53 protein-coding genes and 1 pseudogene are annotated in these 56,879 nt (G+C 71.0%); 29 read left to right on the plus strand and 25 right to left on the minus strand.

What is annotated here, in order from left to right; all coding sequences use genetic code 11:
* Positions 1 to 615 precede the first annotated feature (615 nt).
* Together ABD120_RS33400 and ABD120_RS33405 are read left to right on the plus strand one after the other, a co-directional pair.
* Positions 616 to 939, plus strand: coding sequence for a hypothetical protein (locus ABD120_RS33400; protein ID WP_343954266.1), 324 nt, complete (start codon positions 616 to 618; stop codon positions 937 to 939).
* A 27-nt stretch (positions 940 to 966) separates the two neighbouring features.
* A complete protein-coding gene (locus ABD120_RS33405) occupies positions 967 to 2,352 on the plus strand; it encodes a class II fumarate hydratase (RefSeq protein WP_343954267.1) in 1,386 nt (461 codons plus the stop codon).
* 99 nt (positions 2,353 to 2,451) lie between these two features.
* Here the strand turns inward: ABD120_RS33405 and trpD are convergent, their stop codons facing one another.
* From trpD to ABD120_RS33420, 3 genes are all read right to left on the minus strand, one after another.
* Complete coding sequence (gene trpD, locus ABD120_RS33410) at positions 2,452 to 3,498, minus strand: anthranilate phosphoribosyltransferase (RefSeq protein WP_343954268.1); 1,047 nt, start codon at positions 3,496 to 3,498, stop codon at positions 2,452 to 2,454.
* A gap of 192 nt (positions 3,499 to 3,690) precedes the next feature.
* On the minus strand, positions 3,691 to 5,685 hold the full coding sequence (locus ABD120_RS33415; RefSeq protein WP_343954269.1) for a glycosyltransferase family 2 protein: 1,995 nt from the start codon (positions 5,683 to 5,685) through the stop codon (positions 3,691 to 3,693).
* A gap of 60 nt (positions 5,686 to 5,745) precedes the next feature.
* The gene (locus ABD120_RS33420) at positions 5,746 to 6,444 is read right to left on the minus strand and encodes an aggregation-promoting factor C-terminal-like domain-containing protein (protein WP_343954270.1); all 699 of its coding nucleotides are present in this window, start codon (positions 6,442 to 6,444) and stop codon (positions 5,746 to 5,748) included.
* A gap of 244 nt (positions 6,445 to 6,688) precedes the next feature.
* Between ABD120_RS33420 and ABD120_RS33425 the strand changes: the two genes are divergently transcribed.
* Genes ABD120_RS33425 through ABD120_RS33435 form a run of 3 tightly spaced genes read left to right on the plus strand, consistent with a single transcriptional unit; the run spans position 6,689 to position 9,284 of the window.
* A complete protein-coding gene (locus tag ABD120_RS33425) occupies positions 6,689 to 7,363 on the plus strand; it encodes a response regulator (RefSeq protein WP_343954271.1) in 675 nt (224 codons plus the stop codon).
* Positions 7,363 to 8,772, plus strand: coding sequence for an ATP-binding protein (locus ABD120_RS33430; RefSeq protein ID WP_343954272.1), 1,410 nt, complete (start codon positions 7,363 to 7,365; stop codon positions 8,770 to 8,772). The genes ABD120_RS33425 and ABD120_RS33430 overlap by 1 nt, the downstream gene beginning before the upstream one ends.
* A complete protein-coding gene (locus tag ABD120_RS33435; RefSeq protein WP_343954273.1) occupies positions 8,769 to 9,284 on the plus strand; it encodes a hypothetical protein in 516 nt (171 codons plus the stop codon). The genes ABD120_RS33430 and ABD120_RS33435 overlap by 4 nt, the downstream gene beginning before the upstream one ends.
* Here ABD120_RS33435 and phoH2 read toward each other — a convergent pair.
* The 12 genes from phoH2 to ABD120_RS33495 form a co-directional block, all read right to left on the minus strand.
* On the minus strand, positions 9,274 to 10,584 hold the full coding sequence (phoH2, locus tag ABD120_RS33440; protein WP_343954274.1) for an RNA 5'-3' helicase PhoH2: 1,311 nt from the start codon (positions 10,582 to 10,584) through the stop codon (positions 9,274 to 9,276). The two genes, ABD120_RS33435 and phoH2, sit on opposite strands and share 11 nt — an antisense overlap.
* Before the next feature lie 192 nt (positions 10,585 to 10,776).
* On the minus strand, positions 10,777 to 11,544 hold the full coding sequence (locus tag ABD120_RS33445; protein ID WP_343954275.1) for an isoprenyl transferase: 768 nt from the start codon (positions 11,542 to 11,544) through the stop codon (positions 10,777 to 10,779).
* Between the two features lie 39 nt (positions 11,545 to 11,583).
* Positions 11,584 to 12,141 (minus strand): hypothetical protein, encoded by a 558-nt coding sequence (locus tag ABD120_RS33450; RefSeq protein ID WP_343954276.1) that lies wholly within the window; start codon positions 12,139 to 12,141, stop codon positions 11,584 to 11,586.
* Between the two features lie 28 nt (positions 12,142 to 12,169).
* A complete protein-coding gene (locus ABD120_RS33455; RefSeq protein WP_343954277.1) occupies positions 12,170 to 12,988 on the minus strand; it encodes an amidohydrolase family protein in 819 nt (272 codons plus the stop codon).
* Positions 12,989 to 12,997: 9 nt separating this feature from the next.
* A complete protein-coding gene (locus ABD120_RS33460) occupies positions 12,998 to 13,414 on the minus strand; it encodes an SCO6045 C-terminal-like domain-containing protein (RefSeq protein WP_343954278.1) in 417 nt (138 codons plus the stop codon).
* A gap of 2 nt (positions 13,415 to 13,416) precedes the next feature.
* Complete coding sequence (locus ABD120_RS33465) at positions 13,417 to 14,244, minus strand: MbnB/TglH/ChrH family RiPP precursor modification enzyme (RefSeq protein ID WP_343954279.1); 828 nt, start codon at positions 14,242 to 14,244, stop codon at positions 13,417 to 13,419.
* A gap of 86 nt (positions 14,245 to 14,330) precedes the next feature.
* Entirely contained in the window at positions 14,331 to 15,329 is a 999-nt protein-coding gene (locus tag ABD120_RS33470) for a TIGR04222 domain-containing membrane protein (protein ID WP_343954280.1), read from the minus strand.
* A 24-nt stretch (positions 15,330 to 15,353) separates the two neighbouring features.
* Positions 15,354 to 17,144, minus strand: a complete 1,791-nt coding sequence (locus tag ABD120_RS33475; protein WP_343954281.1) for a phosphoenolpyruvate carboxykinase (GTP) — start codon at positions 17,142 to 17,144, stop codon at positions 15,354 to 15,356.
* A gap of 236 nt (positions 17,145 to 17,380) precedes the next feature.
* Positions 17,381 to 17,887 (minus strand): hypothetical protein, encoded by a 507-nt coding sequence (locus ABD120_RS33480; RefSeq protein ID WP_343954283.1) that lies wholly within the window; start codon positions 17,885 to 17,887, stop codon positions 17,381 to 17,383.
* 62 nt (positions 17,888 to 17,949) lie between these two features.
* Positions 17,950 to 19,071, minus strand: coding sequence for a C40 family peptidase (locus ABD120_RS33485; protein ID WP_343954284.1), 1,122 nt, complete (start codon positions 19,069 to 19,071; stop codon positions 17,950 to 17,952).
* A 161-nt stretch (positions 19,072 to 19,232) separates the two neighbouring features.
* Entirely contained in the window at positions 19,233 to 19,733 is a 501-nt protein-coding gene (gene greA / locus ABD120_RS33490; protein ID WP_343954285.1) for a transcription elongation factor GreA, read from the minus strand.
* A gap of 98 nt (positions 19,734 to 19,831) precedes the next feature.
* Complete coding sequence (locus ABD120_RS33495; RefSeq protein WP_343954287.1) at positions 19,832 to 20,251, minus strand: DUF4307 domain-containing protein; 420 nt, start codon at positions 20,249 to 20,251, stop codon at positions 19,832 to 19,834.
* 146 nt (positions 20,252 to 20,397) lie between these two features.
* On the opposite strand from ABD120_RS33495, the gene mca reads away from it, so the two are divergent.
* The 3 genes from mca to ABD120_RS33510 are packed head-to-tail and all read left to right on the plus strand — an operon-like array spanning position 20,398 to position 21,728.
* Entirely contained in the window at positions 20,398 to 21,285 is an 888-nt protein-coding gene (gene mca, locus ABD120_RS33500; protein WP_343954288.1) for a mycothiol conjugate amidase Mca, read from the plus strand.
* A 9-nt stretch (positions 21,286 to 21,294) separates the two neighbouring features.
* On the plus strand, positions 21,295 to 21,447 hold the full coding sequence (locus ABD120_RS33505) for a hypothetical protein (protein WP_343954289.1): 153 nt from the start codon (positions 21,295 to 21,297) through the stop codon (positions 21,445 to 21,447).
* Positions 21,447 to 21,728, plus strand: a complete 282-nt coding sequence (locus ABD120_RS33510; RefSeq protein WP_343954290.1) for a GNAT family N-acetyltransferase — start codon at positions 21,447 to 21,449, stop codon at positions 21,726 to 21,728. The genes ABD120_RS33505 and ABD120_RS33510 overlap by 1 nt, the downstream gene beginning before the upstream one ends.
* Here ABD120_RS33510 and ABD120_RS33515 read toward each other — a convergent pair.
* Positions 21,714 to 22,844 (minus strand): hypothetical protein, encoded by a 1,131-nt coding sequence (locus ABD120_RS33515; RefSeq protein WP_343954291.1) that lies wholly within the window; start codon positions 22,842 to 22,844, stop codon positions 21,714 to 21,716. The genes ABD120_RS33510 and ABD120_RS33515 overlap by 15 nt on opposite strands.
* Positions 22,845 to 23,021: 177 nt before the next feature.
* Here ABD120_RS33515 and ABD120_RS33520 point away from each other — a divergent pair, with 177 nt between their 5' ends.
* The 3 genes from ABD120_RS33520 to ABD120_RS33530 are packed head-to-tail and all read left to right on the plus strand — an operon-like array spanning position 23,022 to position 25,585.
* Positions 23,022 to 23,315: a hypothetical protein gene (locus tag ABD120_RS33520; protein ID WP_343954292.1), complete on the plus strand. Its 294-nt coding sequence runs from the start codon at positions 23,022 to 23,024 to the stop codon at positions 23,313 to 23,315.
* Positions 23,312 to 23,578, plus strand: a complete 267-nt coding sequence (locus ABD120_RS33525; RefSeq protein WP_343954293.1) for a hypothetical protein — start codon at positions 23,312 to 23,314, stop codon at positions 23,576 to 23,578. The genes ABD120_RS33520 and ABD120_RS33525 overlap by 4 nt, the downstream gene beginning before the upstream one ends.
* Before the next feature lie 21 nt (positions 23,579 to 23,599).
* Positions 23,600 to 25,585 (plus strand): thioredoxin domain-containing protein, encoded by a 1,986-nt coding sequence (locus ABD120_RS33530; protein WP_343954295.1) that lies wholly within the window; start codon positions 23,600 to 23,602, stop codon positions 25,583 to 25,585.
* 7 nt (positions 25,586 to 25,592) lie between these two features.
* Here ABD120_RS33530 and ABD120_RS33535 read toward each other — a convergent pair whose 3' ends face one another.
* The gene (locus ABD120_RS33535) at positions 25,593 to 27,659 is read right to left on the minus strand and encodes a transglycosylase domain-containing protein (protein ID WP_343954296.1); all 2,067 of its coding nucleotides are present in this window, start codon (positions 27,657 to 27,659) and stop codon (positions 25,593 to 25,595) included.
* Between the two features lie 163 nt (positions 27,660 to 27,822).
* Complete coding sequence (locus ABD120_RS33540; protein WP_343954297.1) at positions 27,823 to 28,302, minus strand: Lrp/AsnC family transcriptional regulator; 480 nt, start codon at positions 28,300 to 28,302, stop codon at positions 27,823 to 27,825.
* Between the two features lie 66 nt (positions 28,303 to 28,368).
* Here ABD120_RS33540 and hppD point away from each other — a divergent pair, with 66 nt between their 5' ends.
* The 8 genes from hppD to ABD120_RS33580 all read left to right on the plus strand — a co-directional run bounded on the left by hppD (position 28,369) and on the right by ABD120_RS33580 (position 37,187).
* The gene (gene hppD, locus ABD120_RS33545) at positions 28,369 to 29,469 is read left to right on the plus strand and encodes a 4-hydroxyphenylpyruvate dioxygenase (RefSeq protein WP_343954298.1); all 1,101 of its coding nucleotides are present in this window, start codon (positions 28,369 to 28,371) and stop codon (positions 29,467 to 29,469) included.
* 34 nt (positions 29,470 to 29,503) lie between these two features.
* Positions 29,504 to 29,944, plus strand: coding sequence for an RDD family protein (locus ABD120_RS33550; RefSeq protein WP_343954299.1), 441 nt, complete (start codon positions 29,504 to 29,506; stop codon positions 29,942 to 29,944).
* Positions 29,945 to 30,001: 57 nt separating this feature from the next.
* The gene (locus tag ABD120_RS33555; protein WP_343954300.1) at positions 30,002 to 31,447 is read left to right on the plus strand and encodes a M1 family metallopeptidase; all 1,446 of its coding nucleotides are present in this window, start codon (positions 30,002 to 30,004) and stop codon (positions 31,445 to 31,447) included.
* Positions 31,448 to 31,599: 152 nt separating this feature from the next.
* Positions 31,600 to 32,502 carry a hypothetical protein gene (locus ABD120_RS33560; RefSeq protein WP_343954301.1) on the plus strand — a complete coding sequence of 301 codons (903 nt, stop codon included), beginning with the start codon at positions 31,600 to 31,602 and terminating at the stop codon, positions 32,500 to 32,502.
* Between the two features lie 33 nt (positions 32,503 to 32,535).
* Entirely contained in the window at positions 32,536 to 33,387 is an 852-nt protein-coding gene (locus ABD120_RS33565; RefSeq protein WP_343954302.1) for a hypothetical protein, read from the plus strand.
* Positions 33,388 to 33,600: 213 nt separating this feature from the next.
* On the plus strand, positions 33,601 to 35,352 hold the full coding sequence (locus tag ABD120_RS33570) for a permuted SH3 domain-containing protein (RefSeq protein ID WP_343954303.1): 1,752 nt from the start codon (positions 33,601 to 33,603) through the stop codon (positions 35,350 to 35,352).
* On the plus strand, positions 35,345 to 36,022 hold the full coding sequence (locus tag ABD120_RS33575) for an ABC transporter ATP-binding protein (protein WP_343954304.1): 678 nt from the start codon (positions 35,345 to 35,347) through the stop codon (positions 36,020 to 36,022). The genes ABD120_RS33570 and ABD120_RS33575 overlap by 8 nt, the downstream gene beginning before the upstream one ends.
* Positions 36,009 to 37,187, plus strand: a complete 1,179-nt coding sequence (locus ABD120_RS33580) for an ABC transporter permease (protein ID WP_343954305.1) — start codon at positions 36,009 to 36,011, stop codon at positions 37,185 to 37,187. The genes ABD120_RS33575 and ABD120_RS33580 overlap by 14 nt, the downstream gene beginning before the upstream one ends.
* Before the next feature lie 107 nt (positions 37,188 to 37,294).
* Here the strand turns inward: ABD120_RS33580 and ABD120_RS33585 are convergent, their stop codons facing one another.
* Positions 37,295 to 38,242, minus strand: a complete 948-nt coding sequence (locus tag ABD120_RS33585; RefSeq protein ID WP_343954306.1) for an ROK family protein — start codon at positions 38,240 to 38,242, stop codon at positions 37,295 to 37,297.
* Positions 38,239 to 39,408, minus strand: coding sequence for an FIST signal transduction protein (locus tag ABD120_RS33590; RefSeq protein WP_343954307.1), 1,170 nt, complete (start codon positions 39,406 to 39,408; stop codon positions 38,239 to 38,241). Before ABD120_RS33590 ends, ABD120_RS33585 begins: the two co-directional genes overlap by 4 nt.
* A 156-nt stretch (positions 39,409 to 39,564) precedes the next feature.
* On the opposite strand from ABD120_RS33590, the gene ABD120_RS33595 reads away from it, so the two are divergent.
* The 3 genes from ABD120_RS33595 to ABD120_RS33605 are packed head-to-tail and all read left to right on the plus strand — an operon-like array spanning position 39,565 to position 43,764.
* Positions 39,565 to 40,956, plus strand: coding sequence for a sigma 54-interacting transcriptional regulator (locus ABD120_RS33595; RefSeq protein WP_343954309.1), 1,392 nt, complete (start codon positions 39,565 to 39,567; stop codon positions 40,954 to 40,956).
* A gap of 37 nt (positions 40,957 to 40,993) precedes the next feature.
* The gene (locus tag ABD120_RS33600) at positions 40,994 to 41,734 is read left to right on the plus strand and encodes a hypothetical protein (protein ID WP_343954311.1); all 741 of its coding nucleotides are present in this window, start codon (positions 40,994 to 40,996) and stop codon (positions 41,732 to 41,734) included.
* 20 nt (positions 41,735 to 41,754) lie between these two features.
* A complete protein-coding gene (locus ABD120_RS33605) occupies positions 41,755 to 43,764 on the plus strand; it encodes a vWA domain-containing protein (protein ID WP_343954312.1) in 2,010 nt (669 codons plus the stop codon).
* Here the strand turns inward: ABD120_RS33605 and ABD120_RS33610 are convergent.
* Complete coding sequence (locus ABD120_RS33610; protein ID WP_343954328.1) at positions 43,761 to 44,174, minus strand: DUF6292 family protein; 414 nt, start codon at positions 44,172 to 44,174, stop codon at positions 43,761 to 43,763. The genes ABD120_RS33605 and ABD120_RS33610 overlap by 4 nt on opposite strands.
* Before the next feature lie 134 nt (positions 44,175 to 44,308).
* Here ABD120_RS33610 and ABD120_RS33615 point away from each other — a divergent pair, with 134 nt between their 5' ends.
* Together ABD120_RS33615 and ABD120_RS33620 are read left to right on the plus strand one after the other, a co-directional pair.
* Positions 44,309 to 44,434: a hypothetical protein gene (locus tag ABD120_RS33615; protein WP_343954313.1), complete on the plus strand. Its 126-nt coding sequence runs from the start codon at positions 44,309 to 44,311 to the stop codon at positions 44,432 to 44,434.
* A gap of 10 nt (positions 44,435 to 44,444) precedes the next feature.
* Positions 44,445 to 44,876, plus strand: coding sequence for a hypothetical protein (locus ABD120_RS33620; protein ID WP_343954314.1), 432 nt, complete (start codon positions 44,445 to 44,447; stop codon positions 44,874 to 44,876).
* A 7-nt stretch (positions 44,877 to 44,883) separates the two neighbouring features.
* Here ABD120_RS33620 and ABD120_RS33625 read toward each other — a convergent pair whose 3' ends face one another.
* Both ABD120_RS33625 and ABD120_RS33630 read right to left on the minus strand, forming a co-directional pair.
* A complete protein-coding gene (locus ABD120_RS33625; protein ID WP_343954315.1) occupies positions 44,884 to 46,023 on the minus strand; it encodes a cystathionine gamma-synthase in 1,140 nt (379 codons plus the stop codon).
* Between the two features lie 65 nt (positions 46,024 to 46,088).
* Positions 46,089 to 46,238, minus strand: a complete 150-nt coding sequence (locus tag ABD120_RS33630; protein ID WP_343954316.1) for a hypothetical protein — start codon at positions 46,236 to 46,238, stop codon at positions 46,089 to 46,091.
* A 566-nt stretch (positions 46,239 to 46,804) separates the two neighbouring features.
* Between ABD120_RS33630 and ABD120_RS33635 the strand changes: the two are divergent.
* Positions 46,805 to 47,143: pseudogene (locus ABD120_RS33635) on the plus strand (histidine kinase); the annotation flags it as partial.
* 285 nt (positions 47,144 to 47,428) lie between these two features.
* Here the strand turns inward: ABD120_RS33635 and ABD120_RS33640 are convergent.
* Positions 47,429 to 50,497, minus strand: a complete 3,069-nt coding sequence (locus ABD120_RS33640) for an ATP-binding protein (protein WP_343954317.1) — start codon at positions 50,495 to 50,497, stop codon at positions 47,429 to 47,431.
* Between the two features lie 65 nt (positions 50,498 to 50,562).
* Here ABD120_RS33640 and ABD120_RS33645 point away from each other — a divergent pair, with 65 nt between their 5' ends.
* Positions 50,563 to 51,255, plus strand: coding sequence for an imine reductase family protein (locus ABD120_RS33645; protein WP_343954318.1), 693 nt, complete (start codon positions 50,563 to 50,565; stop codon positions 51,253 to 51,255).
* 31 nt (positions 51,256 to 51,286) lie between these two features.
* Here ABD120_RS33645 and ABD120_RS33650 read toward each other — a convergent pair whose 3' ends face one another.
* A complete protein-coding gene (locus tag ABD120_RS33650; RefSeq protein ID WP_343954319.1) occupies positions 51,287 to 52,657 on the minus strand; it encodes a cystathionine beta-synthase in 1,371 nt (456 codons plus the stop codon).
* 127 nt (positions 52,658 to 52,784) lie between these two features.
* Between ABD120_RS33650 and ABD120_RS33655 the strand changes: the two genes are divergently transcribed.
* From ABD120_RS33655 to ABD120_RS33665, 3 genes are all read left to right on the plus strand, one after another.
* Positions 52,785 to 53,771, plus strand: a complete 987-nt coding sequence (locus ABD120_RS33655; protein WP_343954321.1) for an SGNH/GDSL hydrolase family protein — start codon at positions 52,785 to 52,787, stop codon at positions 53,769 to 53,771.
* 58 nt (positions 53,772 to 53,829) lie between these two features.
* Entirely contained in the window at positions 53,830 to 55,164 is a 1,335-nt protein-coding gene (locus tag ABD120_RS33660; protein WP_343954322.1) for an outer membrane protein assembly factor BamB family protein, read from the plus strand.
* 656 nt (positions 55,165 to 55,820) lie between these two features.
* Positions 55,821 to 56,246, plus strand: a complete 426-nt coding sequence (locus ABD120_RS33665) for a DUF4260 family protein (RefSeq protein ID WP_343954323.1) — start codon at positions 55,821 to 55,823, stop codon at positions 56,244 to 56,246.
* Positions 56,247 to 56,879 lie beyond the last annotated feature (633 nt).

Genomic DNA, 56,879 nt, shown 5'->3' on the forward strand with positions numbered 1-56,879 from the left:
GGCCCCGGTACGGCCACGCCCCCGCCCGCTCCGCCAACCCGCCCCCACCCCAACATGGGCCGTCCGGCACCCGGCCGCAACGGCGCACCGGGCGGCACCGACGGCTTCGGGCAAAGAGGCCCCGGAGGCACCGGAACGGCGCCTGCCGCGCAGGGCGGATACGGCGGCACAGGAGCCCCGAACGCACCCACCGCACCAGGCGGACCGCACGGCTTCGACAGCCCCGGCAGACCTGGCGGGGCTCACGGACCAGGCAACAGCGGAGCAAACGGGCCGAGCGGAGGCAACCGGCAGGGCAGGCCGGGCGGTCACAGCGGGCCGGGCGACTTCGGCGGGCCGCACCCCGCAGGCGGGCCGCAGACCACCGGCGGGCCGCGTGGAGCGGCAGGGGCGTCGGCCGCGAGCGGACCGCAGGCCCCGACCGGGCCGCGTTCGGCACCCGGCCCGCACCCGGCGGCGGGCCGGCAGGCCCCGGGGGCGCCGCACGCCACGCCAGGACCGCACGCCGCCCGTGGGTCCTGGGGTCCAGGTGGTGCCGGATTGCCGGGTGCGGGGCCGACGGGCAACGGTATGGCGGGGACAGGCGAAGAAGCCGCCACAGTTCCAGGCGGGTTGATGCCGCCCGGCGCGCAGGCCGGCCTCCAGCAACCGCAGAGCAGCCGTGCGCAGGGCGACGGCCAGTGGGGGCCGCACCAGCAGAACGGCGGTGCGCACGGCGACGGCCGGCAGGGGCCGTACCCGCCGGCTTACCCCGCGACGGCACCCACGCAGCAGCACCGCGTGTACGAGGAGAAGGGCCTGGGCACCGACCTGTTCGCCATCGCGGGCGCCGACGAGCCCTCCAAGGCCCCGGACCACAACAAGAAGCTCATCCTCATGGCCGTCGCCGCCGCAGCCGCTGTGGTGGTCGCCATCCTCATCGTGGCGGCGCTCGGCTGAGCGGGGGCATGAGACAGACTGGGGTACATGAGCGAGTTCCGTATCGAACATGACTCCATGGGGGAGGTTCGCGTACCCGTCGGCGCCCGCTGGAAGGCCCAGACTCAGCGCGCGGTGGAGAACTTCCCCATTTCCGGCCGGACCCTCGAACCGGCCCATATCTCCGCACTCGGCCTGATCAAGGCGGTCGCCGCCGAGGTCAACGCCGAGCTCGGCGTCCTCGACAAGGACGTGGCCGAAGCCATCGCCCAGGCGGCGGCGGACGTGGCGGACAACGAGCACGACGACCATTTCCCGATCGACGTCTTCCAGACGGGCTCGGGCACCTCCTCCAACATGAACGCCAACGAGGTGATCGCCACGCTGGCGGAGGAGCGCCTGGGCCGTCCGGTGCACCCGAACGACCACGTGAACGCCTCGCAGTCCTCCAACGACGTGTTCCCGACCTCGATCCACGTGGCGGCGGCCACCGAGGTGATCTACCACCTGGTCCCGGCGCTGCAGCACCTGGCGACGGCGCTGCGGGTGAAGGCGACGGAGTTCGAGGGCACCGTCAAGGCGGGCCGTACGCACCTGATGGACGCGACCCCGGTGACGCTGGGGCAGGAGTTCGGCGGATACGCCTCGCAGGTGGAGCACGGCGTCAACCGGGTGAAGTCGGCGCTGGTGCACGTGGTGGAGCTGCCGCTGGGCGGCACGGCGGTGGGGACCGGCATCAACACCCCGCCTGGCTTCGCGGAGAAGGCGATCGCGAAGCTGAGCGAGGCGACCGGCATCAGGTTCGTCGAGGCGCCGGACCACTTCGAGGCGCAAAGCGCCCAGGACTCGATCGTCGAGCTGTCCGGCCAGCTCAAAGTGGTCGCGGTCACACTGAACAAGATCGCCAATGATCTGCGCTGGATGGGTTCCGGACCGCGCGCCGGACTGGGCGAGATCAACCTGCCCGACCTGCAACCGGGCTCGTCGATCATGCCGGGCAAGGTGAACCCGGTGCTCCCGGAGGCCACGATGATGGTGGCGTCCCAGGTGATCGGCAACGACGCGGCGATCACGTTCGCGGGCGCGTCGGGGACGTTCGAGCTGAACGTCCAGCTCCCGGTGATCGCCAGGAACATCCTGGAGTCGATCCGGCTGCTGGCCGCCATCTCCCGGCTGCTGGCCGACCGTACGGTGGCGGGCATCACGGCGAACGAGGACCGGCTGCGCGAGTACGCGGAGTCGTCGCCGTCGATCGTGACGCCGCTGAACAGGTACGTCGGCTACGAGGAGGCGGCCAAGATCGCCAAGCAGGCGCTGGCCGAGCGCAAGACCATCCGCCAGGTGGTGGTGGAGCGCGGCCACGTCGCCTCGGGCGCGGTGACGGAGGAGCAGCTCGACGCGCTCCTCGACGTCCTGTCCATGACCCGCCCGTAAGAAGTCTTCACGGCAGAGCCCCACCACCGCCTCCCGCCGACGTCCGCCCGGGGCCTCTCCGAGCGGCACTCACGTCGGCGGGATCCCGCCGTGACGCCGTCAGGAGGACCGGTGCCGCCGCGTGGCCTCGGCCCAGTCGTCGAGGAGCGCGGCGGCCGCGCCGGAGTCGACGGCCTCGGCCGCCCGCTTGACGCCCTGCCCGAGCGCTGCGGTCAGGCCGGAAGCGTCTGGGACGCCGTCGGCCGCGACGAGCGCGGCGGCGGCGTTGAGCAGCACGATGTCGCGCACCGGCCCAAGCTGACCGGACAGCGTCCGGCGGGCGACGTCGGCGTTGTGTTCGACGTCGCCGCCGCGCAGGTCGGCGGCGGTGGCGGGGGCTATGCCGAGGTCGGCGGGGTCGAACCGGGTGCGGGTGGCGGTGCCCTTGCGCACGACGTACACGGTGGACGGCCCCGAGGTGGTGAGCTCGTCGAGCCCGTCGTCCCCCCGGAAGACCAGGGAGGAGCCGCCGCGTTCGGCGAGCACGCCCGCGACGACCTCGGCCATGCGCGGGTGGTACACGCCGACGGCCTGCGCCGGCGGCAGGGCGGGGTTGGTGAGCGGGCCGAGGAAGTTGAAGACGGTCGGCACCCCGAGTTGCCGCCGCGCCTGCGCGGTGTGGCGGAAGGAGGGGTGGTAGCGCGGCGCGAACAGGAAGGTGATCCCGACCTCCTCGGCGACGGCGGCCGCCGCGGCGGGGTCGAGGTCGATGGCGACGCCGAGCGCTTCGAGGACGTCGGCGGCGCCGCTGACGGAGGACGCGGCGCGGGCGCCGTGCTTGACGACCTTGGCTCCGGCCGCCGCGGCCACGACGGCGGCCATGGTGGAGACGTTGACGGTGTTGGCGCGGTCGCCGCCGGTGCCGACGAGGTCGACGGGGTCGCCGGGGATGCGGATGGCGTGGGAGGCGGCGAGCATGCCGTCGGCGAGGCCGGCGACCTCCTCGACGGTCTCGCCCTTGGCGCGCAGGGCGACGGCGAAGCCCGCGATCTGGGCGTCGGTGGCGGCGCCCGACATGATCTGCCCCATCGCCCACGCGCTGTCGCGGCTGGACAGTGACGCGCCGTCGAGCAGCGCCGACAGGAGTGAGGGCCAGGTGGTGGTCACGTTACGCCTCCGGGGTGTTGGGCTCGGCAAGGCGGAGGGAAACGTGCGAAAGGCCGCCTCGTCGAGACGGCCTGTAGCAGGTGAGCGCGAGCAGTCCGTCTAGGAGACGGACCACCATGAGTACAAGAACGCGTTCACGGACGACACACTAACACCGTCCGGGTCAACCGGTGGCAAGGTCGGGTGCCGGTGTCAGTCGCGCAGGTACCGGTGCTTGCCGGCCCTGGCCAGGCGCACCAGGTGGCGGGCTCCGGGCAGGCGGCGGCCGAGACGGTGCAGCACGGTGTCGCGGCCCATCACCGAACGGCGTTCCGGGTCCAGTTCGGTGGCCGGGCAGACGGCGACGGTGCCGCCGCGCATCTCCAGCCCGAACCGCAGCCCTGCCTCGTCGTCCTCGCCGCGCAGTGACGCGGTCCAGGCGCCGGGCCCGAGCCGGTCCCGCCCGGGAAGCACCCGTTTGACCGGCACCTTGGCGACGAGCTGGCCCGCGAGCCTGCCCGGCACGCCGGGCTCGACGAGGGCCGGGGCGGTGATCTCCCGGATCCGTCCGGCTGCGCTGCGCAGGACGAACTCCAGGGGCGGGCCGCCGCTCGGCGGCACGTACGGCACCGGCACCACGACGTACAGGTCGCCGCCCTGACGCCGGAGCTCGACGGCGGGCGAGACCAGCGCGATCGACTCGGCGAACGAGCGTGGCTCGATGACCAGGCCGAGTTCGCCGGCGTCGCTCCAGCAGGGCACGACCAGGCGGCGGCGCGGGAGCTGGGCGAGCACGCCCAGGCAGTTCAGCGGGCCGTCCGGGCGGCCGATGCGGGCTCTGGCCTGGTGGGTGCCGCCGTACATGCGCACGTGGACCTCCCACATGCCGGAGGGCAGTTCGCCGCCGAGGGCGGCGACGGTGACGTCCACGGCGGCCTCGCAGACGATGCGCAGGCGCATGTTCTCGCCCTCGGGGATGCGCTCGACGCGGTAGTCGACGGGCAGGGAGTAGACGACGCCGGTGCCGGCGTGCCGTACGTAGACCTCGACGCGGGCGCGTGCGACGGCGGAGGTCACGTCCATGAGATGGTCGGGCAGCAGGTTGGCGTCCACGGCGCGCGGCGGGCACCACAGCAGGCGCTCGCCGTCGGCGTGGTATCTCGCGGGCTGGCCGCCGCCCACGAGCACCTCGACCGCCAGGCCGAGGGCGAGGATCGGGCCGTCCCAGCGGACCTCCAGCAGGTCGGCGCGCAGTCCTGAGCGGCGGGTGGCGTTGGCGTAGCTGATGAGCTGGTCGAGCCGCCCGGCCCGGACGAGCGCGGCCACGGCCCGGAAATGCACGGGCAGGTGCCGGTCGAGGCGTTCGGGGAAGCGGTCGAGCACGAGGTCGCGGCAGAGGCCGAAGGCCCGGCCCCTGTCGACGGAGGAGCCGCCGAAGCGCGGACTGAAGTACGGCTTGAGCAGCACGGTCCGCAGCCAGTAGGCGTACATGCGGTCGCGCTGGCGGCCCTGTTCGGTGTGGGCGTCGACGACGTCGAGGAGGGTGCGCAGTTCGGTGGCCACCGCCGAGGCGTCCTCCTCGGCCTCTCCCCTCTCTCCGAGGTGGCAGCAGAGGTGGTCGGCCATGACGGCGACGACCTTGGCCAGCAGGTAGGCGCGGAGTACGAAGGTCTGCTCCGCCACCCGCCCTCCCGGTACGGCGAAGCCGAGCTGGTGCTCCTCCAGGAAGGCCCGGCGAAACAGCTTGTGCGGTGTGAGCAGGCTGAGCAGCCGGTCGCGCAGGATGTCGGCGCGGGAGGTGCTCGCCTCGAAGGCCGCCATGGGCGGGCCGCTGTCGCGCGTGAGCCGGCCGACGAGGATGTCGGCGTCGGTCTCGACCGCGCGTTCGTGCATGAGTTCCAGCGCGTCCCGCTCCAGGCGGTCGTGCTGGTCGAGCAGGTAGACGAAGTCGCCCTTGGCGGCGGCGACGCCGATGTTGCGCCCGCACATGGGCGAGCCGGTGTACGGCAGGTGGAGCACCCGCACGTTCCTGCGGACCGAGGCGACGGAGTCGAGCCGCTCGGCGGTGCCGTCCGTGGACCCGTCGTCCACGAAGATCACTTCGTACTCGTCCGCCGGCAACGTCTGCTCCAGCGTGGAGCGGATGCACGGGTCGGCGGTGCCACCCGGGTTCTGGACACTGACGATCACGCTGACCTTCACAGCCATGCCGACAGGGTGCGCCCTGCCCGGCGCGCAGGCGCGGCGGCTTGCCGATCGGATAGCGGGTCAGTACCAGCCCTTGGCCTGAGAATGGCCCCAAGCGGCGCAGGGCGAGCCGTAGCGGCCCTTGATATAGCCGAGACCCCACTTGATCTGGGTGGCCGCATTGGTCTGCCAGTCGGAGCCCGCACTGGCCATCTTGGTGCCGGGCAGCGACTGGGGGATGCCGTAGGCGCCGGAGTAGCGGTTCATGGCCCGCTCGTTCCAGCCGCTCTCCTTCATCCAGAGCTTCTCCAGGCAGCCCCACTGGTCGCCGCCGAAGCCGAAGGACGACAGCATGTTCTTGGCGACGGCCTTGTTGCTGCCCGGCGAGGGGTTGCTGCCGGGCGGGAAGTTGGCGGGCGGGAAGCCGTCGCCGCCGGGGCCGGTCTCCTTGATGATGATCTCGTCGAGGGGGTCGACGCCCTTGCGCGCGGCCTTCAGCCGGTCCTTCTTGTACGCCGTGACCGCGGACTCCTTGTAGGCGTCGGCGGCGGGGTCGGGAGCGTACAGGTCGCCGCTGCTGATGCGGGCGATCTCGTCGAGCGACAGGGGGTTCGCCTTGGCCTTGGAGTTCTGGATCGAGGTGTAGGCCACGAAGGCGCCGCCCCCGACGACCACGACGGTGGTCAGGCCGAGGATGAGGACGCGTTTGACGGTGAACACCGGCTTGCGGCGCGGGACCTCGTCATACGGACGCTCATTCGACTTCGGACGTGGGCTCACGAGCAATGAGAATGCCGTGTCCTGGGGGGTGGTCCGCAACCGAAACGTGGCATCCCGTTGGGTACCGGTTGACTAACCAGCAGGCTGGTAGCCCCTTTACTATGAACTGTGACTTTGGTCACATCACCCAACCCCGCCCCTCACGCCCCTCGGGCCTGTTCCAGGGCTGTCGCCCCCCGTCTATCGCATGTCACATTTCTGTGACGGTATGCGGATATTCGACGCGCGGCAGAATAATTGGCGGGTGGCAGGCATCCTTCTCGTCGAAGACGACCCCTCGGTACGCACGGCGCTCGAACTCGCGCTGACCCGTCAGGGGCACTCCGTCACCTCCTACGCCACGGGCGAGGAGGCCCTGGACCACATCCGCTCCCGCCGTCCCGAGATCGCCATCCTGGACGTGATGCTGCCCGGCATCGACGGGGTCGAGGTGTGCCGCCGCATCCGGCGGCTGGACCAGTTGCCCGTGATCATGCTCACCGCCAGGGGCGACGACCTCGACGTGGTCGTCGGCCTGGAGGCGGGCGCCGACGACTACGTGGTCAAGCCCGTCGAGCCCCGCGTGCTCGACGCCCGTATCCGGGCCATCCTGCGCCGCGCCGAGTCGGCCTCCTCCGACCGCATCTCCTTCGGCGACCTCACCATCGACAGGGGCGCGCTCAAGGTCACGATGGGCAGCAGGGAGATCCACCTGACCCCGACGGAGCTGCGCCTGCTGCTTGAGCTCGTCCGCCACCCCGGCCAGGTCCTCAACCGCCGCTACCTGCTGCGCGTGGTGTGGGACCACACCCACGTGGCGGACTCCCGGCTCGTGGACGCGTGCGTGCAGCGGGTCCGCGCCAAGATCGAGCCCAAGCCCGCCGAGCCGGCGTTCATCCACACCGTGCGCGGCTTCGGCTACCGCTTCAGCCCGCCGTGATGCGAGCGCCCACGGGGCTGCGCGCCCGCCTGATCCTCACCTTCACCCTGGTCGCCGTGGCCGCCTCCGTGCTGGTCGCCACCATCGGCTACGAGCTGGCCAAGGCCGCGCTCGTCAACCGGGCCGAGGAGACCGCAGTGGACCTCGTCACCCGCGAGCTGCGGCAGGTGACCTTCGCCGTCGGCACCCTGCGACAGGGCGAGCGGGCGCCGGAGGCCAAGGACCTGCAGAACCTGGCCGCCGCCCTCAACGCGAAGGGCAGGACCGTGGCCATCGAGTACGGGCAGGTCACCTACTCGGACGGCCCGCTGTCGCTGTCCGACGTGCCGCACGAGCTCCAGGGGCGGGCCAGGGGCGGCGTCGTCAAGCAGCGCAAGGTGGTCGGGGGACGGCTGATGCTGATCGTCGGCGCCGAGGTCTACCGCAAGGGCGGCTCCGGGCCGGAGGCCGGTGGGCTGCGCGCCTTCGTCTTCTTCCCGCTGGCGGGCGAGGAACGGCAACTGGCCGACCTGCGGGGCAGGCTGGTGCAGGGCGGCGCGGCCATCGTGGTGATCGCGCTCGGGGTGGCGCTGGTGTCGGCCCGCAGCGTCCTGCTGCCGGTTCGGCGGCTCAGCGCGGCCGCACAGGCCCTCGGCGAGGGCAGGCTGGACACCCGGCTGCCGGTGCACGGGCAGGACGAGCTGGCCGGGCTGTCGGCGCGCTTCAACGACGCGGCGGCGGCGCTGGAGCTGAGCGTGGCGGAGCTGCGGGCGCTGGAGGCGATGTCGCGCCGGTTCGTCGCCGACGTCTCGCACGAGCTGCGCACGCCGCTGACCGCGATGACCGCCGTCGCCGACATGCTCTCCGACGAGGCCGAACGGCTGCCGCGCGAGCCCGCGGAGGCGGTCAGGCTGGTGCTGTCGGAGATCGACCGGCTGCGGCATCTGGTCGAGCACCTGATCGAGGTGAGCCGGTTCGACGCCGGGACGGCCACACTGAACGTGGAGGCGGTCAACGTGGGCGAGGCCGTACACGACAGTCTGGAAACGCGCGGCTGGAGCGAGCAGGTGGAGGTGCGGGTGAGCGGGGAGCTGGTGGCCGAGCTGGACCCGCGCCGGTTCGACGTGATCGTCTCCAACCTCGTCGGCAACGCGCTCAAGCACGGCGGCCCGCCCGTGCGGGTGACGGCCAGGGGCACGGCCAACGGCCTGGAGGTCAAGGTGCGCGACCACGGCGAGGGCATCCCGGCGGAGGCGCTGCCACACGTGTTCGACCGGTTCTTCAAGGCGGGCGCCGGGCGCTCGCGCAGCCACGGCAGCGGCCTCGGCCTGGCCATCACCCGCGCCAACGTACTGCTGCACGGCGGCACGATCTCGGTGCGCCCGCAGAGCCCCGGCACGCTGTTCACGGTCTGGCTGCCGCTCCGGTGAGCCTGGCGCGGGCGACGGCCGGGCTCCTGCTGCTGGCGGCGGCGGGCTGCGGCATCACGCCGACCGGGGTGGTCGACGTGGCGGGGCCGCCGGTGGTGCGGATCCCGCCACCGTCGAAGACGATCTACCTGCTCAGGGAGACCAGGCTGGTCAAGCAGGCCGTCAACGTCGAGAACGACACCGTCGACAGCCTGCTCACCGCGTTGTTCCAGGCCAACAACAGAGAGCTGTTCGGCCTGCAGACCGCACTGCGCGGCTTCGCCTACGAGGGTGTGCAGGACTCGCTCGACTCCGTGCCGCGAGACGAGGTCCGCCTGCCCAGAACCTCCAAACTCACCGTGTACGTCATGGGAGAGGGGCGGCTGTCCCGGCTGGGCAAGGCGCAGATCGTCTGCACCGCCCAGCAGGACGCCGCCTTCAAGCAGGTGAAGATCATCCGGCAGTTCTCCCACCGGGCCCCCCGCGAGGAGGGCGCCTACACCTGCGAGAACCTCAACCCGGTCAGAGAGTGATGTCCTCCAGCATCTCCGTCACGAGCGCGGCGATGGGCGAGCGCTCCGACCTGGTGAGCGTCACGTGCGCGAACAGCGGGTGGCCCTTGAGCTTCTCGACCACCGCCACCACGCCGTCGTGCCGGCCCACCCGCAGGTTGTCGCGCTGGGCGATGTCATGGGTGAGGACCACGCGGGAGTTGGCGCCGATGCGGCTGAGGACGGTCAGCAGCACCCCGCGCTCCAGCGACTGGGCCTCGTCCACGATCACGAAGGCGTCGTGCAGCGAGCGGCCCCTGATGTGGGTGAGCGGCAGCACCTCCAGCATGCCCCGGTCGAGGACCTCCTCGATCACCTCGGGGCTCGTCACCGCGCCCAGGGTGTCGTAGACGGCCTGCGCCCACGGGCCCATCTTGTCGCCCTCGGTGCCGGGCAGGTAGCCGAGCTCCTGACCGCCGACGGCGTAGATGGGGCGGAAAACCACCACCTTGCGGTGCTGACGGCGCTCCAGGACGGCCTCCAGGCCCGCGCAGAGGGCCAGGGCGGACTTCCCGGTGCCCGCTCGGCCGCCCAGCGACACGATGCCGATCTCGGGGTCCATGAGCAGGTCGAGCGCGATCCGCTGCTCGGCCGAGCGGCCGTGCAGGCCGAAGACCTCGCGGTCGCCGCGCACCAACTTCACCGACTTGTCCGGCAGCACCCTGCCGAGCGCCGAGCCCTTCGCCGACAGCAGCCGCAGGCCCGTGTGCGTGGGCAGTTCCCTGGCCTCCTCCAGGTCGGCGATGCTGTGCTCGAACAGCGCCTCGACGTCCTCCGTCGTCGTCTGGAGCTCGGCCATGCCGGTCCAGCCGGACTCGACGACGAGTTCGGCCCGGTACTCCTCGGCCGCGAGCCCCACCGACGCCGCCTTCACCCGCAGCGGCAGGTCCTTGGACACCAGGACGACGTCGCAGCCCTCGGCGGCCAGCGAGCGGGCCACGGTGAGGATGCGGGTGTCGTTGTCTCCCATCCGGAAGCCCACCGGCAGGATGGACGGATCACTGTGGTTGAGCTCCACCCTGATGGTGCCGTCACCGGCGGGGATGGGCTCGTCGAGCCTGCCGTGCTGCACCCGGAGGTCATCCAGGTAGCGCAGTGCCTTGCGGGCGAAGTAGCCGAGCTCGGGATGGTGACGCTTCCCCTCCAACTCCGTGATCACCACGATCGGGAGGACGACCTCGTGTTCGGCGAACCTGGTCATCGCCGCCGGGTCGGCTAGAAGGACCGAAGTGTCAAGGACGTAGGTGCGCTTGCCGGTCGAAGGGTTTGAGGACACTGCCACACGTTCTCCCCCGGGCGCTGAGGAACGGCGCCCTGCAGACGAGGCGGGATTCGGACCGGGCCCGCGCCTGAGGAGCGCCGGCAGCCGGCCCCCCTCAGCAGTTTTCTGCGTGGCAAAGGCGGGCCCTTTCCGAAGTGTCCGGCCTGCGGCCGGACACTTCCGACGTTACGTCTTAGATACCCGTTTGGGCGTTCAAGAACCGTAACGACGGTGTCTCGCGGCGTAGTCGCGCAGCGCCCGCAAGAAGTCGATCCTGCGGAAGTCGGGCCAGTAGGCCTCGCAGAAGTAGAACTCAGAATGAGCGCTCTGCCAGAGCATGAATCCCGACAGTCGCTGCTCCCCCGAAGTCCGGATGACAAGGTCCGGATCCGGCTGGCCGCGAGTGTAGAGATGCTCGGCGATGTGCTCGACATCGAGAACCTCCACGAGGTCCTCGATGCTCGCCCCCTTGCTGGCGTGCTCCTGGAGGAGTGAGCGCACCGCATCGGCAATCTCACGTCTTCCTCCATACCCAACCGCAACGTTCACAATCAGCCCGGGACGGTGCGATGTACTTTCCTTTGCCTCTTTGAGGACATTTGCCGTACGGGACGGCAGCAGGTCGAGCGCGCCGACCGGGCTGACGCGCCGGCCCTCGGCGACCAGCTTCCTGACGACGTCCTCGATGATGCGCAGAAGGGTCTCGAGTTCGTCCTTGGGCCTGTTGAGGTTGTCACTGGAGAGCATCCAGACGGTGACGAGCTCGACCCCGGCCTCGGAACACCAGGTGAGCAGCTCGGAAATCTTGTCGGCGCCCCTGCGGTGGCCCCGGCTGACGTCGGCCAGCCCCATCGAGCGCGCCCAGCGGCGGTTACCGTCGATGATCACGCCCACATGGCGTGGCCCAACGATCTTCTGGCGCTTGAGCTTGGCTTCCAGCCGGTGCTCGTACACCCGGTAGACCAGGTCGCGCAGGCCCACGGAGCCCTCCCAGCGATGCGATGCCTAGACAGGCAATTATCACCGCCTTTCGGAGCTGCCCGCCCCCTCGACGGGATTCCCGGCCAGATCCCGCCCGCCCATGCAGCCCTCGGCCTCGTCCACCAGGCCGCCGACGAAGCTCTCCAGTTCGGCGGAGGTCAGCACCGCCCGCATCCCCACGCCTCCCGAGCCCCACGCCTCCAGGTAGGCCCTGCGGGTCAGCCGCCACTCGCCCCCGCGCTCCGGACCCGGCATCCAGATCGGGATCGTGCGCAGCTGGCAGCGCAGCTCACCGCCGCCGACGGCGCCGCGCCGGGTGCGGTACCTGAAGGAGAACAACTCGCTGTCCGGCTCGTCCTCGGGGAAGCGGTCGTCGGGGTCCGGCCACAGCGCCGCGTGGCCGCGCCCCTCGCGGGCCTGCGCCACCCCGCGCGCCAGGCGCGCGAGGAACCAACCGCACCGCTCCCCCACCATCCCGTACGGTGTCCCGTCGCGATGCAGTTCGAGCGTGATCTCGTACGGCGTGCCGACGCTGTCCACGCACGCCACCGGCGTGACGGTCAGATAGGAGCCGTCAACGCATCGCAGTCCCCCCATAGACAGACGATTACCACCCGAAACCTCGCTAAAACCCATAGAACCGGGCAGCGGTCCCGCCGAAGACGTCGTCCCTTCCCTGCTCGCCGACCAGCAGGGACGCGGTCTCGAACACCGTCCGGTAGTCGGCGGCGAGCAGCGCCACCGGCCAGTCGCTGCCGAACATCAGCCGCCCGGTGCCGAACACCCGCAGCGCGTGCTCGACGTACGGGCGCAGGTCCGCCGGGGTCCAGGTGGCGTGGTCGGCCTCGGTGACCAGGCCGGAGACCTTGGCGTACACGTTGGGGAAGGCCGCGGCGGCGGCGAGCAGGTCCGCCCAGGGCTGCCATCCGCGGTCCTTGACGCGCGGCTTGGACAGGTGGTCGACGACCAGTTTCAGGCCGGGGTGGCGGCCCGCGATCGTGGCCACGTGCTCCAGGTGGCGGGGCAGCAGTGAGACCACGTCGAAGGCGAGACCGGCCTCGGCCAGCAGGCCCAGGGAGGTGAGCACGGTGTCCTGGAGCAGCCAGTCGGGGTCCGGCTCGTCGTGGATGAGGTGGCGGACGCCGACAAACTTCGGATGTCTGTCGGCAAGGGCCTCGGCCGTACGGTCGGGGTCGGTGAGCGGCAGCCAGGCCACGACGCCCGCGATGAACTCGTGCGCGTCGGCCAGCGCCAGCATCGACTCCGTCTCCGCCATCGAGTCGGCTGCCTGGACCAGCACGGTCCGGTCGACGCCGACGGCGGCCAGCTCCGGCGCCAGGTCGGCGGGGGCGTAGGTGCGGTGGAGGACGCCGAGCTCCGGCGTGAGCCACGGGTAGTCGCCGGTCTCCAGGTTCCAGAAATGCTGGTGCGCGTCGACAATCACGCAGTAAACCTAGGATGTATCGCGGCGCCTGAGCAAGCGGTCCCGCCAGCCGCGGAACCTTGGCAAGAGCTCGCGCCAGCGGGACCCGGGCGAGAGGTCACGCCAGCGGCGGTGGGGCCCCGGGTCCGGCATCAGCCCTCTCACGCGCAGCCAGGCGGCGAAGTCGTCGGCATCGGACCGGTAGCCGGGCGGCGGCCGTTCGCGGGAGCGGGCGTAGGCGGCGAACTCGGCCGCCAGCGCGCCACCGGCCGCCGTGGCGGCGTCGGGCCGTAGCCGCGCGACCACCTCTCGGCGCTTGGACACCAGGCTCGCCGACTGGATCCTGAGCCGCTCGGGGTCGAACCCCTCAGGCGGCTCCCCGCCGGCGACGAGCGCGGACAGGAGTTCCTCCTGGGCCGCACCGAGACGGCGGCGCGCGTCATCCATGCCTATTTGCGCCCGTCCACGCCGGTCCGAGACTTGTCCACGATTGCCCGCACACGCCCCAGTTCCTCCGCCAGGGCCCGGTCGCTCGGGTAGGCGTCGTCCCACTCCAGCAGGACGCCGGGTGGGCGCACCCGCGCGCACAGCTCCCCCAGCAGGTCGAGCACCGCGTCGGGGACCCCCGCCGTGTGGGTGTCGTGCCACACGCCGTCGTGCTCGTGCCCGCCCGCCACGTGGACGTAGGCGAGGTGCTCCAGCGGCAACCGGTCGAGCGCCGCCACCGCGCGAAGGCCCAGGTTGACCTGGTTGGTGTACAGGTTGGCGACGTCGATCAGCAGCAGCACCCCCGTGCGCTCCACCAGTTCGCCCAGGAACTCGGCGTCGGTCAGCTCGTCGTCCGGCCAGCCGAACAGCGCGGCCACGTTCTCCAGCGCCAGCGGGACCGGCAACGCGTCCTGGGCCCGTCTGACGTTGTCCGCGACGACCTTGAGCGCCTCCCGCGTCCTCGGCACCGGCAGCAGGTGTCCCGCCTCCATGCCGCCCGCGCGGACGAAGGCCAGGTGCTCGCTGACCAGCGGGGCCGCGAGCGCCCCGGCACACGCGGCCAGGTGGGCCAGGCGGGCGGGGTCCGGCGGATGCGCGCCGCCGACGCCGAGGCCGACGCCGTGCGGTATGACGGGCAGGCCGCGCCCGCGCAGCATCCGCAGCGACTCCGGCAGGTGGTCCGGTCGCAGGTTCTCCGCGATGACCTCGACGAACTCGACGCCGGGCAACCGTTCGACGGTCAGGTCGATCTCCGCCCGCCAGCCGATCCCGACACCGAGCTCAGCCACCGCCACCGCCACCGCCGATGCCACCGCTACCGCCACCGCCACCGCCGGGGCCGATGTCGATGCCACCGCCGAGGCCGGGGCCGAGGTCAACCACCACCGCCACCACCGCCACAGCCCCCGCCGCCACCGCAGCTCGACCCGCCGCCGCAGCTCGATCCACCGCCGTCGCCACCGACACCGCCACTACTGGACCCGCTGGCGGACCCGCCGCCCGAGCCACCGGGCGCGTCGTCGTCGGAGGCGCCGAAGGTCCCGCCGCCCGTGTCGGCGAACGAGCCGCAGGCGCCCGCGACGTCGCCGCCGGAGTCGCCGATGTACAACCCGCTGCGCAGGTCAGGGTCGGGGCACTCGCTCAGGCCGTACAGGGCGACGGGGATGCCGACGGCGAGCGAGATCGACGACTGCTGCGACACCCCTCTCGGGTGGGCCTGGCGGGCGGTCCGCAGCCCGCGCATGCCCTCCGCGCTGACCAGCAGGCGCAGGGCGCGCTTCTCTCTCCGGTAGCCGATCAGCCCGCTGAGCACGGCGACCGCGCCGAACGCCACCGCGCCCAGATCGGTGATCCATCCGAGGCTCCCGGTCAGGAGCAGGACCACGAACAGCAGCTCCAGGCCCACGCAGACCAGCACGGCGTACTTGAGGACGGTCAGCCGTCGGTGCGCGACCGCCAGGGCGCCGTCGGGGATCAGCAGCCCCCTGTCACGCAGCCCGGACTCCAACTGGAGCATCGCCGGGTGCCTCACCAGCGCCTTGCGCAGCGTCGGGACGTGGGAGCCCCCGCGCGCGAGGATCTCCATGACGGCCCGTTCGAGAGGCTCCGGCGAGGGCCGGGCGCCGTGCACGAGTGTCACACGCGAGTCGCGGGAGACACGCACGGCGCCGGCCGTCGCGAGGACCGCCAGCGCCGTGTTGGCCGCCCGCCTGGGCCCACCCGAAAGGTAGGCCAGCTCAGAGTGGGTCAGCGGGTAGCCGCCGCCGGGCGGCCCCACCTCGGCCGCCCGGCGCCGCTCTCTGGTCACCGTCACGTGAAGGACGTTGACCACGACGACGGCGAGGACCGCCAGAATCACGGTTAAGACGTTCATCCCCCGCCACGCTACGCAGGCCCTTCAGAGGCGGTCAAGGAGCGCGTGGTACTCCTCCCACAGCTCCTTGGGCAGGTGGTCGCCGAACTTCGCGAAGTGCGGCGGGATCTGCGCCGCCTCCTCGCGCCAGACGTCCCTGTCGACGGTCAGCAGGGTCTGGAGATCCTCCTCCGAGATCTCCAGGCCCTCGGTGTCGAGCTCCTTCGGCAGCAGCCCGATCGGCGACGGCACGGCCTGCGCCTCGCCGTTGAGCCGGTCGACGATCCACTTCAGCACGCGGCTGTTCTCGCCGAAGCCCGGCCAGATGAAGCGGCCCTCGGCGTTCTTGCGGAACCAGTTGACGTAGTAGATGCGCGGCAGCCGCGCCCCCTCGCGCTCACCGACGCGCAGCCAGTGGTCGAAGTAGTCGCCCATGTTGTAGCCGCAGAACGGCAGCATCGCGAACGGGTCGTGGCGCAGCTCGCCGACCCTGCCCTCGGCGGCGGCGGTCTTCTCCGAAGCGACGTTGGCACCGAGGAAGACGCCGTGCTGCCAGCTCAGCGACTCGGTGACCAGCGGCACCGCGGTGGCGCGGCGACCGCCGAACAGGATCGCCGAGATCGGCACGCCGTTCGGGTCCTGCCACTCGGGCGCGATGGTCGGCGCCTGCGAGGCCGGGGTGGTGAAGCGGGCGTTCGGGTGGGCGGCGGGCTCGGGGCTGTCCGGCGTCCAGTCGCGGCCCTTCCAGTCGGTCAGGTGCGCGGGCGGTACGTCGGTGAGTCCCTCCCACCAGACGTCGCCGTCGTCGGTGAGGGCGACGTTGGTGAAGATGCTGTTACCCCAGAGCGTCTTGATCGCGTTGGCGTTGGTGACCTCGCCGGTGCCGGGGGCGACGCCGAAGAAGCCCGCCTCCGGGTTGATCGCGTACAGGCGGCCGTCGGCGCCGAAGCGCATCCAGGCGATGTCGTCGCCGACCGTCTCGACCTTCCAGCCGGGGATCGTCGGCTGGAGCATGGCGAGGTTGGTCTTGCCGCAGGCGCTGGGGAAGGCGGCGGCGATGTAGCGGGCCTCGCCACTGGGCGGGGTGAGCTTCAGGATCAGCATGTGCTCGGCCAGCCAGCCCTCGTCGCGGGCCATCGCACTGGCGATGCGCAGCGCGTAGCACTTCTTGCCGAGCAGCGCGTTGCCGCCGTAGCCGGAGCCGTACGACCAGATCTCGCGGGTCTCGGGGAAGTGGCTGATGTACTTCGTGCCACTGCACGGCCACGGCACGTCGTCCTGGCCGGGTTCGAGCGGCGCGCCGACGCTGTGGACGGCCCTGACGAACTCGCCGCGCTCCTCGATCAGGCGCAGCGCCCGCTCGCCCATCCGGGTCATCACGCGCATGGACACGGCCACGTACGGCGAGTCGGTGATCTCGACGCCGAGCTGCGAGATCTCGCCGCCCAGCGGGCCCATGCAGAACGGGACCACGTACATGGTGCGGCCGCGCATGCAGCCCTTGAACAGCTCGCCGAAGGTGGCGCGCATCCGCGCGGGGGCGATCCAGTTGTTGGTCGGCCCCGCGTCCTGCTCGCGCTCCGAGCAGATGTAGGTGCGGTCCTCGACGCGGGCGACGTCGCTGGGGTCGGAGGCGGCGTAGAAACTGTTGGGCCGCTTGGCCAGCCGCCTGAACGTGCCCTGCTCGACGAGGAGGTTCGTCAGGCGCGTCCACTCCTCCTCCGAACCGTCGCACCATTCGATCCGATCGGGTTCGGTAAGGGCGGCGATCTCGTTGACCCAGGCGACCAGCTCGATATTGCTCGTCGGCGCGGGTGCTTCCACGGAAACGGACACGACTACGGCTCCTCCACTCTCTCAGGGCCAAAACATCATTGACCACGACGGGCGCTCAACGCCAATTGGCATAGACCTGTTGCCGCAGGCAGTGGCCTTGATGATTGGGGAAGCCTACCCAGTTGGACGAGTTCTAAAGAAAGGCCGAAGGCGCATTGGTTCAGTCCAATACGGCTGGTCTAAACCAATTCGCCGAATGGTTTAGTCCGGTCGTGCGCTTGGTCTCCCTGCGCAGTCTATGAATTCGCCTCCGGACCCGCCGAGCGAACGCGTTCCACGTGCTGCAGCGCCTCCCGCAAATCCGTGAGCCAGGTGTCGGTGTGGCGGCCGACCAGCCGTACGCACCAGGCGAGCGCGTCGCTGCGGCTGCGGGCCACCCCGGCCGCGACGAGCGTGTCGAGGACCTGGCGCTCCGACTGCCTGAGCCGGGTCATCACCGGCACCGACAGCGTCGTGAACATCACGCTCTCCCCGGCGAGGGAGACGCCCCACGAGACCTTCCTGCCGAAGCGGTGCTCGGCCTCGCGGGCGATCTCGACGCGGCGTTCGCGGGTCTCCTCGCGAAAGCGCCTGACCAGCCCGTCGGCCAGGGCGGCGCGCTCGGCCTCCGGGACGTCCTGGGCCGGTTCCGGCAGGGTGCCGACCACGGCGATCTCCTCGCGGTCGAGAACCACCTCGGGGGCGCCGGTGAACCAGTTCTCCGGCAGGCGCCCGGTGAACCAGGCTTGAATCTCGCTTTCCATGTAATCAGGATTACACCGCTGTGGGTTGCGGGAAGGTTTCGCGGAGGTAAGGGAAGACAGACCTAACGGACCTGTGCCGCCGTCTGCGGGCTGATGCGTACGACGCCCGCGAAGTTGCGCATGTAGATCGGCGCCATCTTCACCACGTCGCCGGTGCGGGGCGCGTGCAGCATCTGGCCGTCGCCCCAGTAGATCGCCACGTGCGAGATGTAGCCGGGGTTGGTGGGGTCGTTGCGCCAGAAGATCAGGTCGCCGGGCTGTGCCTGCGACAGCGGCACCTGCGGGCCCGCCACCCACTGCTGGTGGGTCACGCGCGGCACCCGGATGCCCGCCTGCGCGAACGCCCACTGCACCAGCCCGGAGCAGTCGAAGGTGTCCGGTCCCTCGGCCCCCCACACGTACGGGCGTCCCAGCTTCGAGGCCGCCGCCTGCAGCGCGGTCGCGAGTTGCTCACCCGACACGTACGAGCCGACCACGCCCTGCGGGGTCAGCTTGGCCACCGCCTTGCGCGCCGGGTTGACCTCGGCGATCTGGGTGCCCTTGGGCAGGACCTTGAGCAGCGCGCGGCGCAGCCGTCCCGTGTCGGTCTTCGGGGCGCTGACGATCAGCGCGTTGTCGCGGGGCAGGCCCAGCGTGCGCGCCGTCTGCTTGGACACCAGCGCGTCGACCGAGCCGAACCCCGTCGTCGCGTACGCTCCCACCCGCAGTTGCCCGCCCGGTCCGCTCACCTGCCGGTGCAGGCTGAGCCCGCCGTCGTTGCCCAGCACGAACGACACCGCGAGATCGCCCGCCGCGACGTTCGACCACAGGGCGTCGGCCTGGGCGGTCACCTTCGGGGTGTAGGCCCGGAACGTGGACGGATCGACCCCCAGCGTCTGCACGCGCTTGCCGTCGATCGTCACCGAGGCGGCGTCGGCCAGTTCCAGCGCCGCCACCCCGCGCTGCTTGGCCACCTTCGCCAGCAGCGGCATCGTGAACGCCTGCGGGGTCAGCACGAACAGGTGCGGCTTGCGCAACCGGCCGAGCGGGGAGACCTGCGGGGGTTGCGGCCACGACTGGGCCACGAGGTTCTTCTTCTCCACGGCGGGGCGCTGCCGTACGGGGGCGTTCGCGACCCGCTCCGGCGCCGCCTGGAGCTCGCCCAGCAGCAGCACGTCGGCGGTGAGCACCGCTACCAGTGTCACCGCGATGAACGGGATCAGCCCGCGTAAGTCGCGACGCCGGCGCGGGCGGACCCCTCGCGGCCCACGCGGGCGGACGAGGAAGGCGAGGTCCTGGAGGATGCCCGGCCCACGGAAAGAATCCGCCGGACGTGGGGCCCGGCGGATCCGCTCGTCAGGTCCGTTCAATTGCCGATGTACGGCACGGCCTCAAGGATCTCGACGGTGTTCTGACGGCCGTTGGGCATCGAGTACGTGGCCCGCTCGCCGATCTTCTTGCCGTTGATCGCCGCGCCGAGCGGGGACTTGGGTGAGTAGACGTCGATGGGGGCACCGGTCTCCTCACGGGAGGCGAGCAGGAAGGTGACCTCGTCGTCGTCGCCCTCGAACCGGATGGTCACCGTCATTCCGGGGCCGACCACGCCCTCCGTCTTGGGGGCCTCGCCGACCTTGGCGTTGTCGAGCAGCTGGCGCAGGTGGAAGATGCGCGCCTCCATCTTGCCCTGCTCGTCTTTCGCGGCGTGGTAGCCGCCGTTCTCCCGCAGGTCGCCCTCTTCACGAGCGGCCTCGATCTTCTTGGCGATGTCGACACGACCCGGGCCCGAGAGGTAGTCGTACTCCTCCTTCAGGCGGTCGTACGCCTCCTGAGTCAGCCAGGTGACGTTCTCATCGCGAGAGTCGGCCACGGGTTCTCCTTGTTGCTTCGGGGGCCCTGAGTTCACTTGGGGTTTCGGACCGCGAAAGACCACAGCCTACCCGATCGAGCGAAGCCCCAAATGTCTCACTATACGAGATTGCAGTACTGGACGTGGATGGAAGTAGCCTGCGCAGTGGTGTCAAGCTGCTCCTTGAGCTGCTTACTACCCTCACCTGGAGCAATTCTTACTTCCTTGCTGCCAACTTCTCCATGGTTGACATCCGTCGCCCTCAGCCTGCACACCGCCATGCGGTCGGCCGGTTTGCTCACGGTGAACGTGATCTCCGCGAGGTCGTCGCGCGTGATGGAGAACGTCACCACCTGCGGTTTGGCCCCGCCCGCGCTACCGGTCATCGACCACATCACATAACCCCAGCCACCTGCGATGATGGCCACCAGCACGCCGATCACCACGTGGACGACGAGGCGGCCGCCTCTGCTGGGGCGGTCGGCGAAGTCATCTGGGGTGCCGAGAACCGGGCCGTTCTCGACATCTCTCGTGGCCATGGCGGAATCTCCCTGCACTTCCTCGGCGTTATCCGAGACAATTGTCGCCCGCGGGGGCGCCGGTTCCAGACCTGGCCCTCCGCGTGCCCAGCAGAAACTAACCTCTCCGAGCAAGTGATCGGTCCAACTGAGGAGACATCGAGCCCGTGACTGCAGCGCTGAGGCTGATGGCCGTCCACGCCCACCCCGACGACGAGTCGAGCAAAGGCGCCGCCACGATGGCCCGCTACGCCCGCGAAGGCGTGGAGGTCCTGGTCTGCACGCTCACCGGCGGTGAGCGCGGATCCGTTCTGAACCCGAAGATGGACCGGCCCGAGGTCGTCGCCAACATCGCCGAGATCCGCAGGGCCGAGATGGACCGGGCGCGCGAGATCCTCGGCGTCCGGCAGCGGTTCCTCGGATTCGTCGACTCGGGGCTGCCGGAGAGCGAGGACGAACCGCTGCCCGAAGGTTGCTTCGCCCTCCAGCCCCTGGAGAAGGCGGCCGAGCCGCTGGTGCAGGCCGTACGCGAGTTCAGGCCGCACGTGATCCTCACCTACGACGACGACGGCGGCTACCCGCACCCCGACCACATCATGACCAACCGGGTGTCCGTCGAGGCGTTCGAGGCGGCTGGCGACCCCGACCGCTACCCGGGCACCGGCGAGCCGTGGCAGCCGCTCAAGCTCTACTACCAGCTCGGCTTCACCAAGGAGCGCTTCGAGGCGCTGCACGAGGCGATGACCGAGCGCGGCATCGGCTCGCCGTACGCCGACTGGATCGCCCGCTGGGAGGACCGGCCCCCCAAGTGGCCCGTCACCACGCGGGTGCCGTGCGCCGAGTACTTCGAGACCCGCGACCAGGCGCTGATGGCCCACGCCACCCAGATCGACCCCGACGGCTGGTTCTTCTCCTGCCCGCGCGAGGTCCAGGAGGAGATCTGGCCGACCGAGGACTACCACCTGGCGCGGTCCCTGGTCGACACGGAGCTGCCGGAGGAGGACCTGTTCACCGGCATCCATGCCGCCGAGACCACCGCTGCCTGCCAGTCATAAACTGAACGGGTGACTGTTCTCGCAGCTGGCGAAGTGAGCCCCGGCCTGCTCGGCTTCGTCGTCGTGGCGCTCATCGGGCTGGCCCTCTACTTCCTGATCAAGTCCATGAACAAGCAGATGGGACGGATCGCCGTACCACGCGAAGACGAGGACGCCCGCTAGTGTCCCATGAGGTGGTCGACGACCCGGACCAGAGCCGATACGAGATCCGTGTCGACGGCACACTGGCCGGGTTCGCCGAGTACCGGCTCTCGCGCACGAAGATCGCGTTCACCCACACCGAGGTCTACCCCGCCTACGAGGGGCGCGGGGTGGCCGCCGCCCTCGTCAGGCACACCCTCGACGCCGCCCGCGCCGCCGGGCTGCGCGTCGTGCCCGTGTGCCCGTACGTGAAGAGCTACATCGACCGGCACCCCGAGTACGCCGACCTAGTCCTGCGGTGACCAGGCGCGCTCCAGCGCCCTCGGCAGGCCCCACCAGCCCAGCGGGGTGAGCGTGTCGTCCTCGTCCACGATGCCGAGATAGCCCCACATGAACACCACCGGCAGGAAGAAGCCCTCCGTCGCCGCCAGTTCGTCCTCGGCGCCCTCCTCGATGTCGATGTCCTCCGACTCCGCGATGAGCAGCGCGATCCGCTCCGGCGAGGCCAGCGCCCCCGGCCCCAGCCGGGCCAGCGCGGCGACCGCGGCCAGCCAGTCGGCGTGCTGGATCGAGCACAACCTGGCCAGCACACTCTCCTCGTGGCCCAGCTCGAAGGGATCGTCGGTCTCCTCCGTCAGGTCGGAGACCGGCGCCGAGACCCCTGCGGCGGCCGACAGCCACAGCTCGGCGTCGTCGTCGGGCATCGGCCGTACGTCGAAGCCCGCGCACGCCCTCAGCACATTGCCCGGGTAGCCCGGCTGCTCCAGCATCTCGCGCAGCCGACCTGCCGCCCGGGTCAGTTCCTCCATGGGCAGCTCCGGCCGCTCCGGCAGTTCGGCCACGATGCGGCGCAGTTCGGCCAGGGCGAAGGACTCCTCCTCGTCCCAGGCGGCGAACAGTTCCTCGTCCTGCTCGTCGCTCACCGCGTGGCCGGGCAGGCGGCCGTCGGGCAGCGGCTCGGCGAGCCAGCGCTCCTGCAGTTCCTCGTACGCGCGGCGGGCGGCCGGGTCGCCGAGCACCAGCGCGTCGGGATCGACCACGCCGGAGGCCACCAGCTCCTCCAGGTAGCCGACGAGCAGGGCGTGCATCTCGAAGGTCACCGGGCCGCGCTCGTCCTCCTCCGGCCAGACGAAGTGCCCGGCGGTCAGCAGGATCGGCTCGGTGCCCGTCGCCTCCAGCCAGCGCTGCACGTCGCCCACCGTGGCGATGCCCGCCTCGATGGAGCGCAGCGTCTCCTTGGCGGAGTCCCAGAACACCGGGGTGAGCGGGTTGCCCGCGCGTACCAGCGCACGCCGCAGGTCGGGCATGGCGACGAGCGCCACCCCCGAAGGTACGGCGAGCAGGGCTCGCGCCACGTCGCGCCTGGTCAACCCGGTGGCGGGGCGGCCCGCGTGCTCGCAGACGAATAGCAGATCCACGTTCGGTAACTTACGCCCAGGACTGCCTGCGGCGCCCCCTCGGCGTTCCGACCTCCGGCACACCGCCTTCGCCAGGCGAGTCTCCCATTCCGCGCCGACTCCCTTCCTCCTCATTCACCGGTTACCTGCGGCCAGTTGGGATCAAGACATAGGCTGAGCAGCGTGAAAGGTGGTGTCATGAGCGCTCAGCCTGTCCACGGTGGCACACAGGGACATCCCAGAGTCCCTCGAACGATCGGCGGCATCTCCGGCGCGCTGCGGGGCAGCCGACGTGCCCAGTTCTTCGCAGAGCTTCTTGAAGCTCAGCAGGGTACTGAGCTCGATGACGTACTCAACGCCTGGTGGGGGCGTGCCATGTTGGATACCGACCCCGACCGTGACCGCATCTGGAAAGCAGCCGAAGCCGGAACCTTGCCAACCACGACCATGGACGCCATCCTGCGCCATCGGCAAGAGCGTGGCCTTCAGTGAACGATGACGACCTGTGGCCGGTCGTACCTTCGGAAGCCGTGTTCGACGTGCTCGGAGACCCATCGGTCTCACCGGAAATGTTCTCGACTGTGGCCGCACTAACGGTCGCCATCTGCGAGGACCCGTGGCTGGCGGGAAGTGGGCAGCTCGGTACTGATCCCGACTGGCGAGAAATCCTCATCCCCAGAGGGTTCGGCATAGCCGAGTATCGGATCGATCGGAAGAACCAGCAGGTGCTGCTCACCCGGATCATCTTGTTCTGATCAATGTGAGAGCCTGGCCCTATGAACCGGCTCGGTGGTGAGACCTCTCCCTACCTCCTCCAGCACGCCGACAACCCCGTCGACTGGTGGCCCTGGGGTGAGGAGGCGATGCGGGAGGCCGAGCGGCGCGACGTGCCCCTGCTGATCAGCGTGGGCTACTCCTCCTGCCACTGGTGTCATGTCATGGCGCACGAGAGTTTCGAGGATCCGGCGACCGCCGAGTTGATGAACGCGCATTTCGTCAACATCAAGGTCGATCGCGAGGAACGGCCGGACGTCGACGCCGTCTACATGTCCGCCACCCAGGCCATGACCCAGCACGGCGGCTGGCCGATGACCGTGTTCGCCACACCTGAGGGCCACCCCTTCTACTGCGGCACCTATTTCCCCCGGCCGCAGTTCCAGCGGGTGCTCGTCGGAGTGCACCAGGCGTGGCAGGGGGATCGCGCGGCCGTCGTCGAGCAGGGGGAGAAGGTCGTCGAGGCGCTCACCACCCAGTCCACGCTCCCCAGCGGGCCGCCGCCGGGCGCCGAGGCGCTGGAGACGGGCCTGCGAAGCCTGCGGCAGGGCTTCGACAGCGTGAACGGCGGCTTCGGCGGGGCGCCGAAGTTCCCGCCGTCCATGGTCCTTGAGTTCCTGCTGCGGGTGGGCGAGAGCGAGATGTCGGGCCGCACGCTGGAGGCCATGGCGCGCGGCGGCATGTACGACCAGCTCGCGGGCGGCTTCGCGCGCTACAGCGTCGACGCGGGCTGGGTGGTGCCGCACTTCGAGAAGATGCTCTACGACAACGCGCTCCTGCTGCGCGTCTACACGCACTGGTGGCGCGGCTCACGCGAGCCGCTGGCCCGCCGCGTCGCCCTGGAGACGGCCGACTGGCTGCTGCGCGAGATGCGCACGCCGGAGGGCGGGTTCGCCTCGGCGCTCGACGCCGACAGCGAGGGCGAGGAGGGCCGCTTCTACGTCTGGACGCCCGAGCAGCTCACCGACGTGCTCGGGCCCGCAGACGGGGCGTGGGCGGCCGAGGTCTTCGAGGTGACCGGGACGTTCGAGCACGGCACGTCGGTGCTCCAGCTGCTGCGCGACCCCGCGGACGCCGAGCGGTACGCGCTGGTGCGTGAGCGCCTGCTCACCGCTCGTGAGCAGCGCGTCCGCCCCGGCCGCGACGACAAGGTGGTCGCCGCCTGGACCGGCCTCGCCATCGCCGCCCTCGCCGAGACCGGCGTCGTCCTCGACCGTCCCGACCTGGTGGCGGCGGCGCGGGCGGCCGCCGTCCTCCTTGAGGAGGTGCACGTGTCCGGCGGCAGGCTGGCCCGCACCTCCCGCGACGGCCGCGTCGGCGCCAACGCCGGGGTGCTGGAGGACTACGCCGACCTCGCCGAGGGCCTCATCGCGCTGTACGGCGCCACCGGCGAGAGCAGGTGGTTCGAGCTGGCCGGGGAGTTGCTGGAGGTGGTCCTCGAACGCTTCACCGACGGCTCCGGCGGGTTCTACGACACGGCCGACGACGCCGAGCGGCTGTTCCAGCGGCCCCAGGATCCGACGGACAACGCCGTGCCCTCAGGGCAGTTCGCGGCGGCGGGCGCGCTGCTGTCGTACGCGGCGCTGACCGGTTCGGCACGGCACCGCGAGGCGGCGTACGCGGCGCTCGGGACCGTGTCGGTGCTGGCCCCCGGGCACGCGCGGTTCGCGGGCTGGGGACTGGCGGTGGCGGCGGCGGCCCTCGACGGGCCCGCCGAGGTGGCGGTCGTCGGCCCCGCGTCCGACCCGCGCACGCGGGCGCTGCACCGAGAGGCGCTGCTGTCCATCTCTCCCGGCCTGGTGGTCGCCCTGAGCGAAGACCCGGCGCCCGCGCGGGAAGGCAGTACGCCGGTCCCTCTGCTAGAGGGCCGGACGCCGGTGGACGGGGCGCCTGCGGCGTATGTGTGCAGGAACTTCGCCTGCCGCCTGCCCGTCACGACCCCCGAGGCACTGCGCGCGGAACTGACCCCCGAGAGCCCGAGGAACTGACCGCCCGTCAGCTCACGGGGCGGGCCGGCGTGTTGTCCTGTTCGTTCGGGCCGCTGCCGCCGGTCGGCGGGCCGGGGAAGTCCGTCGGTGGCGGTGATTCGGGCTGTTCCGGGATGACGGGCGGGGTGCTCGGGTCCTCGCTGAGCGGCGGCACCGACGGCTGCGTGGAGGACTCCGGCTGCGGCGGCTCCTCGTTCCAGTCCGGCCCCGGGAAGCGGTCGTCGCGCTGTGGCGGCTCCTCCGGGGTCGAGGGGTAGGTGTCGTAGTCGTAGCCGTAGTCGGAGGGTTCCGGGAAGTCGACGACGTCCTTGCCCGCCATCGCCTCCGTCATGAACGCGCGCCAGATCTGCGCGGGCAACTGCCCGCCGAACTGCACGCCGTACCCGGGGATCTGCACGGTCTTGTTGTCGTCGCGGAACATGTTGACGGCGGTGGCGAGCTGCGGGGTGAAGCCGTTGAACCACACCGCGCCCGACTTGTCGGTCGTGCCGGTCTTGCCGGCGACCGGCCGGTCCCAGAGGCGGGCGGCGGTGCCGGTGCCGTACTTGACGACCTGCTCCATGGCGTAGGTGGCGTCGGCGGCGGCCTGCTCGCCGACGGCCTGCGTGGAGTCGGGCTTGATGACGGTCTTCTTGCCCTTGGCGTCGGTGACCGACCTGACGACGTGCGCCTCCATGTGCACGCCGCCGTTGGCGAAGGTGGAGAAGCCGGAGGCGTTCTGGACGGCGCTGACGGAGGCGACGCCGAGCGGGAAGGAGGCGGCGCTCTTGTGGGGTTCGATCTGGTCGGCGGGCAGTCCCATGGCCTCGGCGGTCTCGGCGACCTTGTCGAGGCCGACCTTCTGCCCGAGGTCGACGAAGGCGGTGTTGACGGAGTTCCGGGTGGCGCCGACCAGGTCGACGAGGCCGTAGGAGCGGCCGCTGTCGTTGGGGATCGCCTGCGGCGCCGAGGCGACCTTGATCGGCGAGTTGCCGTCGACGCGGGTGGACAGGTCGAGGCCGTCGTTGAGGGCGGCGGCCAGGGTGTACGGCTTGAACGTGGATCCGGCCTGGACCTTGGCGGAGAAGGCGTTGTCGTACTTGGAGGTGTCCGGATTGCCGCCGTAGAAGGCGACGACCTCGCCGGTGGCCGGGTCGACGGCGGCGAGGCCGGTGCGGACCTTGCTCGGCGTGCTGTCCGGCAGCACCTGCTTGACGGCGCGGGCGGCGGCGTCCATGAGCTTCTTGTCGAAGGTCGTGACGACCTTCAGCCCGCCGCCGTTGATGTCCTCGTCGCTGTAGCCGCGCCGGTTGAGCTCCTGGCGTACCTGGTCGAGCATGTACTGGCTCTGGCCCTTGAGCTCGAAGGGCTTCTTCGGGGCGGCGAGCTTGGGGAAGCGCTGGGCGGCGGCCTTCTCGGGGGTGAGCGCGCCGATGTCGCGCATGGCGGTGATCACCGACGACCAGCGGTCCTTGACGGCGGCGAGGTCTGCGCCCTTGGGGTCGGCGAAGCGGCTGGGCTGCTGGATGACGGAGGCGAGGTAGGCGCCCTCCGCGACGGTGAGTTTCTCGACGTTCTTGCCGAAGTACGCCTGGGCGGCGGCCTGCACGCCGTTGGCGCCGCGCCCGAAGTAGATCGTGTTGAGGTACTGCTCCAGCACCCATTCCTTGGGCTTGGACTGATCGACCTTCATCGCGATCAGGATCTCTTTGAACTTGCGGGTGATGGACCGTTCCTGGCTGAGCCCGCTGTAGTAGTTGCGAACCATCTGCTGGGTGATCGTGGAGCCGCCCTGCAACTGCTGCCCCGAGACGGTGGACCACAGCGACCGGACGGTCCCCTTCACCGAGACCCCGCTGTCGCTGTAGAAGGAGCGGTTCTCGATGGCGATGACGGCGTCGCTCACGTGTCTGGGCACCTGTTCGAGCCGGACGTTCTTGCGGTTGACGCCCTGCCGGGCGAGCACGGTCTTGCCGTCGCGGTAGTAGATGACCGAGCCCTGCTCGGTGGCGTGCTTCTGGGTGGTGTCAGGAATCGGTGTCATGGCCCATGCGATGCCGAAGAGGCCGATCAGCACGATCAGCCCGACACCCATGGCGATCAGGAAAGAGCGGAGAATCCGCCGTTTTCGCATGCCCTTCTTCCCATCGGTTCGCACGCGCACCCCCAGATCGTTCTTCGGCAAGCCCTCCTGAACTGGGCGAACGCCAGGGTAAACGATCGATTACGGTGCCTCGTCCCTGAACCCGATGGTACGTCTAGCTCGCGCCACGTCGAGGGACATCGGCCACCAACGGCATCACCCGATAGGGAACAGGGGTGTCGAGCGCGATCACCGACGAGGTCCGCAACACCCCCTGAACATCGACAATCAGGTCGATGACCCGCTGAAGGTCGGCATTCGACCGCGCCACGACCCGGCAGATCAGGTCGCTGCCACCGGTGATCGTGTGCGCCTCCAGCACCTCGGGGATGCGCGCCAGCCGGTGGGCGACCGGCTCGTGCCCGGCGACCTGCCTGATCTCCATGGTGACGAAGGCCATCACGTCGTAGCCGAGCGCGGCGGGCGAGACGTCCGGCCCGAACCCGATGATCACGCCGCGCGCGAGCATCCGATCCAACCTCGCCTGTACGGTCCCCCGAGCCACCCCCAGCCGCCGCGAGCACTCCAGAACTCCGAGGCGCGGTTCTTCGGCGAGCAGACTGAGCAGCCTGGCATCCAGTTGATCGATCGTCATGGACACATTGTCCACTGATTCAAGTAACTGTTGCGCATTACGCTCACATAATCCGACAGTACGCCTATGAGTGATCTGTTTCCGGTGAACGGGATGCACGCCGTCGTCTTCGCGGTCGGCAACGCCAAGCAGACGGCCCACTACTACTCGACGGCGTTCGGCATGAAGCTGGTGGCCTACCGAGGCCCGGAGACCGGCAGCCGCGACGAGGTCGCCTACGTGCTGAGGTCCGGTGGCGCGGTCTTCGAGTTCAGGGCCGCCCTGCGGCCGGGCACCGAACTGGCCGAGCATGTGAGCGCCCACGGCGACGGGGTGACGGACCTGGCGATCGAGGTCCCCGACGTGGAGGCGGCCTACGCCTACGCGGTGGCGCACGGGGCGCGGGGGCTGGCCGAGCCGTACGCGATGGAGGACGAGCACGGCAAGGTCCGGCTGGCGGCCGTCGCGACCTACGGGCAGACGCGGCACACACTGGTCGACCGGGCCGACTACCACGGCCCCTACCTGCCGGGCTACCAGACGGCCGACCCGGTCGTCGAGCCCCCGGCCAAGCGGTTCTTCCAGGCGATCGACCACTGCGTCGGCAACGTCGAACTGGGCCGGATGGACGAGTGGGTGGAGTTCTACCGCACCGTCATGGGCTTCACGAACATGGCCGAGTTCGTCGGCGACGACATCGCGACGGAGTACTCGGCCCTGATGTCGAAGGTCGTGGCCGACGGCACCAGGAAGGTGAAGTTCCCGCTGAACGAGCCCGCGATCAGCAAGAAGAAGTCGCAGATCGACGAGTACCTGGAGTTCTACGGCGGTCCGGGCGTGCAGCACATCGCATTGGCGACCGGCGACATCCTCGCGACCGTGGACCGGATGCGCGCGGCGGGCGTCGCCTTCCTCGACACCCCGGACTCCTATTACGACGACCCCGAGCTGCGGGCCAGGATCGGCGAGGTGCGTGCGCCGATCGAGGAGCTGAAGAAGCGCAAGATCCTCGTGGACCGCGACGAGGACGGCTACCTGCTGCAGATCTTCACCAAGCCGGTGCAGGACCGGCCGACGGTCTTCTTCGAGCTCATCGAGCGCCACGGCTCGCTCGGTTTCGGCAAGGGCAACTTCAAGGCCCTGTTCGAGGCCATCGAGCGGGAGCAGGAACTCAGGGGAAATCTATAGTTTGTCCAGACACGGTGCAGGTGATCCCGCCAACATGAGCTCACCCGCACCGCTCGCGGGACGCTGGCGGCGACTGTTCGCCGGCGTCCTCGACCTGGTCATCATCGCGATCGTCTCGACGCCGTTCGGCTGGACCGGCTGGCAGCACGCCTACGACGCCGGCAGGAGCATGTGGGGACGGATGCCCTTCGGCCACGCCTTCATCGGCTCGATCATCGCCTTCTTCTACTTCTGGCTGCTGCACTCCTACTGGAACGGCCAGACGGTCGGCAAGAAGGTGTTCGGCATGCGGGTGGTCCGCGAAACCGGGCAGCAGGCGACGGTCGGGCAGATCGCGATCCGCGAGGCCGTACGCGTGGTGCTGTCCTGGGTGTGTTGCGTGGGAGCGCTGATCGACCTCGGCTGGATCCTGTTCGACCCGCGCAAGCAGGCCCTGCACGACAAGGCCGGAAAGACCATCGTCGTAGATGCCTGACCTCGGGCGATCACCTGTCGTAGTGTTCTAGTCACACTGCGAAAGGAGTCCGTCGCCATGAGCTCGACCCAGCGGACCGCCGCGGCCGCCACCGTGCTCGCCGGTCTGCTCGCCTGCTCTCCGTCCACCGGCGCCAGCGCCCCCGCGACGGCCGGCCTGGCCGCGGAGTCCTCAGGAGAGCCCCACGCCGAGCACGCCGGTGCGGCCGGGATCGGCGACGCCGACTTCCCGCTCGACGGCAACGGCGGCTACGACGTCGCCCACTACGGCCTGCGCCTCGACTACGACCCGCGCGGCAAGCGGCTGACCGGCGTGACCGCCGTCGCGGCCAAGGCGACACAGCCGCTCACCCGCTTCAACCTCGACCTGCACGGCTTCGAGGTCGGCGCCGTTTCGGTCGACGGCCGTCAGGCGGCCTTCTCCCGCAGCGGCGACGAACTCACCGTGACCCCGGGCAGGCCGCTGGCCAAGGGCGCGAAGTTCGTCGTCAAGGTGGCCTACTCCGGGCGGCCGGAAGCGATCAAGGACGCCGCCAACCTGGGCACGTACGGCTGGATCACCACCTCCGACGGCGCGTTCGTGACCTGCGAGCCCAACGGCGCCAAGACCTGGTTCCCCGCCAACGACCACCCGTCGGACAAGGCCCGCTTCGACTTCGAGATCACCGTCCCCGCCGGGCTGACCGCGCTCGCCAACGGCGAACTCGTCGGCAAGCCGCGCACCTCACGCGGCAAGACCACCTTCGTCTGGCGCGAGCGGCACCCGATGGCGACCTACCTGGCGACGGCGACGCTCGGTGAGTTCGAGTTGCGCGAGGGGCGCACGCCGGGCGGCATCGACAACCTGGCGGCCGTCGATCCGGCCTTCCGCAGTTCGCTCGGCCGCGTCTACTCGTTGTCCGGGCAGATCACCGACTACTGGGCGGGGATCTTCGGCCCCTACCCGTTCTCCTCGACGGGCGGCGTGGTCGACGACTTCGCCACCGGCTACGCCCTGGAGAACCAGACCAAGCCGATGTACGGCGGTTTCGACCCCGACGAGAGCATCATCGCCCACGAGCTGGCCCACCAGTGGTTCGGCAACAGCCTGAGCGTCCGGCGCTGGCGCGACCTGTGGCTCAACGAGGGCTTCGCGACGTACGCCGAGTGGCTGTGGGCCGAGCACCGTGGCCGGGGCAAGGCGCAGGAGACCTTCGACACGCAGCTGGCCCGCGCGGCCACCGACCCGATCTGGGCCTACCCGCCCGGCCGGGCCAAGCCGGACGACCTGTTCAACGAGTCTGTCTACACGCGGGGCGCGATGACGCTGCACGCACTGCGCGAGAAGATCGGCGACACGGACTTCTTCCGCCTGCTGAAGGACTGGAACACCGAGCACCGCTACGGCCACGTCACCACCGCTCAGTTCATCGCGATGGCGGAGAAGGTGTCGGGCAAGCGGCTGGGTTCCCTGTTCGACGCGTGGCTGTTCACACCCCGGCGGCCACCGGCTGACAACCGGTGACGTTGCCGACACTTCGTTAAACGGAATAGCTTGTCCCCTATGCCCAGGGGAGACGCTGAGACCGGGGGGCGGGCGCATCGCGCGCCCGCCCCCCAGACGCAGGCCCGCCACCGGCGCACGGGGGTGCGCAGGGTGCCGCGCGAGGTCGCCGGATGACGGCGGTTCCCGTCCTCGAACGCCGCTACCGCCGCCTTCTGCTCGCCTATCCGCGCGGCTACCGGCGCGATCACGGCGACGAACTTCTCGACGTTCTGATGGAGTCCACGTCGCCGGAGCTGACGCGGCCGCCGCTCAAGGAGGTCGCCGGGCTGCTCGCGGGCGGCGTCAGGGCGCGGATGCTGAGGCAGGCGCGGCGCCGGCTGTGGCCGGAGGCGGTGCACCTGGCGATCACGGCGGTGGCCGTCGCGGGCTTCGCCACGCTACTGCCGTACGTCGGGGTGATCCCCTTCTGGGTGGCGCTGTCGGCGGCCGGCACGCTCGCGGTGGTGCGTGGCTGGGTGTGGGCGGCCCTGCCGCTGACGCTGGCCACCGGGGTCAAGGCGGTGGCCATCGCGGGCGGGTGGCAGTTCGCCGAGCTGACCATGATCCCGGTCGAGCCGACGGCGTTCACGGACGGGCACCTGTTCTACCGGAGCAGCCCGCTCGCCGTCGGGCTGGGCTACGCGATGGTGATCTTCGGGCTGGTCGCGGTGGCGGCCTGGCGCCGGGTCCGCCCGAGGTCGTGGTGGTGGCTCGCGGCCGCGCTGCCGCTGGCGTGGGCGGAGGGCGGGTGGCTGCTGGAGGAGTCCACGATTCCGCTCAGCGCCAGCCGGGTGGCGCTGGAGTTCGGTGTCTTCGGCCTGGCGGCGGTGGCCGCCTTCGTGACCCGCGACCTGCGCTGGACCGTGGCCTCCACCCTCTACCTGGTGTTCGTGACCGTCGACCTGTGGCTGCCCAGGTTCGAGGTGGAGTACGGGCCGGTCGCCCAGAAGGACCTCACCTACTGGGCCGTGCTGGTGGTGCTGACCGGCTGCACCGGCATCGCCACGCTCCGGCACAAACGGCAATCCGATTGACCATGCTTCGTTAAACGTACTATGGTCTCCCGCATGCCAACGAGAGCATCGATGGGCGCGGTCGTCCTGGCGCTCGCCGTCGTGGCCGGATGCGGCAGTACGGCGAGCGGCGAGCAGCCGGCGACGGCACCTGCCGCCGGCGAGCCGGCGAAGACGAGCAACAGGCAGCAGATCGAGTCGATCAAGGCCGACTGCATGAAGCAGCAGGGCTTCAAGTACGTCTCGGAGCCGTTCACCCTGAAGGAGAGCGACGCCGAGACCAAGGTCCGCAACGGCGACTACGAGGCCATGAAGGAGGAGCGCTCGAAGCAGGGCTTCGGGGTCTTCATCGTGCTCGCCGGGGGAACGCGGGAAAGCGAGGCGCCCCCCGACGGCCCCAACGACAAGTACATGAGCAACCTGAACGATGCGCAGTACAAGGCTTATGTCAAAGCGGACAATGCCTGCTACGCCAAAGGCGTCAAGCAGATCCTCGGCAAGACCATCAAGACGCGCGGCGATCTCCTCAAACAGGCCAAGGAGTACAAGAAGCAGCTGGCGACGAGGGAGCTGGACGGCGACCCCGAGCTGGTCACTCTCGCCGACGCCATGGCCGACTGCCTCAAGGGCAAGGGACACCGGGTCGGCGCGACCAACCCCGGCGCCGTCGCGCGGAACGGATTCGTGAACTTCAGCGCCATCCACCTCAAGGTCGTCAAAGACGGGGCGGGCGCGGACAGCGGGGCCCCCGCCATGACGCCCGCGCAGGCCAAGCCGTACCTGGAGCGGGAGATCAAGGCGGCGCTCGAAGACCTCGAATGCGGCAAGGACTTCTACGCGGCCTACGCCCCCAAGGACGACGCGATCAACCGGCGGTTCCTCGCCGAGTTCGGACTTTCCGCCTGAATCAGCCGAATTCAGGTTCGGTACGACTCCGGGAAGGCACCGGCGGCAGGGCGGCACGGGGGTGCGCCCCGAACGCACCGGCTCCTTTCCGGACCACCGCGGCCCCGGCCGCGGACGCGGATCCGGTCCGGCGCGACACCGCCCACCGCACCCTCGGGCGGAGGCGCGCCGGGCCGGGAGCCGCATGCCCAGGTTCCTCCCTTTGGAGTCCCCATGAAGTCCCCGCGCAAGGTGCTCGTCGCGATCGTGGCCGCAGTCGTGGCCATCGCGGCCGTCGGCTGGGCGCTGAGCACGCAGCTCCGTTCGCCGGCCGACGAGGCCGCCCGGCGTACCCCGCCGAAGGCGAGCCTCATCACCGCCGCCGTCGAGCGCCGCGAGCTGGTGAGCTCCGTCGTGCTCAACGGCGCCCTCGAATACGGCTCTCCGCTGCCCATCTCCCTGGCCGGAGTGGTCGGGGGCACCACGGGCGCCGAGGCCGGCGGCGGGATCCAGCGGGCCACCCGGGCGCCGCGCAAGGGCCGCATCCGCGAGGGCGCCGTGCTCATGGAGGTCAACGGCCGCCCCGTCTTCGTCCTGCGCGGCAAGGTGCCGATGCACCGGACCCTCGTCCCCGGCACCAAGGGCGACGACATCGAGCAGTTGCAGGCGGCGCTGCGCAGGCTCGGGTTCGGCGCGCCCCGCTCGGGCGTGTTCGACCAGGGCACGATCGCCGCCGTAGGCCGCATGTACGCCAGAAGGGGCTACGAGGCCCAGCAGCCCGCGCTGGCCGAACGGCAGAACGCGGACGCGCTCCGCAAGGCCGTACAGTCGGCGCAGGAAGGGCTGGCGACCGAGCGCAAGGCCCTCGACGAGGGCCGCGACATCCAGCCGTTGAAGATCAAGCTCGACAACGCCAAGTCCGACCTGCGGACGGCGGAGAGCGCGCTGGAGGAGGCCGAGTCCCGGCGCACGACGCCGGAGGACGAGACCAGGACGGAGGCGGCCGCGGCAGCCGTCCGCGCCGCCGAGGAGAAGCTGCTGGAGGCCGAGCAGCAGCTCGACGCGGCCCGCCGCCCTCCGGCGCAGCCGAGCTCCACGCCGACCGCCACGAGCGCCCCGGACCCCGCCCCGACGACCGACACCTCGCTGCAGGAGATGCGGGTCGCGAACGCCCGCGCCGAGCTCGACACGGCCCGCAGGGCGTATGAACGCCTGGAGGAGGAGGCGCGGCAGAACCGCACGACCCGGCTGCGGGAGCTGCGCAAGAGCGTGCGCGCCGCGCAGGAGGCGCTGTTCGCCGCCGAGCAGGGGCTGCGCCAGGCCAGGAACCTGTCGCCCACCCGGCTCAAGGTCGCCAACGCGCAGAAGGACGTGGCCGCCGCCAAGGCGCTGCTCGCGGAGTTCCTCCGCACGTACGGCGTGTCGATCCCGCCGGGCGAGCTGGTGTTCCTGCCGACGCTGCCCGTGCGCGTGAACAAGACGACCGTCAAGGCCGGGCAGCCGGTGGACAAGGACGTGGCCACGGTGACGTCCTCGACGTTCGCGGTGAGCGGGACGCTGGAGGCGGCCGAGGCCGACCTGCTGCGTCCGGGGATGTCGGCCTCGATCGAGCTGGAGACGGGCAGGACGTACCCGGCGGTACTGACCGCCGTCGGTGAGAAGGCCAAGCTCGCGGGACAGGCCAAGGCCGAGGCGGGCGACCAGGCGGTGCTCATCACCCCCACGTCGATGAAGGGTCTGAAGGGCCTGGCGGGCACCACGGTGACCGCCAGGGTGACCGTCGGCTCGACCGACGAGCCCGTGCTCGTGGTCCCCGTCGCCGCGGTGATCACCTCGGCGGACGGCAAGGCCCGCGTGAAGGTCGAGCGGACGGCGGACAAGACGGAGGACGTCGAAGTGCGCACCGGACTGACCGCCGACGGCAACGTCCAGGTGAGCGGTCAGGGCCTGAACGAGGGCGACCGGGTGGTGGTCAGCGGTGCGTGAGCCGGTCATCAGCCTGTCCCAGGTGGTCAAGGAGTTCCCCTCCGACCCGCCGGTGCGCGCCCTCGCCGAGGTGTCGCTGGAGGTGAGACCCGGCGACTACCTGGCCGTCGTCGGCCCCTCCGGCTCCGGCAAGTCCACCCTGCTCAACGTGCTCGGCCTGCTGGACCGCCCCACCTCGGGCAGCTACCGGCTGGACGGCGTCGAGACCACCTCGCTGCGCGACGGGGCCCGGACCCGGCTGCGCGGCGCCCGGATCGGCTTCGTCTTCCAGTCCTTCCACCTGCTGTCCCACCGCAGCGTCGCCGACAACGTGATGCTGGCCGAGGTGTACGGCGGGCACCCGCGCAAGGGCCGCCGCGACCGGGCACTGCGGGCGCTCGACCGGGTCGGGCTGAGTCACCGGGTGACGTTCTCGCCCGAGCGGCTGTCCGGCGGCGAACGCCAGCGGGCGGCCATCGCCAGGGCGCTCGTGGGCGAACCGTCGCTGCTGCTGTGCGACGAGCCGACGGGCAACCTGGACAGCCGCAACACCGACGCCGTGCTCGACCTGTTCGAAGAACTACGCGCCCAGGGGCTCACCATCGTGGTCATCACCCATGAGACCGAGGTCAGCGACCGCGCCGACCGCCGCGTACGGATCACCGACGGGGTGCTCGTTGAAGCCCCGTGACCTGTGGAACGAGGCCCTGGCCGGAATCCTGGCCCGCCCGATGCGGGCCGCGCTGACCACGCTCGGCACCGTGCTCGGCATCACCACCCTGGTGATCACCCTGGGCGTGGCCGCGACGGCGGGCAACCAGATCGTGGGCCGCTTCGACGAACTGGTCGCGACCGCGATCACGGTCGAGGTGCCGCGCGACCCGCAGAACCCGCTCGTGGACTGGGCCGCGCTGGAGCGGGTCGGCAGACTGCGCGGCGTGACCTCCGTCGCCGCCGTCTCCGAGGGCGAGGACAGCTCCAACCTGCGCGTACGCTCCAACAACCTGGTGGACCCGACCCGGGTCACCACACAGACGCTGAGCGTGCTCGGCGCCACCACCGACCTCCCGGAGGCGGCGCGCGGCCGGATGGTCCAGGGCCGCTTCTACGACATCGGGCACGTGCGCCGTAAGGACCGGGTGGCGGTGATCGGCGAGCAGGCGGCCCGGATGCTCGGCATCACCCGGCTCGAACGCTCCCCCGCGGTCTTCATCGGCAAGCACGCGTACACGGTCGTCGGCATCCTCGGCGAGTTGCGCCGCGAGCAGAACCTGAGCACCGCGATCATGGTGCCGCACACCGTCGGCCGCCAGTTCGGGCTGAAGGACGTCTCCAGGGTGCTGGTCAACACCGGCCTCGGCGCCGCCGAGCAGATCGCGCGGCAGGCCCCGACCGCGCTCAGCCCCGAGCACGCCGACCTGCTCCAGGTGGCGGCGCCGCCCAGCCCGACCAGGGCCCGCGACCAGGCGCAGAACGACGCCAACGCGTTGTTCCTGGTGCTCGGGCTGGTCTCGCTGGTGGTGGGTGCGGTCGGCATCGCCAACGTGACGCTGGTGACGGTCATGGAGCGGATCGCCGAGATCGGCCTGCGGCGGGCCCTCGGGGCGGCCAGGCGGCACATCGCCGCGCAGTTCCTCATGGAGTCGACGCTGATCGGGCTCACGGGCGGGATCATCGGGGCCAGCGTCGGCATCGTGGCGACCGTCGCGATCTCGGCGGCCAGGGAGTGGACGCCGCTGCTGGACCTGCGACTGGCGGTCGCGGCGCCGATCGCGGGCGCGATCGTCGGCCTGCTCGCCGGGCTCTACCCGGCCCTCAGGGCGGCCCGGATGGAGCCGGTGGACGCCCTCAGATAGCTCCTACGGGGCTTCTGCGGGCTCGTGCGGGCTCGTAGCGGGCTCGTGCGGGCTTCTGCGGGCGAGGCGGTCGGCGTGGCAGCCCGGCGTTTCGGGGACGGCCGTGCTCAGATGGCGTCCCAGTAGCGGTCTCCGGCCAGGATGAGGGCGGCGGCGCCCACGAGGCCGGCGCTCTGGCCGAGTGCTGCGGGCACCACCCGCAGGCGGCGGGCGAAGTCCATCCGGGCGTGCGCCCGCAACGCCTCCTCCAGGGGCCCGAACAGCGGCGCCCCGGCCTGCGAGAGGCCGCCGCCGACGGTGACCACGTCGAGGTCGCACAGGTGGGTGGCGGAGGCGATGGCGAGCCCGAGCGCCCGCCCCGCCCGCGCCATCGCGGCCCGCGCGACCGGGTCGCCGCGCAGCGCGTCCGAGGCCAGCCCGCGCCCGGTGACGGCCCGCCCCTCCTCGTACGGTCCCCCGTCCAGCGGCCCGTGCCCGGGAGACCACCCCTGCTCCTGCGCCCAGGCGACCAGCGCGGGCCCCCGGGCGACGGCCTCCAGGCAGCCGCGCCCGCCGCACCCGCAGAGCGGCCCGCCGGGTTCGACGACGACGTGGCCGATGTGCCCGGCGTTGCCGGTGCCGCCGTTGACGAGCCGCCCGCCGAGGACCAGCCCGCCGCCGACGCCGGTGGAGACCACCATGCCGAGCATGTTGGCGTGCCCGCGCCCGGCGCCGAGCCAGTGCTCGGCGGCGGCCAGGCAGACGGCGTCGTTGTGGACCCGGACGGTCCTGCCGGGGAAGCTCGCGGCCAGCCGCTCGCGCAGCGGGAAGTCCCGCCAGCCGGGGATGTTGAGCGGTGAGACGCGCCCGTCGGGCCAGATCATGGGCCCGCCGCAGCCGACTCCGACGCCCTCCGCCTCGGGCATGGGCGCGATGAGCTCCTCCAGCGCCTTCCACAGGCGTTCCGCGTCGGCGTCCTGCGGGGTGGCGGCGACCCTGGTCTCCAGGACGTGCCCGTCGGGGGTCACCAGACCGGCGGCGAGTTTGGTGCCGCCGACGTCGATCGCGAGGATCACCGGCTGCTCGACGAGAAGACCAGCGCGGAGGCGGTGAAACCGTGGACGTGGTTGTGCCCGGCGACGGGGCCGACCTCTCCGGCGGCGAAGAAGCCCGCCATGCCGATCGGGCCGAGCGTGTCGCGCAGCGCCACCGCGTCGTGGTCGGCGGTGCCGAACATGGCCGAGCCCCTGCCGTTGCACGAGAACAGCAGGGCGCCCTCCACCCGGCCGAGTTCCTCGCGGTGGGCGTCGAGCAGGTCGTACAGGTCCTCGTCCGCGGTGGCGGCGTCGCGGACCTGGAAGCGTACGGTGCGGCCGACCTCGACGACGTCGCCGATGGCCACGGCCTCGCGGTCCGGGTCGATGCCGAGGACGCCTCTGATGAGGAAGTCGCCGCGTTCGTGGCGTTCGGCGTACTCGTCCATGGCCAGGCCGATCTGCAGGCCGGAGGCGACGAGTTCGCGGTCGTCCTCGTCGAGTTCGCTGACGATGTCCTCCAGGCGGCCGAGTGCAGGCTGGCCGGCGAGTTCGAGCAGCACGTTCTCCTCGGCCCTGGTGACGACCATGCTCGGGCCGATCGGGCGGCAGCCCTGGCTGACCACGGTGCTGACGTTGACCTTGCCGCTGATCATCACGCCGATGGCGCCCTCGGTGTAGACCTGCCCGTCGGCGAACAGGCGCACGGAGCCGCGCCCGCCCATGCCGTTGGCCAGGCCGCCGATGAGCGGCAGGTCGCCGAGCACCTCGCCGGAGCGCTCCACGAAAGCGTCGGTGGGGAAGGTGTACGGGTCGGCCAGCAGGATGCCCACGTGGTCGTCCGGGCTGCGCTCCGGCAGGCCGACCACCACGAATCCGTCCTCGGCCGTCAGTGTCTCCAGGGCGAAGGTGGTGAGTCGCGCTCCTTCGAGTGTGGCCGCCCAGGCGCTGACGGCGGGGGCCAGTTCGACGCCGTGCCCGTCGCCGATGACGCCGGTGGCGCTGCAGCCGATCACCTGGGCGCCGGGGGCGAGCGACATGGCCCGCAGACCGGCGGCGGCGACGTCCTCGGGTTCGTCGCCGCAGATGAAGAAGCAGACCAGGTCGGCCTGGTCGCCGAGCCGTGACAGCGCCTGGCCGATCGCGCGTTCGGCGGTGGCGGCCAGGTCGGCGCCCACGGCGAGGCTGTCAGCGAAGCGACTCGTCATCAGTGCCACGCCAATCGCCTCCCTTGTAGTGACTCGTTCCCTTGGCCCGATTCTCCCCACTGTCGCCACAAGCACGCGCGTGAACCGTCACGCAATAGTCAAGATCCGAGATCTCACTTCGCTGCGAACTCCAGCCGGGCGACGTAGGCTCGGACCGTGCATCAGCCTCGAAATCTACGCGAGCTGCGCGACAGCGGTCATGTCCACCGCGGGGTCAAGGCCGAGGTCCGCCACAATCTGCTGGCCAGACTGCGGTCCGGCGAGCCGCGCTTCCCCGGCATCGTGGGCTTCGACGACTCCGTCCTGCCCCATCTGGAGCGGGCTCTGCTGGCCGGGCACGACCTGGTCCTGCTGGGCGAACGCGGCCAGGGCAAGACACGGCTGATCCGCACGATCACCGGCCTGCTCGACGAATGGACGCCCGTCGTCGAGGGCTGCGAGATCAACGACCACCCCTACGAGCCGGTCTGCGCCTCGTGCAGGCGCAAGGCGGCCGAACTGGGCGAGGAACTGCCGGTCGCCTGGCGGCACCGCGACGAGCGCTACGGCGAGAAGCTCGCCACCCCCGACACCTCCGTCGGCGACCTCATCGGCGACATCGACCCGATCAAGATCGCCGAGGGACGGACGCTCGGCGACCCGGACACGATCCACTTCGGGCTCGTGCCCCGCACCAACCGGGGCGTCTTCTCCGTCAACGAGCTGCCCGACCTGGCCGAACGCATCCAGGTGGCGCTGCTGAACGTGCTGGAGGAACGCGACATCCAGGTGCGCGGCTACAACCTGCGGCTGCCGCTCGACATCCTGCTCATCGCCAGCGCCAACCCCGAGGACTACACCAACAGGGGTCGCATCATCACGCCGCTGAAGGACCGCTTCGGCGCCGAGATCCGCACCCACTACCCCCTCACCCTGGAGGACGAGCTGACGCTCATCCGCCAGGAGGCGGTCTCCGACATCGGCGCCGACCTGCCCCAGCACCTCGTCGAGGTGATCGCCAGGTTCACAAGGCTGGTGCGCGAGTCCACCGCGATCGACGCCCGCTCCGGCGTCTCGGCCCGCTTCTCCATCGCCGCGGCCGAGACCGCGATGGCCTCCGCCGTACGGCGGGGCGCCCTGGCGGCCGAGGATCACCAGGTCACCCGCGTCTGCGACCTGCCCGCCATGGTCCACACCCTGCGGGGCAAGGTGGAGTTCGAGGTCAGCGAGGAGGGCAGGGAGACCGAGATCCTGGCCCATCTGCTGCGCAGGGCCACAGCCGAGACGTTCAGGCAGCGGCTGGGCGGCACCGACCTGTCCGCGCTCACCGACCGCTTCACCGAGGGCGACCACGTCGAGTCCGGCGAACTGGTCCCGGCGGCCGAACTGCTGCGCAGGATCGGCCCGGTGACCGGCCTGGCCAAGATCATGTCGCGGCTGGGCATGGGCACGGGCGACGAGTCCCCCGGGCACGCCGCGGCGGCGCTGGAGTTCACCCTCGAAGGGCTGTACCTGATGCGCCGGTTGTCCAAAGAGGAAGTCGACGGCGTGAACATCTACCGCACATGACGCGTCCTACCTGTAGGAATGATCGACAGGGGGACCCATGACGCGCTCACTCCTCGCCTCGGCCGCACTGACCGTCACCACACTGACCATCACCGCACTCACCGCCGCGCCCGCTCAGGCGCAGGCGCCGACGCAGTCCGTCTTCGGCTACGCCTGGGCGGACGGCAAGGGCGCGCTGCGCGTCACTCCCGTGTCGGCCCGCCTGGTCAGGTCGCAGGGCGTGCCCCGCCACGAGCTGAAGGCCCTGCCCGGCGCCAGGGAACTGCGGCTGACGTACGGCGGCGCCGACTTCCGCCGGCTCACCGCCGGCTGCGACCTCAAGGAGACCGAGGGCCGGGTCGCCCTCGACTCCGCCGGGCTCGGCACCACCCGGTGCAAGCCCGCCGATCTGACCTTCACGCTGGGCCTCGGGCCCAACCCGGTGCGCATCGACCACGAGGGCGGCCGGGCCGTACGGGTCAGCGAGTTCATGCCCGCCAAGTGGTACACGCGCACAGCCAGGGGGGTGCTCCAGCGGGTCGACTCCGACACGGTCCGGCTGGGGTCCACACAGCTCGGCTACACCTGGGGCCTCGCCTTCAACCGGGTCACCGCCAAGTGCACCGACGGCTGGCTCACCGGCGAGCCCGTCAACGCCGACGAGAGCGGTCTCGGCACCAAGGCGTGCAGCGCCCGCGACTTCACCAAGGTGTTCACCGGCTCCAAACTCGCCGAAGTCCACTACAACCCCTACAGCGGGGAGCTTTTCAACGTTTGGGAGATCTACGGCGACGCGTGACCGGAGGTAGCGTAAGTCCCATGGGCTACCGCTATGGCGAGTACCACGACGGGCCTGATCCGCTCGCTCCCCCCTACGACGTGCGCGCGGCGCTCGACGAGATGGGCGATGCGATCCTGTCCGGCTCGTCGCCTGTGCACGCCCTGCGCGACCTGCTCAAGCGCGGCCTGCCCGGAGCAGGCGACCGCCGGGGGCTCGACGACATGCTCCGCGAGGTACGGCGCCGCCGCCGGGAGCTGCGCGAGAGCGGCCGCCTCGACGGCACTCTCGAACACGCTCGCGCGCTGCTCGACAAGGCGATCGGCCAGGAGCGGGCCGAACTGTTCCCCGACCCGTCCGACGCGGCCCGGATGCGTGAGGCCGAACTCGACAGCGTCCCGGAGGACGCGGCGAGCGCGATCCAGCAGCTGTCGTCGTACGAGTGGCGCTCGGCCGAGGCCAGGCAGACCTTCCAGGAGCTGCGCGACCTGCTGCGCCGCGAGGTGCTCGACACGCGGTTCAAGGGCCTGCGCGACGCGCTGGCCGGCCGGGATCCGGCGATGACGGAGCGGGTCCGCCAGATGATGGCCGACCTCAACGACATGCTCGATCGGGACGCCAGGGGCGAGCACCACCAGGCCGACTTCGAGTCCTTCATGGCGAAACACGGTGACCTGTTCCCGGATCGGCCGCGTACCCTCGACGAACTCGTCGACCTGCTCGCCCGACGGGCCGCCGCCACCCAGCGCATGCTCGCCTCCCTCACCCCGCGCCAGCGCGAGGAGCTCACCGAGCTGATGGCGCAGACCCTGGAGCAGGCCGGGCTCGGCGAGCAGATGCGCAGACTCGGCGAGTCCCTGCTCTCCCGCCGCCCCGACCTGGCCTGGGACACCCCGGAACGCCTCGCGGGCGACCAGCCGCTCGGTCTCGGCGACGCCGTCTCCGCCGTCGAGGAACTCGCCGACCTCAGCCGCCTCGAAGCCGCCCTCAGGCAGGACTACCCGGGCGCGCGTCTCGACGACATCGACGAGGCGGCCGTACGCCGGGCGCTCGGCCGCTCCGCCGTCGACGACCTGGCGGCGCTGCGGCGCATCGAGCGCGAGCTGGAGGAGCAGGGCTACCTGCTGCACCGGCGCGGCAAGCTCGAACTGACCCCCAAGGCCGTGCGCCGCCTCGGCGAGACCGCCCTGCGGCGGGTCTTCTCCTCCCTCGACGCCGGCCGGCGCGGCGACCACGACCAGCACGACGCCGGAGCGGCCGGCGAGCTGACCGGGTCGTCGCGGCCGTGGCGCTTCGGCGACGAGCAGCCCATCGACGTGGTCCGCACCCTGGTCAACGGCATCAGAAACGGCGGCACCCACCCAGGCGGGGTCCATGCGGGCGGGGCCCGTGCTGGAGGGGCTCGTGCGGGCGGGGCTCGTGCGGGCGGGGTCCGGCTGGCAGTGGACGACTTCGAGGTCGCCGAGACCGAGCGGCGCACCGCCGCGGCCGTGTGCCTGCTCGTGGACCTGTCCTACTCGATGGCGCTGCGCGGCACCTGGTCGGCCGCCAAGGAGACGGCGCTCGCCCTTCAGGCGCTGGTCGCCACGAAGTTTCCGCAGGACGCCGTGCAGATCATCGGCTTCTCCAACTACGCCAGGGTGCTGCAGCCCGACGAACTGGCCGGGCTCGACTGGGACATGGTCCAGGGCACCAACCTGCACCACGCACTGCTGATCGCCGGGCGGCACCTCGACCGCCACCCCGACTTCGAACCCGTCGTGCTCGTCGTGACCGACGGCGAGCCGACCGCCCACCTGATGCGCAACGGCGAGTCGGCCTTCGAGTGGCCCCCGTCGAACGAGACGCTGGAGCTGACCCTGGCCGAGGTGGACAAGATGACCAGGCGGCGGGCCACGATCAACGTCTTCATGCTGGCGGCCGACGACCGGTTGCGGGTCTTCGTGGACGAGATCGCGCGGCGCAACGGCGGCCGGGTCTTCTCCCCCAGCGCCGAACGGCTCGGGGAGTACGTCGTCAACGACTTCCTGCGGCTACGCAGAGCCCGTTAGGCCTGGACACACTCACCGTAGTAGAACAGGGCGTTTCCGAAACCGTCGTGACAACTGCGATGGGAGCGGTAACTGGGACGCCAGGCGCTGCTCGTGCCCACACCCGCGCGGGCGTCCGACAAAGAGGTCGGCACCCGCTCAGGGCGCGGCAGCAATCCACCACCGAGATAGCGCACCCCGGACAACTCGGTGTGCTCGTCACGGCAGCCGGACACATAACGGCCGAGCCGCCAGCCGCTCTCCTCGTCCCACACCAGCGCGGCGCCGTCGGCCAGGATGACCGTCGCGTGACGCGGGTTGCACGGACCCTCCCACCAGTCGGACACCTCGGGGCCGAGATTGTCGACCACGAGCCGCAGATAGGCGGTCGGCTGCGCCAACCACTCCGCGGTGTACGGCTTGACATGCATGGCGGTCACGACGGCACCCCCTGGTGACGCAATGGATTGGGACAGCAGCGACATGCCACCTTACCCGCGCCGAACTTATTCCGTTGCCCGAGCGACTAGTCATTACGGACGATATTCGGGAAGGAGGCAGAGCTATGTTCGCGATGATCGTGCTTCTCGTGGCGATGGCCGTCGCCGTCGCGGCGTTCGAGACGTGCATGCACCGGTCCTCCCACCGTGAAGAGAGTGTCGAGTCCCAGGGCGAGATCACCGGAGGCTAGTCTCTCCGGCATGTCGTCCCTGCTTCTCTGGCTGCACATCGGCTTCGCCATCTTCACGGTGGGGCCGCTGACCGCGGTGACCCACGCCGCGCCTCGCGCCATCCGCAACAACAACGTCGGACTGCTGCAGTTCATCCAGCGTACAACCAGGTTCTACAGCCTGGCTTCGCTGGGTGTGCTCGTCTTCGGCATCGCACTCGGCGTCTACGTCGGCGGCGGGCTGCTGGGCAAGTGGTACATGACGGCGTCGATGACGCTGTTCATCGTGGCCATCGTGCTCCTGGTCGTCATCGACCGTGACCTTCGCACCGCCGTACGGGTCCTGTCGAACACGGACGCGAAGGACGACGCGAAGGTCCAGCGGGGGCGCATCGCGGGCTGCGCCGGGCTGATGTCGCTGATCTGGCTGGTGATCCTGTTCCTGATGATCGCCCCGACGTGACGGCCGCCTAGCCGAGCGCCCGGCTCAGGTCGGCGAGCAGGTCGTCGACCGTCTCGATGCCGACCGACAGCCGCACCAGGTCGGCGGGCACCTCCAGCGGGGAGCCCGCCGCCGAGGCGTGCGTCATGCGGCCCGGGTGCTCGATCAGCGACTCGACGCCGCCGAGCGACTCGCCGAGCGTGAACAGCGTGGTCCTGTCGCAGATCGCGACCGCCTCCTCCTCGCCGCCCGCGACGCGGAAGGAGACCATGCCGCCGAAGCGCTTCATCTGCTTGGCCGCCACCTCGTGGCCGGGGTGCCCGGGCAGGCCCGGGTAGAGGACCTCGGTCACCTTCGGGTGGGCGAGCAGCAGGTCGACGATCCGCTCGGCGTTGTCGCAGTGGCGGTCCATCCGCACGCCGAGCGTCTTCAGCCCGCGCAGCGTCAGCCAGGCGTCGAACGGCCCGGCCACGGCGCCCATCGCGTTCTGGTGGTAGGCGAGCTCGTCGCCGAGTTCGGCCGAGGCCGCGACCAGGGCGCCGCCGACCACGTCGGAGTGTCCGCCGACGTACTTGGTGGTGGAGTGGACGACCACGTCGGCGCCGAGCTCCAGCGGGCGCTGGAGGTAGGGCGAGGCGAAGGTGTTGTCCACGACGAGCAGCGCGTCGTTGTCGTGGGCGAGCTGGGCGAGCCCGGCGATGTCGGCGATGCCGAGCAGCGGGTTGGTGGGCGTCTCCACCCAGATGACCCGGGTCTTCTGGGTCATCGCGGCGGCGACGGCGTCGAGGTCGCCGAGCGGGACCGGGTCGTAGTGCAGCCCCCACCGCTCGTGCACCTTGGAGAAGAGCCGGTAGGTGCCGCCGTAGGCGTCGTTCGGGATGATCACGTGGTCCTGCGGCCGGCACACCGTACGCAACAGCGTGTCCTCGGCCGCGAGGCCCGAGGCGAAGGCGAGCCCGCGCGCCCCGGCCTCCACGGCCGCCATGGCCTCTTCGAGCGCGGTGCGCGTGGGGTTGGCCGAGCGGCTGTACTCGTATCCGGAGCGCAGGCCGCCCACGCCGTCCTGCTTGTAGGTGGAGGTGGCGTAGATGGGCGGTACCACCGCACCGGTCACCGGATCCGGCTCTTGACCTGCGTGGATGGCCAGCGTTTCAAAACCGTTGCTCATACCGCCACGGTAACGGACCCGGTCCGCGTGCCGCTCCCCGACGTACGCGGACCGGTCAGGTCGGGTCAGGCCGCTTCCGGCCTTTTCCCGATCCGCTGCGGCAACTTGATGATCTGGTCCGTGATGGGCGGAGCCTGGACGAACCGCCCGCTCTCGCCCTGCGCCGGTTCTCCGTTGATCCGTGAGAGCAGCACCGGGTCGGCGATCGCGAGCATGACTCCGATGATGAGACCGATGCCGAGTAGTACGAATCCGATGACGACCATTTCCCCGTCTCCCTTCCTGCTCCTCCAGCATCGGCGATCTCGTGGGGGCGCCGCCTCCGCTGAAGGTCGGGTTCCCGCGGGTCGGCCTCGGCCGAACGGTCGATACCGGCACTCCGACTTCCGGCTTAGTCTCGATGACCGTGGGGGATTCCAAACGGATCGTGTACCTGGCCAGAAGGCTCAGCGAGATCGCTGTCGCCGGCTGGCTGGGCATGATGCTGCTGGCCGACCTGGCGATCTCGGTCGGCGGCGGCGGCGCGCAGTACCTCGTGCCCGTGTGCGGCGTCGCGGGCATCGCGGCGGTCCTGCTGCGCCACCGCCACCGGCTGCTGACGTTCTGGGTCATGGTGGGCCTGTCGCTGGTCACCTCCTTCGTCATCTGGGCCTTCAATACGGAGGGGGTGCCCGGCTCGGCCGAGACCGGCGCGCTGCTCGTGCTCACGGTCGGCGTGCTGCGCAACGTGGCGCCGGTGCGCAAGGCGGCGGTGCTGGCGATGGCGGCGCTGCTCACCCTGATGGCGGAGGGGCTGGCGCGCGACTACGTGAACGACGGGCTGGTCTTCTCCTTCGTGCTGTTCGCCGGCTGGTCGACGGCGGCCGGCATCGGCGGTTACCTGCGTTTCCAGCAGGAGCGGCGCACGGAGGCGGTCACCGCCGTACGCAGGAGCGAGCGTCTCGAACTGGCCAGGGAACTGCACGACCTGGTCGCCCACCACATCACCGGCATCGTCGTGCAGGCCCAGGCCGCCCGTACGGTCGCCGAGACCAGGCCGGACGCCGTCGTGCCCGCCCTCGACGCGATCGCGACCTCCGGCGCCGACGCGCTGACCTCGATGCGCCGCCTGGTGGGGGTGCTGCGCGCCGACGAGACCGGCGGCCGCAAGCCCGGCACGACGCTGTCCGACCTGCGACTGCTGACCGAGCGGTTCTCCGCGAGCGGGCCGAAGGTCGCCTTCGAGGTGGGCCAGGGCGTCTCGGACGAGACGCTGGCCCCCGAGGTCGTGACCACGCTCCACCGCGTGCTGCAGGAGTCGCTGACGAACGTGCGCAGACACGCTCCGGGCTCCGACTGGATCGACGCCGACCTGCGGGTCTTCCCCGGTGTGGCCCGGCTGCGGGTGCGCAACTACAGCTCGATGTCAGATCCCAGGACGGCGCGGCTCGGCGGCGGGTTCGGCCTGGTCGGCATGGCCGAACGGGTCGAGGCCCTCGGCGGCAGGCTGTTCGCCGGGCCCCACCCGGAGGGCGGCTGGCACGTGGTCGCCGAGTTCCCGCTGGCCTGAGCGGTAGGCGAGGGCGTAGTCGCCCGGCATCATGGCGGCCGCGAGCCGGGCCGTGATCCGTTCGACGTCGAAGGACTCGGCGGGCGGCAGCGGCGCCCCCACAGACGCTCTGACGGCCGCTGCGGCCCCGAGGTGCCCGGCCGCCCGCTCGTGCTCGCCCGCCAGCGAGAGTGCGCCTGCGAGGCCCTCAAGGGCCAGCGCGACCGCTCTGGGGTCGCCGGTCTCCCGCGCGGCGGCATACCCCCGGCGCTGGCGGGCGAGCGCGGTGCCCGCGTCGCCGCGCTGCTCGGCGGCGAAGCCGGTCTCGGCGAGGGCGAAGGCGATGCCCGAGGTGCCGCTGACCTGCTCCAGCCAGCCGAGCCAGGGTTCGAGCAGCGCCTCGGCCTCCTCGTACCTGCCCTGCCGCCGGGCGCCGAGCGCCAGGCCGAGCACGGCGTGTTCCTCCTCCGACTTCAGGGACTGCTCGACCGCGATACGCCTGGCCCGCTCGTGGTAGTCGTCGGCGCGGGCGTGGTCGCCCGCCAGCAGCGCCATCCGGCCGAGTTTCGACAGTTCGGCCGCCCCGGGGAAGCCGAGTTCCTCCGACAGCAGCAGTTCGGTCTCGCGCAGGCGGGTCGCGGTCGGGTAGTCGCCGCGGATCTCGGCGCGCATGGCGAGGGCCTCCATCGCCTCTATCCGGCCCCAGCGGTCGCCCAGCTCGCGGAAGGCCGCCAGGCCGGCCTCGCCGTCGCGGCGCATGGCGTCGAGGTCGCCGCGCCCGACGGCGAGCTTGGCGCGCAGGACGAGCGCGGCGGCGCTCCCCCACCGGTCGCCGAGCTCGCCGAAGGCCGCGAGCGCGCGTTCGACGGCGTCGTCGTGCGCGGCGAGGTCGCCGTAGGCCCAGTGGACGAAGCTGAGGAACCAGTCGGCCACCGCCCGTCCGCGTAGGTCGAGGTCGGCACGGGGGATCTCGCCGCGCGGCTCGCCGACCATCATGGTGAATCCGGCCAGCCACGTCCGGGCCAGCGCGACTTCCGCCGGGGCGCCGCCGTACGTGATCGCCTGCGCCAGGGATCTGCGGGCCGCGCCGAGCCTGCCGCGCAGGAACCAGTACCACGCCAGGGCGTTGGCCAGGCGCAGCGGCGCGGGCCCGGTCAGCGCCAGCTCCAGGTTGGCGCTCTCCTGGTCGAGCCGGTCGAGCCAGGCGAGCTGGTCGGGGCCGTGCAGCGCGGCCCGCTCGGCCAGCCCGGTGTAGTGGCCGGTGTGGCGGGCCCTGACCAGGTCGTACTCGCCCGCCTCCCGCAGGCGTTCGAGGCCGTAGGCGGCCACGGACTCCAGCAGCCGGTACCTCGGGCCCGGCGCCACCAGCGAGCGGTCGACCAGGCGGGCCAGGCTTTCGAGCACGTCCACCCCCGGCTCCGCGCACACGGCCTCCGCCGCCTCCAGGTCGCAGCCGTCGGCGTGGACGGCCAGCCTGCGCAGCACCAGCCGCTCGGGCTCGCCGAGCAGTTCCCAGCTCCAGTCGATCATCGCGCGGAGCGTGCGCTGCCTGGCGGGCGCGTCCCGCATGCCGGAGGTGAGCACCCTGAACCGGTCGTCGAGCCGTCCCGCCAGCTCCTCCGCGCCGAGCGCGCGCACCCGTGTCGCGGCCAGCTCCAGCGCCAGCGGGATGCCGTCGAGACGACGGCAGATCGTCCGTACGGCCTCGCCCTCCGCGACCCCCGCCCGGTCCGACAGCAGCCTGACCGCGTCCGGCTCCGCCAGCGGCGGCACCTGGTGCACCCGCTCCCCCGTCACCCCGAGCGGTTCCTGGCTGGTGGCCAGCACGCGCAGGCCGGGAGCGCTCCGCAGCAGCGCCGCGACCAGCGTCGCCACCGGCTCGACCAGGTGCTCGCAGTTGTCCAGCACGAGCAGGGCGCGGGTGCCGCTGAGCGCCTGCGCCACCCGGGGCTCCAGCGGCGCCGAGGAGTCGTCGCGCACGCAGACGGCCGCCGCCACCGCGTCCACCGGACGGGTGGCGCCCGCCAGCTCCACCAGGGCGACCCCGTCGGGGAAGGCCCGCGCGGACAGCAGCCCGCGGGCGGCCTCCAGCGCCAGGCTGGTCTTGCCGACGCCGCCGGGACCGGTCAGCGTGACCAGACGGTCGCGGCCCACCAGCGCGCCCACCTCGGCCAGTTCGGCGTCACGGCCCACCAGCGGGGTCAGCGCGGCGGGCAGGTGGCTCACCGGCGGCGGGGCGAGAGCGGGGTCCTGGCGCAGCAGCCGCTCGTACAGGGCGGCCAGTTCGGGCGAGGGGTCGAGGCCGAGTTCGTCGGACAGGCGGGCACGCAGCTCGGTGTAGCTGGCCAGCGCCTCGTTCTGGCGACCGGCCCGGTAGAGGGAGGTGATGTGGACGGCGCGCAGGCGCTCGCGCAAGGGGTGCTCGCGCACCAGGGCCGAGACGTCCACCGGCTCGCCGAGCTCCAGCCGTACCTCGGCGAGCTCCTCCTGAGCGCTCAGCCGAAGCTCCTCCAGGCGGTTGATCACGGGCTGGGCGAAGCCGAGGTCGGCGACGTCCGCGTAGGCGGGGCCGCGCCACAGCGCGAGGGCCTCGTCGAGCTCCCCCGCACGCACGCGTGGCTCGGCGGTGCGGCGCTCGACCAGGGACTCGAAGCGGACCGCGTCCACGTCCTCCGCCACCAGCCGGTAGCCGCCGGGGCTGTGCAGGACCAGGGCGGGATCGCCGAGCGCCTTCCTGAGCTGCGAGACGCGGGCCTGGAGAGTGCCGGTCGCGTTGCGCGGCGGGCGCCCGCCCCACAGGTCCTCGACGAGGCGGTCGGCCGAGACCGGACGGCCGCCGTGCGCCAGCAGATCGGCCAGCAGAGCGCGGACCTTCGCCTCCGGCACGTGAACGCTCTCGCCGTCGTCTCTCCACACGGCCAGCGGCCCCAGCACCCCGAATCGCACCACTTCACGGTATCCCGTAGTGAATCTGCAGGATTCCCGTAGGGCCCGGTCGCACACTCTGCGACATGACAACTCAGGTGAGCGTGGTCGGCCTCGGGCCGATGGGCGCGAAGATGGCCGAGACCTTCATCGGCGCCGGATACGACGTGACCGTGTGGAACCGTACGGCGAGCAAGGCCGACCCCCTTGTGGCGCTCGGCGCCAGGCGCGCCGAGCGGCCCACCGGTGACCTCATGGTGATCAGCCAGATCGACTACCAGGCGATGTTCGACAGCCTCGACGGGGTGGACCTCACCGGCAAGGTGCTGGTCAACCTCAGCTCGGACTCCCCGAGCAGGCTGCGCGAGGCGGCGGAGCAGGTGGCGGCGCGCGGCGGCACGCTGATCACGGGCGGCATCATGTTCTGGTCGATTCTCACCTCGGTGATGCACTCGATGGCGCTGCTGTCGTCGGCGGGGGTGGCACCGTCGGCGGGGGTGCCCTACTTCCAGGGCGTGGTCGGCTCGCTGGCGGGCGACGGACCGTTCGGCTACATCAAGATCCTGGCCCAGGAGGTCGAGGAGGGCGTCTACCCCGGTGGTGACAACAGCCTGCACATGCAGGCCGTCGGCGCCGAGCACGCACTGCACGCCTTCGCGGAGGCGGGCCTCGAACTCACGCTGCCGACCGCGCTCAAGGAACTCTTCGCCCGCGCCGACGCGGAGGGGCACGGCGCCGAGGGGCTCGGCGCCGTGATCGAGGCGATCAGGAAGCCCTAGTCGCGATCAGGACGTCCTGGTTCGTTGGTCCCTAGTTGTTGGTCAGGAAGGCGAGCAGGTCCTGCCGGGTGATGAGCCCGGCGGGCTTGCCGTCCTCCAGGACGACGGCGGCGCCGGCCTGCTCCAGCGCGGTGACCGCCTTGGAGACGGGCTCGCCGCCGCCGATCATCGGCAGCGGGGCCGACATGTGCCGCTCGATCGGGTCGTCGCCGCTGAGCTTGCCGTGGTAGAGGGCCTCCAGCACGTCACGCTCCACGATCGAGCCGACGACCTCGGCCGCCATGACCGGCGGTTCCTCCTTCATGACGGGAAGCTGCGACACGGAATACTCGCGCATGATCGAGATCGCCAGGCTGACCGACTCGTGCGGGTGCACGTGGACGAACTCCGGCATGGCCGCGCCCTTGCGGGCCAGGACGTCGGCGATCTTGGCCTCGTCCGACTGGGTGGTCAGGAAACCGTAGTCGGCCATCCACTCGTCGTTGAAGATCTTCGACAGGTAGCCGCGCCCGCCGTCGGGCAGCAGGATCACGACCACGTCGTCCTTGCCCGCCCGCGCCGCCACTCGCAGCGCGGCCACGGTCGCCATGCCGCAGGAGCCGCCCACCAGCAGGCCCTCCTCGCGGGCCAGGCGGCGGGTCATGTTGAAGGAGTCCTTGTCGGAGACCGCGATGATCTCGTCGCAGATCGTGGTGTCGTAGGCGGCCGGCCAGATGTCCTCGCCCACCCCCTCCACCAGGTACGGCCGGCCGGTGCCGCCGGAGTAGACCGAGCCTTCGGGGTCGGCGCCGATGACCTTCACCCGGCCGCCGGAGACCTCCTTGAGGTAGCGGCCGGTGCCGCTGACCGTGCCGCCCGTGCCGACGCCCGCGATGAAATGGGTGATCCGTCCCTCGGTCTGCTCCCAGATCTCCGGGCCCGTCGAGTGGTAGTGGGAGTCGGGGTTGTTCGGGTTGGAGTACTGGTCGGGCTTCCAGGCGTTCGGGATCTCCCGGGCCAGCCGGTCGGAGACCGAGTAATAGGAGTCGGGGTGGTCGGGCGCGACCGCGGTCGGGCACACCACGACCTCCGCGCCATAGGCCCTGAGCACCGAGATCTTGTCCTGGGCGACCTTGTCCGGCACCACGAAGACGCAGCGGTAGCCCTTGGTCTGCGCCACGATCGCCAGACCGACGCCGGTATTGCCGGACGTGGGCTCGACGATCACGCCGCCCGGCCGGAGCTCGCCCGACGCCTCCGCGGCCTCGATCATCCGTACGGCGATGCGGTCCTTGACCGAGCCGCCCGGATTGAAGTACTCGACCTTGGCCAGAACCTGAGCGGGCAGGCCCGCCGATACCGCATGGAGTCTGACGAGGGGAGTGTTCCCCATGAGCTCCACCAGGGAATCGTAAACGCGCACCGAGGTGTTCACCTTCTTTGCCAAAGCTTGGTCAGCTTGCCGACGGCCGAGATCCACTGGGGGTGGCGGGCACTCGGCTAGTTTTCAGACAAACGCTACCGCCGCGTCCGAGTGAGGAGGGCACACTGTGATCTGGACACCGGGGGTGGCGCGGGCGGCACGCCGGATCGCGACCGCCGCGGCGCTCGGCGGCGGCGGCCTCACCGCGCTGGGCGCGACCGCGTACGCGCTGCTCATGGCCGAGAGCGTGGTGGCGCGCAGGGTCATCGGCCGCCCCCACGGCATGGAGGCCCTGGAGTCCGACGGCGTGTACGGCCACTTCGACGGCCCGCCCGTCGTGATGGCGATGCTGGGCGACTCGACGGCCGTGGGGCTCGGCGCGAGCGAGCCGTCGCGCACGCCCGGCGTGGTGCTGGCCAAAGGGCTCGCCTCCGTCTCCGAACGGCCGGTACGGCTGGCCGTGTACGGCCACTCCGGAGCCCCCTCCGCCGAACTGGGCGGCCAGGTGGACCGCCTGCTGGAGGAGGGCGTCCCCGACGTGGCGGTGGTGTTCATCGGGGCCAACGACGTGACCACGCAGACACCGCCGGGAGTGGCGGTACGGCATCTGGCCAAGGCGGTGCGCAGGCTGCGGGAGGCGGGGGCGGAGGTCGTTGTGGGGACGTGCCCCGACCTGGGGACCGTACGGCCGCTGGCGCAGCCGCTGCGGTGGGTGACCAGGCGCTGGAGCCGCCAGCTCGCCGCCGCGCAGACGGTCGCGGTCGTCGACGCGGGCGGCCGTACGGTGGCCTTCGCCGACGTCCTCGGCCCGGAATTCGCGACAAACCCTGGCGAAATGTTCGGACCGGATCGTTTCCATCCATCTGACCGAGGTTACGCGCAAGCGGCTTACGCGGTGCTACCTTCTGTATGCGCTGCGTTGGCGTTGTGGCCCGAGCCACGACCCGCGCGCGGCGAAGGACTGCAACCGATCTATCTAGCGGCGGCCACGGCCGCGGAGGAACCCGGGACAGAGGTCAGCCCCACAAGCGTCGCCGGGCAGGCGACAGGCCCCTACGGCAGGTGGGTGACGTTGTTCCGCAGGCGGCTGGGAGAGCTGCTCAACAACGCCTGAACCCGGTCACCCTCCGCGCCCGCACCGTCACTCCTCACCCCATTGGAGTGAATTGCCCGTGCCCCGGCTCCTCGCCATCGCCCTCGTCGCGCTGACCGCTGCCGCCGGCTGTTCCGGCAGCGACGCGGCCACGGCCGAGTTCCCCGTCTGGCACAACACCGACCTCAACGCGATCAGCCGCACGATCTCCGCCGGCGGCGTCGTCTCCGCCACCTCCATGAAGCCGGACGGCGACCTGGAGACCGTCGCCCTCGACCAGAAGACCGGCAAGAGGCTCTGGGCCCACCCCGCCACCATGGCGGGCCGCCTGCCCGGCATGGGCGTCTCCTCTCCCGCCGTCGTGCCGTCCGCCGGCGGCGAGCCCGTCGTCGTCGCCCTCGACCCGGCCAGGAAGGGACGCTGGAACGCCACCCTCATCGCCCGCGACGGCACCAGCGGCAGGCAGCTCTGGACCCGCCCCATCCACTCCACCTTCGGGCCCCAGCGCTGCGGGCCGTACGTGTGCCTGTCCGAGCACACCGCGCTGCGCGCCGCCCGCGTCGTCGTCCTCGACCCCGCAACCGGCCGGACCCTGTGGAAGCTGCCCGGCATCGCCGAGGTCGAATGGTCCGACGCCACCCGTGTGCTGCTCCTGCGGCTGGCCGCCAACCCCATGATCGAGTCGTACGAGCTCAAGACCGGCAGACTGCAGTGGCAGCAGCCGCTCGACCAGGCGCTCGGGCCCGGCATCGACATGTCGGGCGGCTGGGCCTTCGGCGCCACCGGCCAGAACCTGGTCGGCTACGTCGCCCCCTACACCAACCCGCGCACCAAGAAGGTCTCCACCTTCGGGCTGTTCTCCGTACGGCTGGCCGACGGCGCCGTCAACTGGATGCGGCCCTCCGTCGTGCGTGTATACCCCAGCGGCAACCCCGGGTCCGCGCCGATCGTCCGGCCCGTCGACACCCACGGGGCCTACGGCGGGTTCGCCCGCCTCGACGCCGACAGCGGGCGGGTCGTCGGGCAGATCACCTCCGCCGAGGTGCCCGGGGCCGGGTGGTGGCTGGCCTTCCCCGACCGCATGGACAAGCTCGGCTTCCTCAAGCACGACGGGAAGGGGGCCGCCTACGACTTCGCGACCGGCAAGGCCCTGCCTGTCGAGGAGGAGGCAGGGTGGTCGTTCTGCGTCACCGACCCCAAGCCGCTGCCGTTGCGAGGGCAGGCGCAGGGGTTCTACTCCGTCGCCTCACTGTGCCGGTACGACCTATCGTCGGGCAAGCGGGCCGGTGGCGACGAGGCGCCGCCGTCGTGGTTCACGGGGAGCCAGGACGGGTGGCGGTTGTGGCGGGACGAGAAGGGCGGGATACACGCGGTCAACGACGGAACACCCACCAGCCCCGGGATGTACGGCTGACCGTCCACACCCGGGCCGGCGTCGCCGGCCCGGACACCGTCCTCACCCGACTCCTCGCCTGAGTCTCATCCACCTGCCACCCGCCTGTCACCGCCTCGGCTTCCCCTTGCCGCCGATGCCCACCGTGGCCGTCACCGGTACCCTCACCCAGCCTCCGCCCGCGTTTTCGCCCCCACCCCGGCCCACGCCTTCCTCTCCGCCCCGCCCCGCGTTTTCGCCCCCACCCCGGCCCACGCCTTCCTCCTCGCTCCCGCCCCGCCCCGCGCTTTCGCCCTCAACCCCACCCACACCTTCCCCTCCGCCCCGCCCCGCGTCATCGCCCTCAACCCCACCCACACCTTCCTCTCTGCCCTCAACCTCACCTACGCCTACCTCTCCGCCTCACCCCGCGTTTTCGCCTTCGCCCCGGCCCAGCCTTCCTCTCCGCGTCGCCGCGCCCACGTGTCCGACGCCAGGTGTCCGGTACCGATGCCCGATGGCCGATGCCCCGGTGTCGATGCCCGGTGTCCGCGTTCGGTATCCGACGCTCAGCGCCCAACGCTCCGCCGTCCAGAGTGGATGACCTTCGCCTTTCACCATGGATTCGCGCGCATTGACAGGCTAACAACGTTAGCCATAGAGTGCAGCTAACAGCGTTAGCCACTTCGGAGGACACCATGTCGCTCGCCGCGATCTCCCACCGCCACCACACCACCCCCCGAACCGGGGCCCGGATCGCCTGGGGGGCGTTCGCCCTGTTTCTGCTGGCCTTCGCCGTACTCGAAGTCGTCAACCACGGAACACCGGCCCTCATCACCGCCGTCGCCTTCGCGATCATCCCCGACCTGACCCTGTTCATCGGCGCACGCGAGGCCCGGAACGGCAAGCTGTCCCCCAAGGCGGTGCCGTACTACAACTTCATGCACCGCCCGTGGATCCCTCTGGCGATCATGGTCGTCTACTCGTTCGGCCCCGTGGACTTCGTGCCGATCTTCGTGGCCGGGCTCGCCTGGCTCCTACACGTCGCCGCCGACCGCGCCTTCGGCTACGGCCTGCGCAACCCGGACGGCTCCCGCGGTCTCCCCAGCCCGCACCACGCCTGACCCGACCCCCACGCCACCCGACCCCCACGCCACCCAACCCTCACGCCACCCGGCCGACGTTCCACCCGGCCGATGTTCCACCGGACCAGAGCGCCCGACCGCGTTCCACTCCGCCAGAACACCCGCCCAACCCGGCAGTTCCCCACCGCACTGGACAACCCGGTTCCGGGCCACGACATCCAGCCCAGCCCAGCTCAGCGACCCGCCCACCGCACTGAGCCAAACCCGATACCCCGCCAACACATCCGACCCAGCAACCGGCCACCGCGTCCAACCACACCCGGCAACCCGCCCGCCACGCCGAGCCAAACCCGATACCCGGGCCACTGTGTTCCGACCCAGCTCAGCAACCGGCCACTGGGTTTCAATCCAGCCCGATACCCAGCCAGCGCGTCCAACCCAGCCCGGCATCAGGCCGTCATTTTGGACCAACCGGGTATTCCACCGCAGGTTCCTCCCCGGCCTGCCACCGCGTTCGGCGCCCTCGCGCCGAGGGAGCCGAGGCGAGTCGGCAACGGACGTCTGCCACGCTGGTCGAGCGCGGTCAGGCAGCGCGTGGTGATGCGGCGCCGCCGACCTTCGCCCAGCGCGTATCCCTCGAACACCTCGCACCCAGAACACCCGACACACCTG

The organism is Nonomuraea longicatena (assembly GCF_039525605.1).
GTDB classification, from domain to species: domain Bacteria; phylum Actinomycetota; class Actinomycetes; order Streptosporangiales; family Streptosporangiaceae; genus Nonomuraea; species Nonomuraea longicatena.

Bases quoted from the DNA above. Each gene is read 5' to 3' on its own strand.
- ABD120_RS33400 (WP_343954266.1), top strand. From the start codon at position 616: ATGCCGCCCGGCGCGCAGGCCGGCCTCCAGCAACCGCAGAGCAGCCGT.
- ABD120_RS33405 (WP_343954267.1), top strand. From the start codon at position 967: ATGAGCGAGTTCCGTATCGAACATGACTCCATGGGGGAGGTTCGCGTA.
- ABD120_RS33415 (WP_343954269.1), bottom strand. From the start codon at position 5,685: ATGGCTGTGAAGGTCAGCGTGATCGTCAGTGTCCAGAACCCGGGTGGC.
- ABD120_RS33430 (WP_343954272.1), top strand. From the start codon at position 7,363: ATGCGAGCGCCCACGGGGCTGCGCGCCCGCCTGATCCTCACCTTCACC.
- ABD120_RS33450 (WP_343954276.1), bottom strand. From the start codon at position 12,141: ATGGGGGGACTGCGATGCGTTGACGGCTCCTATCTGACCGTCACGCCG.
- ABD120_RS33460 (WP_343954278.1), bottom strand. From the start codon at position 13,414: ATGGATGACGCGCGCCGCCGTCTCGGTGCGGCCCAGGAGGAACTCCTG.
- ABD120_RS33470 (WP_343954280.1), bottom strand. From the start codon at position 15,329: ATGAACGTCTTAACCGTGATTCTGGCGGTCCTCGCCGTCGTCGTGGTC.
- ABD120_RS33480 (WP_343954283.1), bottom strand. From the start codon at position 17,887: ATGGAAAGCGAGATTCAAGCCTGGTTCACCGGGCGCCTGCCGGAGAAC.
- ABD120_RS33495 (WP_343954287.1), bottom strand. From the start codon at position 20,251: ATGGCCACGAGAGATGTCGAGAACGGCCCGGTTCTCGGCACCCCAGAT.
- ABD120_RS33520 (WP_343954292.1), top strand. From the start codon at position 23,022: ATGAGCGCTCAGCCTGTCCACGGTGGCACACAGGGACATCCCAGAGTC.
- ABD120_RS33530 (WP_343954295.1), top strand. From the start codon at position 23,600: ATGAACCGGCTCGGTGGTGAGACCTCTCCCTACCTCCTCCAGCACGCC.
- ABD120_RS33535 (WP_343954296.1), bottom strand. From the start codon at position 27,659: ATGGGTGTCGGGCTGATCGTGCTGATCGGCCTCTTCGGCATCGCATGG.
- ABD120_RS33540 (WP_343954297.1), bottom strand. From the start codon at position 28,302: ATGACGATCGATCAACTGGATGCCAGGCTGCTCAGTCTGCTCGCCGAA.
- hppD (WP_343954298.1), top strand. From the start codon at position 28,369: ATGAGTGATCTGTTTCCGGTGAACGGGATGCACGCCGTCGTCTTCGCG.
- ABD120_RS33550 (WP_343954299.1), top strand. From the start codon at position 29,504: ATGAGCTCACCCGCACCGCTCGCGGGACGCTGGCGGCGACTGTTCGCC.
- ABD120_RS33555 (WP_343954300.1), top strand. From the start codon at position 30,002: ATGAGCTCGACCCAGCGGACCGCCGCGGCCGCCACCGTGCTCGCCGGT.
- ABD120_RS33560 (WP_343954301.1), top strand. From the start codon at position 31,600: ATGACGGCGGTTCCCGTCCTCGAACGCCGCTACCGCCGCCTTCTGCTC.
- ABD120_RS33565 (WP_343954302.1), top strand. From the start codon at position 32,536: ATGCCAACGAGAGCATCGATGGGCGCGGTCGTCCTGGCGCTCGCCGTC.
- ABD120_RS33570 (WP_343954303.1), top strand. From the start codon at position 33,601: ATGAAGTCCCCGCGCAAGGTGCTCGTCGCGATCGTGGCCGCAGTCGTG.
- ABD120_RS33590 (WP_343954307.1), bottom strand. From the start codon at position 39,408: ATGACGAGTCGCTTCGCTGACAGCCTCGCCGTGGGCGCCGACCTGGCC.
- ABD120_RS33600 (WP_343954311.1), top strand. From the start codon at position 40,994: ATGACGCGCTCACTCCTCGCCTCGGCCGCACTGACCGTCACCACACTG.
- ABD120_RS33605 (WP_343954312.1), top strand. From the start codon at position 41,755: ATGGGCTACCGCTATGGCGAGTACCACGACGGGCCTGATCCGCTCGCT.
- ABD120_RS33610 (WP_343954328.1), bottom strand. From the start codon at position 44,174: ATGCATGTCAAGCCGTACACCGCGGAGTGGTTGGCGCAGCCGACCGCC.
- ABD120_RS33615 (WP_343954313.1), top strand. From the start codon at position 44,309: ATGTTCGCGATGATCGTGCTTCTCGTGGCGATGGCCGTCGCCGTCGCG.
- ABD120_RS33620 (WP_343954314.1), top strand. From the start codon at position 44,445: ATGTCGTCCCTGCTTCTCTGGCTGCACATCGGCTTCGCCATCTTCACG.
- ABD120_RS33625 (WP_343954315.1), bottom strand. From the start codon at position 46,023: ATGAGCAACGGTTTTGAAACGCTGGCCATCCACGCAGGTCAAGAGCCG.
- ABD120_RS33630 (WP_343954316.1), bottom strand. From the start codon at position 46,238: ATGCTCGCGATCGCCGACCCGGTGCTGCTCTCACGGATCAACGGAGAA.
- ABD120_RS33645 (WP_343954318.1), top strand. From the start codon at position 50,563: ATGACAACTCAGGTGAGCGTGGTCGGCCTCGGGCCGATGGGCGCGAAG.
- ABD120_RS33665 (WP_343954323.1), top strand. From the start codon at position 55,821: ATGTCGCTCGCCGCGATCTCCCACCGCCACCACACCACCCCCCGAACC.